Here is a 57,671-nt window from a genome sequence, read left to right as displayed (position 1 = left end):
TCGATCCGAGCTCGCTCGATCCGAAGGCCATGGCCTCCTATACGCAACATGTCGGCCAGGTCACGGGCACGATCGATTTCCTGCTCCGGATCATTCCGACCACTGTGGTGGACGCCTTCTCCAAAGGCGACATCTTACAAGTGCTCGTGATCTCGATCATGTTCGGGGCAGGTCTGGCCTTGCTGGGCGAATATGGCGAGCCTCTGGCCCACTCGATCGAGCGTATCACCCGTGTCCTCTTCAAGGTCATTGGCTTCATCGTGAAGCTCGCGCCCCTGGGTGTTCTCGGCGCGATCGCATTCACGGTGGGCAAGTACGGCATCGGATCGCTCAAGCAGCTCGGTTATCTGGTCCTGCTTTTCTACGTCACAGTGACGATCTTCGTGGTCGTCGTCCTTGGCCTGATCATGCAGCTCGTCGGTCTCAGCATCTTCAAATTTCTCCGCTATTTGCGAGAGGAGTTGATGATCGTGCTCGGCACGGCGTCATCTGACAGCGTGCTGCCGCAGGTCATGCGCAAATTGGAGGCACTCGGAATCAAGGACTCGACCGTCGGTCTCGTCATTCCGACAGGTTACTCGTTCAATCTCGACGGGTTTTCGATCTATCTCACGCTGGCAGCGGTCTTCATTGCGCAGGCGACGAATACCCCGCTTTCGATCACCGATCTTCTGTTGATCCTGGGCGTCTCCCTGCTCACGTCCAAGGGGGCCCACGGAGTGCCGGGTTCCGCCATCGTCGTACTGGCGGCGACGCTCTCGGCCATTCCGGTCATTCCGGCGATCGGGCTTGTGCTCGTACTCTCGGTCGACTGGTTCATGGGCATGGCGCGTGCGCTCTCGAACCTGATCGGCAATTGCGTTGCGACGGTCGTGATTGCGGCCTGGGAGGGCGACATTGATCGCCGGCAGGCAAAGCGTGTGCTCGACGGCGAGATCAGGGTGTCGACCGAAGAGGTGCTGGCTGCACCAGCCGAGGTCATCAAGCCTGCGACGGCCTGACGACTGACCACACTGATGGGGCGGGACCTCGTGTCGACGATCAAGGGGAGCGATTGAGCCGCGCAGCTTACGATTGGATGGCGGCAATTGTCTCGGAGGCGAACATGCACGCAATGAACAAAGTTCGGTTAGCCGGTTTGCTGGGCGCGTTCATGTCGGTTCTTTGCTGGATGCCAGGACCGGCGCTGGCTGACGATCTCGACCGCATTATCGAGACCGGTCTTGTCAGGATCGCCGTGCCGCAGGACCTGCCGCCCTTCGGCTCGATCCAGAACGGTCAGGTCGAGGGTTACGACGTGGATGTCGCAAGACTTGTCGCCACCGACCTCGGCGTGCGCTTGCAGTTGGTCCCGGTCACCAGCGTCAACCGCATTCCCGCATTGCTGACCGAAAGGGTCGATCTGGTCATCGCCAATCTGGGCATCTCTCCTGACCGGGCCAAGACAATTGCCTTCTCGACGCCATACGCGCCGTTCTTCTCCGGCGTGTTTGGCGCGCATGAGCTTGTCGTGAAAGATCCTGCCGATCTGCAAGGAAAAAAGACCGCAGTGACCCGCGATACGATCGAGGATCGCGACCTCACAAAGATCGCGCCGCAAAGCGCGGAGATCGTGCGCTTCGACGATAACGATGCGACCATCTCCGCGTTTCTGTCCGGCAAAGCCGATTTGATCGCAACTGGCAATGTCGTGGTGGCCGCCCTGCTGAAGCAGAATCCGCAGAAAAGGATCGAGGCGAAATTCCGTATCAAGCAATCGCCCGCGGGCATCGGCCTGCGGCGCGGCGCACCCGAGCTTCTCAATTGGGTGAACGTCTTCGTATTCCAGAGAAAGCTCAACGGAGACCTTGACCGCTTGTCGCGTCAGTGGTTTGGCGAGCCGCTGCCGGAGTTGCCGATCCTATGAATGCGGCCGCCAGCAGCGTTGCACTCATGCCGCCATGCGACCTATTGCGGGCGATGTTCGACGCTGCGATCAAGGTCGCACTACCGGAGCACACGATCTCGCCGCACCTGCCGCCAAAGCCGAAGGGCCGCACCATTGTGGTCGGGGCCGGCAAGGCATCGGCTGCGATGGCGAAGGCCGTGGAGGACCTCTGGTCAGGGCCGATCGAGGGACTGGCTGTGGCCCGCTATGGGCACGCTGTGCCATGCCGGCGGATCGAGATCGTCGAAGCCGCTCACCCCGTTCCTGATGCCAAGGGCGAGCACGCCGCGCGGCGCATTCTCGACCTCGTCTCGGGTCTCACCAAGGACGATGTTGTGCTTGCGCTCATCTCGGGCGGCGGCTCGGCGCTGTTGGCCCTCCCTGCTCCCGGGCTCACGCTCGAGGACAAGCAGGCTATCAACAGCGCCCTGCTGCGTTCGGGCGCCTCGATCGACGAGATGAATTGCGTGCGCAAGCACCTTTCGGCGATCAAGGGCGGCCGGCTCGCCGCCGCCGCACACCCAGCACGGGTCGTGACATTGCTTATCTCCGACGTACCAGGAGATGATCCATCCGTCATCGCCTCGGGTCCAACCGTGCCGGATCCGACGACGTTCTCCGATGCGCTTTCCGTCCTGCGCAAATACCACATTGATGAGCCACGCGCGGCGGTTACGCATCTCTCGGCCGCGGCGACGAGACGCCGAAGCCTCATGACCCGCGGCTTGCTGGCGCCAAGACGGTCATGATTGCGACGCCGCAACACTCATTGGAGGCTGCCGCGGAGATTGCCAGCTCAGCCGGGTTCACGCCCCTCATTCTCGGTAATGCGATCGAGGGGGAGGCACGCGAGGTCGGCAAAGTCATGGCTGGAATCGCGCGCCAAGTTGTCGGTTACGGGCAGCCTGCGGCCTCGCCGTGCGCCTTGCTTTCCGGGGGCGAAACCACCGTCACGATACGAGGAAGCGGGCGCGGCGGCCGCAACGTCGAATTCCTACTTTCGCTCGCGATCGCGCTCGACGGCTTACCCGGCGTGTTTGCGATTGCGGGCGACACTGACGGCGTCGACGGCGCCGAGGAGATCGCGGGCGCGCTTGTTACGCCGCATACGCTCGCCCGCGCCCGCGCCAAGGGCATCGATCCCAAGGCGAGCCTTGCCAATAACGACGGCCATGGCTTCTTCGAGGCGCTTGACGATCAGATCGTGACCGGCCCGACGCTCACCAACGTCAATGATTTTCGCGCCGTCTTGATCACCAATGCGGCGGCGAAGACATCGGCAGGGCATCGATAATCATTGTGAAAATCCGCGCAATGCGGCTCTCGAGGGATGGCATGAGCATGAAGAGGACCGGATCTGGAGCATTCAGAGGCGAACGAGATGGCCTTACGCCCGGAGGGGCGCTCATGAGGAGGCTCGATGAACTCGCCGAATTCTCAAGCGAAGCGAATGCGCTCACTCGGCTCTATCTCTCTCCGGAGTACAAGGCCGCCGCCCTGCAGGTCATGGCCTGGATGTCCGAGGCCGGCATGACGACCATGATCGATGCCGTTGGTAACGTCGTTGGTCGGTACGATGGCCAGGTCCCCGACAAGCCGGCGCTGCTATTGGGCTCACACATAGATACTGTCCGCAACGCCGGCAAATATGACGGCAATCTCGGTGTGCTCGTCGCCATCGCGGCTGTGGCGGAGCTCAATCGCGCGGGCGAGCGTCTGCCGTTCCCCATCGAGGTGATCGCCTTCGGCAATGAAGAGGGTGTGCGCTTTCCGGTGGCGCTCACCGGCTCTCGCACCGTGGCCGGTACCCTCGATCCGGCCGAACTGGACGCTGAGGATGAGCAAGGCATCAGCGTGCGAGTGGCCCTTCAGCACTTTGGCTGCAATCCGTTCGATATTCCCTCGATCCCACGCCGCAGAGACGACGTGCTCGTCTACGTGGAGATCCACATCGAGCAGGGCCCCGTGCTGGAGAGCGAGGAACTGCCGGTCGGAGTGGTCACGGCGATCAACGGTGCAGGTCGGTTTGAAATCGACGTCGGGGGGCACGCTGGTCATGCCGGTACCGTGCCGATGGGCCTGCGCAAGGATGCGCTTGCCGCCGCATCTGAGATGATTCTCGCCATCGAGCGGCGCGCGGCTGGGACTCCAAATTTGGTTGCAACCGTCGGTCGGATCGAAGTCCAACCCAGTGCCGTGAACGTCATTCCCGAGCGGGCTTGCTTCACAATGGATATCAGGGCTCCTGCCGACGCGGACCGCGTGACAGCAACCCATGATCTCGAACGCGAGCTAAGGGCAATTGCGGTTCGCCGAGGCGTGGCACTTGAAATGAAGCAGACCTATGAAGCGGCTGCGGCTACCTGCGCGCCCTGGCTGATTGAGCAACTCGCAGCCTCAATCACCCGGGCCGGGATCAAGGTTCTGCGGCTACCGAGCGGAGCCGGTCATGACGGGCTCGCAATGACTGCCCTGTGTCCGATCGGAATGGTATTCGTGCGCTGCAGGGGCGGCATCAGTCACAACCCGGCTGAATCGATCACGGTCGAAGATGCAGATGTTGCTCTGCGCGTGACCCTTGATTTCCTGCGACATCTTGAGCCGGCCAGCGCCGCCCACCAAGACGGAGACCTGCGATGACAAGGATCGGACTCGCCGCGAACGAGAGCCTTCGCAGCAACATTCGCACGTACCTCGAGAGCCAGCGTCAAGCGCAGACGAGATTCCTCGCCGAGCTCGTCAAGGTACCGTCCGACAATCCTCCCGGTGATTGCGCACGTCATGCAGAGCGCGCTGCAGAGCTTCTGGAGGAACTGGGGTTCCTGGTCGAGCGTCATAGGGTCCCTGAGACCCTGGTGCGAAGCAACGGTATGATCAGTGTCACCAACTTGATCGTGCGCAGGCGCTTTGGCGACGGACCCATTGTAGCGCTCAACGCCCACGGCGACGTCGTGCCTCCCGGCGAAGGCTGGACCAGGGACCCGTATGGCGCCACCGTGATGGAAGGCTGGATGTATGGTCGCGGAGCGGCCGTCTCAAAATCCGACTTCGCTACCTACGCTTTCGCGCTGCGAGCGCTTGAGATCTCAGGGGCGCCGCTTGCCGGGACGGTCGAACTCCACTTCACTTACGATGAGGAGGCCGGCGGCGAGATCGGCCCGAAGTGGCTCCTGGACCAGGGATTGACGAAGCCGGACTATGCATTTGCCGCCGGCTTTTCCTATGCCGTCGTGACCGCCCATAACGGCTGCCTTCATCTCGAAGCGACAGTCCACGGGCGGTCGGCCCATGCCGCGGTGCCATACACGGGGGTTGATGCTCTCGAAGCAGCCAATCACGTGCTCGCGCAGCTCTATGAGTGGCGACGCTCGCTGCGCGACCGCATCTCAGCAATCCCGGGGATCGGCTCGCCGCAGCTGACCGTGGGTCTCATCAGCGGTGGCATCAACACGAATGTCGTGCCCGACCGCATTACTTTCCGGCTCGACCGGCGCATGATTCCGGAAGAGGATCCAGGCGCCGTCGAACAGGAACTTCGGGACTTGATTGCCAAAGCGGCTCTTGCGTACCCGCAAGCGCATGTCGAGGTCAGGCGCATTGTCTTGGCCGAACCCCTAAGGCCTCTCCCGGGCACCGCCCGGTTGGCACAAATGTTGTGCGGCCATGCAAGCGACGTCATTGGCGAGCCAGTTTCGTCCAAGGGTGTTCCGCTCTATACTGACGCCCGCCACTATGCAGCGGCGGGGGTTCCGATCGTGCTGTTCGGTGCGGGCCCACGCACCATCGAGGAGGCTAACGCCCACCGCGCCGACGAGCGGTTGCCTTTGCCGGACCTGTTCAAGGCCACGGAAGTCGTTACTCTCACACTGGTTGATCTGTTGAGGGCATGAAGCCATCGAAGGCGCGAAGTCCTCAACTTCGTCACTGTTTTCGGAACGACCCTTAACCCACCAGCGCGTGATGGGGCCATGCAGGAAATCGATTAGGAGATGGCGATCCACGCATTGCGCCAGATCGAGAACAAGAATTTCGCCGAGACACGACATCGCACGCCACTAGTTCGCGCACGCTCAGATTTCACGGAGCAAGCAATGAAGGCAACGCGATATTTCTTCAATTTCACCGGCGAGGGACGAACTCTCGTTGATGAAGGCGGAGTTGAACTCGACAATTTCGAGCAAGTGAAAGCCTACGCCTCAAAGCGAGCGGCAGTGCTCAGAGAGAATGCATATATGGTCGAGGACTGGACAGAATGGCGTGTCGAAATCTTGGATTCGTCCTTACGAGTCGTTTTGACGTTGCCGCTGACGGAGTGCGTGTCCGGGTAACCACGGGTTTGCGGCTGGCGCTTTTCCGCATTCATGTCCGCCGGACTCGTTTACTGAGGGTCCTGCTTGCCGTTCTCCAGTGGCCAAGCTCCGCTTTTGGCCAACAATTCGGTCTTATTTCAAGGCTGAGGATCCTTGTTGTTTGGGCGTTTGACAACATGGAAAGGCCAATAGTGCCCTCCCCGTCTTAGCTCCGGCTGCACTCGAACTTATCACTCTTGCCGAGAATGCTCGCAAAGATCGGCTGCGTGCGGCAGATTTGCGCCAGCGGCGGCCAACACAAATACAGGCACTCGTAGCGGTTTAAAGGTTACCGTCTTAAGAAGCGGCGGCAGGAAATGGTAACCGAGCGGGAAAACTCGTAGAGCATCGTAGGAAATCGCAGAATAAGTAGCGGGGGAGCGCTACCGCCTTTCCCCACACCAACCGAACCCGCGATATCTTCTTCAGTCTTCCGCATGAAGGAGTCCATCACTAGTCTGGGCGAGGCCGGCACGATGGATTACCTGACTATGCCGCCGTGGGTTTCACCTTCCGATTGGCTTCCAGCCTTCGATCGACCAATGCCACGATCTCATCAAGAGCGGCGTGGCGCATGCCCTTCTGCTTCGCAGCAAGCTGAACGAGCTTGTCCGCGCGCTCGATATTCGGGGCACCGTTGTTCAGGGCGCGGGCTGCGGATGCTGGACGCGACAGGCTCTCTGCCGCCGCTGCGTACTTTTCGAAAGGCACCAATTCGTCACGCGAGGCACCAATCTTGACGCAAACGTCGAGCACGAAGTCGTAGATGGAGCGCGACGCTTCCAGATCGGAATGAACGGCCTCCCGGGCGGTCCGCATCCCGTCCTCGGTGATGCACCGGTAGTTCCCGGCCATCAGCATGGCCCACTTGGCCAAGGGTACGAAGATCGAGTCATAGAACCGCAACTTCACCGGCAATTGTATCCTGCCCTCGGGGGCATCGAAGCGCGCAGCATCGATCTCCTTTTCCAACCGCCGCACGATCTCGTTCCCCTTCTCGACATCGAAACGGGCGACTTTGAAGTTCGTCGGCAGGGTCACCTGCAGTACGTTGGCCTTTTCGTCCGGCGGCCTTATTGCCTGGGGATCGGGACTGCAGAGCGTCAGGGTAGCGGGGTCGAATTCCTTCCACACTTCCGGCGACGTATAAGCGGGCTTAAGCAGTTCGGAATCTATCCCGGGAACGCGCCTCATATAGGGAAGCGGTGGCATGTTCATGATCGACATGCACGGCACCCGCGATGTCGCCACAGCGTTCATAAGCTCGCGCACTCCGGGCGATCCGTATTGGGGCTCCTGCATCGCAAGTCCGATGAGGTCATATTCCCGCGGGTCGACGCCCGTCGCTCCCGCTGCCGACACTCGGCCAGGCAGCTTGCGTGAATCGAGCTCGACGGATGCGCTCCGGCCGCGGATCGGAATCCGAACACGAAGCCCTTCGGAGTTGATCAGATCTGCCTCGGCCGGAAGGCAGACAAGTTTAACCGAATGCCCGCCGAACAGAATCTTCGACGCGAGCAACGAACCGTATGAGGCGCCTAGGATGAGAATGTTGCATGTCGACATCGTCGGGGCTCCTTTGAGATCTTAGACTGGGCCCATTGCGACCTGCTTTGTGCCGTCGGCTGGCTCGATGCTACGGGTGCGGTGACGACAAGCGGCACATCCAGCTGGACCGTGGCGACTGCGGCTGCGTCAGCTGGATTCCTAGGCCCGAGGTGGTCCAGTCGGCGGTCGGATCACCCCGCCAGCCTAACGTCCCTGGAGAAACGATGCCCGCGAAGCCGATACTTATGATGACGCACAGCTGGTGAGGCCGACCCGGGCACGGACGACCGTTTTTCGACAGGCGTCAAGAGTTCGGGCACGCAATGATCTGGTGTCAAACCGAACTCATCCATTTGCATGCGAACCGCCTTGAACATCGTCAGCGGCGGAATGAGATCGCCCTTGCGACAAGCCTCCTCCATCTCCTCGGGCGTAGCACGCTCGATCCACAGAGTAGTTTAACAGCACGTTCAACGTCTTCAAAGCTCAACTATTCCCAGAATGGCCGGTCAGTTTCAAGGTGATCAGCGCGCTTGCGACGAGACTACGGCGGAGATCTCCTCAAGAAGAGCCGCGTGCTGTTCCCAGGGTATGCCGTCGACACTCATCTGCGGTCGCCCGGGATGATCGAGCCTGCTGTCGTCGACCGCCTGCCCGGCTTCCACCGCCGCCGACAGGAACCGGTGATCCATAGAACGATTGAAATAACGCAGAAGAGCGTCCCGCAACGCCGGCTTTGTGCAGGCCATTGCAGCAACGAGCCCATAAGCTCCCCAGTTAGACACGCCGGCGACGATGAGCGAATCGACCTGGGTCGTTGCTGCGATCACCTCGCCGTTCGGAATTCCGCTTTCGATGATTTCCTTGGGCAGGGATCCCATCCCGATTTCATTGCCGCCGTCTCCGATGCCGATCGTATACCAGCGGCGCTTCGCGGCGGGGTCGCTAAAGAGAAGATGGAGCGGTGCCGTTTCGCGCGACATATCCCATCCGTGCTCCCGGTGAGGCTTTCCATCCGAGCCCGGAGAAACCCGCTCAATTGCGATCAAGTGAGTGATGGGCCGGCCGCCTGTTTCCAGGTACTGCCACAGGCGGAGAACCGAATCCTCCGTCGTTGACACGACCTCAAGATTGACGGGCATCGGCAGCGCATCGACCACGGCCCAAACCGCCTTTGCACACGGCGCATCGGTGATGACCGTTACCTGGATGCCCGCATTTGCGAGGCCCGCGGCCAGATGGGCCATCCCGCCGAGCCCATCCGTTTCCGGAGAAGGCGGCTCCGCGTGCTGGATATAGAAGCCGGTAACGATGCCGACATGCGCGTCGGGCGTGTTTATGACGGCCTCTGCAGCGCGGGCAAGATTGCCTTTTGCCCACTCGGTCATCTGGCCGATATCGCGTCTGACTTTGCGCCCGATGATCGCTTCGATCCGGGCTATTGACTCGTTCGCTGTATCCACCTCGACTTGCCTTCTCGAAGGTGCCGGGCTGGTTCTGCTGGTTTTTCCGGTCGTCCTACATGATAACAGACCTGTTTGGAGGATGCGCCCTCGCCTTGTTGCTTAGGAAGATCGCTCCCGGGAAATAGGCAACTCTCTGGGATGGCGAAAGCGAATAGGCCAACCTGCTCGCCGAGCTTCCCTTCTATTCGTCGCGGGAGCCTGAGGATCTGCTCCCGCTTGCGAAGAAGGCCTCAGACTTGCACGTGCTGGTCCTCTTGGACGGTGAAAGGTTCGCTCCCGTGACCTCCGGCGGTCGTGTTTGGTATCAAGGTCATCGACGCGCCCGCGATGTGCCTACCCCGGAGCTGATAAGGATAGCTCGTCAGGCCCGTGTTGGCTGCCGGGGATGGAATAGGTCTTCGACGGACTGCTTCGGGTCCTCGATCCGAGAGCGGTCCTTGCGATCGTTCTTCTGTGCCTCGAGCTTCTGCAGGAAGCGAAAGCGCGGCGATCGGGTCGCGTGCCCCGATCGGCCGTGCTTGGTCATGCCGAAACCCTTTTGGCCGCTATGCGTCATTTGATCCCGACGAAAGCTGTGCGGCTCGTTTCCTTGCACCCGGGAGCCGCCACCTGGGGGGCCAAGCTTCATGCGGCTCGCCGAAAGTACGATCAGAGAGAAAGGATAGCCCTGATCGTCAAAGGGCGCGAGGCTGGGACGGTCGGATTGCGAGAAATGCTGCAGTGCGGCGAGCTGGGATACGCAAAACGTCACCAAGATTGCGCCACTTCAGTTCAGCGGACGGCGCCCCGACCAGGACGTCGCGCGCCGTCGTAGCGCGGCTGACAAGGTTCGCCGCCCCAGCGCCACCTGGCATGTGGTGGCGATGGAGCGGCCGGGGCTGGAGAGGTGCAATCCCTGACGCCGAACGCATTGGACGTCAAAGATACATCAATGAGCTGTGGTTTGACGCGATACAATGGCCTAAAATGCGGCAATGAGCCCCCCATTAGGAGCTTGAACGTGGCGAGATCATCTGTGTCCTCGACAAAGGAGGATAAACCATGGAGCAGAGAAACGTAGATCGCAGAAATTTTCTCAATCAACTCGGCGTTGTGGTCGGCGGCGCCGCGGCGGCAACCGCAATACCGGCCATGACCCCTGCATCGGCGCAAAATCCGGCAGCGCCGAAGGGAAAAATTCCCGACGCGCCTCTCAGGTTCGGTCACATGACCTTCTTGACGGGCCCCGCAGCAGTGCTCGGCGAGCCTTCACTCAAGGGCCACCTCCTGGCTGCTGAGGAAATCAACGCCCAGGGCGGCATTCTCGGCAAGCGCAAGATCGAGACGATCACAGCCGACGAGGCAGCCGGCACAGACGCCAACGTGAAAGAGCTTCGCCGCATGAAGCTCTCCGAAAAGATCGACCTGTTTACCGGTGTCATATCGAGCGGCAACACGCCGGCGCTCGGCCCGGTCGCCGAGGAGCTTGGCGCGCTGACGATTTTTGTCGATGGCTGCACCGATTTTCTGTGGGACAAGGCGGTGCCGAATCCGAAATTCGCGTTCCGCATTACCAACATCCAGTCAGCGGACGGCGTCACTTGCGCGCTGGCGGCGGCGCAGACCTGGCCTGAGGCAAAGCGGATCGCGCACATTCATCCGGACTACAGCTATGGCCGCAATGCCTTCGACCATTTCAACATCGCGTTCAGCAAGCTTGTGCCCGGCACCCAAGTCGTCTCGGAAGGCTGGCCGAAGCTCGGCACCACCGACTTCACCGCTCACATCACCAAGGCGATGTCGTCGAATCCCGACCTGATCGTTTCGTCGGTCTGGGGCGGCGACTACGTGGCAATGTATAAGCAGGCTTTGCGCTACGGCATGTTCAACAGCGCGAAGTTTGCGAGCACGATCGCTTTTGGCGTTGCGCCGCATGCAATCGGCAAGGATCACCCGGAAGGCGTGATCGCGGGCGTGCATGCGAACTATTACTTCACCTTCCCGCCGGGAAATCGTTGGCCCGCTAACCAGAGGTTCGTCGAGAAGTACTATAAGCGTTGGAACGAGTATCCGAACTTCCAATCGGATGGTGCGTATCACACGCTCTATATGTACAAGACGGCAGTCGAAAAGGCGAACAAGCTTACAGGTGGCTGGCCGGAAGAAGAGGCGATCATCAACCAGCTTGAAGGCATGTATTTCGAGACGGCAGCCGGTGATCTGTATATCCGTCCGGACAATCACCAGGGCTACAAGGACGCGGTGACGGGCTTCAGCAAGAATGTGGCTGAATACCCGTTCCAAATCCTGGATCCGTCTCGGATGATCACCATTCCGATCCGCAATATCACAGCGCCTCCGCGCTGGCCGAAGCCGGGTAGTGGTCACAACGATCCGACGGCCACCTACAATTGGATCAAGGAGACCTGGCCGCAGGTCGCTTGAACGCAATCGAGACGACCATGCCTTTTGTCGAAGGTATGGCCGTCTTCGGGATGTGGTCTTGATGGTGCGGCCGCAACTCCACATCCGCGTTTTTCGGCCGCAGCGATATCCTGCTGGCGGTGGAGCGGAACATGTCTCTGCACGCAGCTTCACCTCGGGCGCGACTAGGCGGCTTGGTGGTGGGGCTGACATGTGCGGTTGCTATTGCGCCGCCATCGGCGCGGGCCGACCACGCGGTATCTTATTTTCCCTCCTTTTACCCGCATGAAATCCGCATCGAGACGCTCGATCCGGAAGGAGCGGCTCGCGAGTTCATCAACAAGAACGATCCGCTGCATGTTTATGTGGGCACTGCACCACGCTTTTCCGGTCAGATTCCCGAGCACCTCAAGTCGGCCGAGTCGCTCAAATCGCTGATCACCGTCAGCGTCAATCCGCAGTCGTCGCGGCTTCAGAACCGCGAGGCGCGCTGCCACGCCATCGAACAGGCCGCTGCGGCGCTGCGCGCGCCACCTGACGTCGTTATGCATCCGTATCCGATCACGCCCTACCACGCCGACTATCTCGGCCACGCAGATCGGCTGCCTCCGGGCAAGGCCACGCGCCAGCCAACCGCTGCGCCCGTGCCGACGTTTCGCGCCGGCGCCGATACGTCTCTGCTCTCGCCGCAGGCCCCCGTCCAGGCGACCGACTGGGATGTGAGCCTCGATGAGACTTCGGTGAGCGCATTGCTCACCGACGCAGGTATCGGCTTCAATGATTGGCCAGCGCCACGCTGGACCAAAGAAGGATGGTTCCAGGCCTACCAGCTACTTCGCCCTGCCCTGAGCCAGGCGAGCGACCGGGAACAGGCCGACGAGCCCTTTGAGCGCCTCACCCATAACGAGTTCAGGGATCGCACTGAACAGCTCAACCTCGAGCGCGAGTTGCTGGCAGCATTGCTCGGCAGTTGCGAGCGCGCCGTAGTCGGCTATCGGCTGCGGCGCGAATTCTACACTGACGACTTTTCCGACGGCATCGAAAATATCTCCGTGGATTCTCAGTCCGGGTTGAATTCGGCGGTCTTTGTCAGGACGGTCAAGCTCAAGGATTTCCTCTGGAATGGCTCGCTGCGAATTGGCATCGATCCGCGGCCGACCGCAGCCTGGAATCCGATTGCTGGCTTCGCCGATGCGGCCGGTCGTCTGGTGTGGTCGACCGTCGGCGACAACGCCTTCCTGCCTGTTCCTTATAATAGCCGATGGGTCCAGAATCGCGCTGAAATCCGCACTACGGACGAATCCGGCATCCGGCGGTCGGTTCGCGTTCCCGATGATGCGCTGATGCCACAATCCATGACCGGCAAATTTGCCCCGGTTGGGCCGGGCCATGGCGCGATGGCCAAAGTGCTGTATCGCATGTCGGCCTCGAATTTCAGCGACGGTTCGGTGATGGAACCGGCCGATTTGCTGTATCCGTTTGCGTTGGCATTCCGCTGGAGCGCCGGCGGGCAGAATGCGGCGACCTACGATCCAGATATCGCCGCTGCGACACGGCTGATGCGCGAGCGGCTGCGCGGCGTGAAGCTCGTCCGGGTGGAGGAAACCGCGCGGACGATTGCAGATCAGGCCTTCACCTATCGCAGCCCGATCATCGAGGTTTATCTCGATAATCTGACTTTCGATGAGCAGGAGGATGCCCTCATCGCTCCGCCCTGGAGTTCGGTGCCCTGGCACGTGCTTGCGCTGATGGAGGTTGCGGTCGAGCGCGGCATCGCAGCCTTCTCGCGCAGCGAAGCTGAGCGGCGCCACCTCCCATGGCTCGACCTCCTCCGCGATCCAGCTCAATTGAAGGCATTGCGCGCGCTGATCAAGGAATTTGCACAAACCGGCTACCGGCCGGCAGCGCTCGAGCTACTGGTCGGCCCTGAGGCGGCGAAGGCCCGTTGGCAGCTTCTCGACCAGTTCGTTGAAGCCAAGGATCATTTGCTGGTGACCAATGGACCCTATCGGCTGAAGGCCTGGTCGCCCGACACGTTCGTTTTCGAGGTCGTACGGGAATTCAACTATCCCGTCGGACTCGGTACGTTCAACGGCTTTGCCGATCCGGCACACGCGCTCATCCGCGCTATGGAGCGCGCAGGCGATCTCGTGCTGGTCAGCGCCGACGCCGAATTCGCCGTCAAGCAGCAACGCGACCATCGCCTCGTCCGCGCGCCGCTGCAGCCCGACACGCTGCGCGGCACGCTGCAGCCTATTCGGCCGGAATCGCACTATGTCATCATTGGCCAGGACGGCCGAGTAGCTGCCGTCGGAGGCCTGGTACGGCAACCGGACAATCGCTTTGCGGTGTCGCTGCCGACCACCCTTCAGTCCGGCGTCTATACGCTGTTCGCGGCGATCTTTCTCGATGGGAACACGATCAATCCCGCAATCGGACGCATCGAGCTGCGCAATGGCGGGACAATTGGCAAGGCCGGGCGAACCGGGGACGCGAAGGACGAGGAGAGAAAACCGTGACGATCTTCGTCATCCAGATTCTCAACTCTTTCTTTTACGCGGCAGTCCTGTTCCTGATCGCGGCGGGCCTAAGTCTCATCTACGGCGTCATGCGCATTGTCAATCTGGCGCATGGGGCGCTCTATGCGCTCGGCGCCTACGTTTCCGCCTGGATTGTCGGCAGTGCTGTCGGTCACGCGCTGGAAGGAACTCTCGGCCTGGCCGGAATGCTTCTCCTCCTCCCGCTCGGTGCGATTGCCATCGCGGCCGTCGGCGCCCTGATCGAGCCTACCCTGCTGCGCCCGCTCTATCAACGATCGGAGGAATATCACCTGCTGGTCACATTCGGTCTGCTCCTGATCCTCGAAGATGTCATGAAGCTCGTGTTCGGCCGCACGCCATTATCGGCCGGCACGATCATGGATCGGATGGGCAGCATCCCGGTTGGTCGCCTCATGTATCCCACTTACAATCTGTTCGTCGTCGCAGTCGGGATTGCTGCCGCGATCGGATTGTGGGCATTTATCTATCGCACCAAGTTTGGCGTCATACTGCGCGCTACCTCACAGGACCGGCGCATGGCTGCCGCGCTCGGCATCAATGTCAGCCGCGTCTATGTCCAGGCCTTCGCCATCGGCTGCTTCATGGCCGGCCTCGGCGGGGCGGTGGTGGTGCCGGCTCAGGCGGCGGTCCTTGGCCTGGGCATCGAGGTGCTTATCCTGGCCTTCGTGGTCGTCGTGATCGGTGGGCTCGGGAGCTTGCAAGGAGCGCTCGTCGGCGCGTTGATTGTGAGCTTCGTGCGCACCGCCGGCATCCAGTTCTTCCCGGAGATTGAACTCGCGGTTCTCTACCTGATTGCGGCCGCGGTCCTGCTCGTCCGTCCCACCGGTTTGTTTGGAAGGGCATGACGATGACGATGGCGGCCACTGGCACCTCGATTTGGCGGATCACCATCGACTCTGCACTCGTTCTCGTGATCCTTGCGATCCTGCCGCAGATCGTCGATCCCTATCAAACGGTTCTGCTGACCTACGGTCTGATCATGGCGATTGCCGCACTCGGGTTCAATCTGCTGCTCGGCTACACCGGCCTTTTGTCGTTTGGGCATTCGGCCTATTTCGGCGCTGGCGCCTATCTGGTGGCATTCATCACGCGAGATCTCGGCGCGCACTCCATGGAGCTGTGCATCGTCGGGGGGATGCTCGGCACGCTGATCATTGCAGCGATTTTCGGATTCGTCTGCGTGCGGCACACACGCATTTTCTTCGGCATCCTGACGCTTGCGCTGTCGCAGGTCCTCTGGAGCCTTGCTTTCAAGTTCTTCTGGGTGACGGGCGGCACCGACGGCATCCGCGTACCCTATGCCAGTCTCACGCTGCTCGGCGGCCTGGTCGATTTCAAGGGGGCCGGCTCGTTCCAGCGTTTCATCTATGCCTATTATTACTACGTACTTGCGCTGTTTGCCGTCTCCACGACCATCATGTGGGTGATCGCGCATTCTCCGTTCGGCAAGGCGCTGCAGGCGATCCGCGACAACGAAACGCGCGCGCGGTTTGTCGGGATTTCGGTGCGGCGCTATCGCTGGATTGCTTTCATGATTTCCGGGATCTTTACGGGACTTGCCGGGATTCTGTGGGTTCCGCTCAACGGTCTCACCACGCCCGACATTCTCTATTGGCCATTCTCCGGCGAGATCGTGTTCATGAGTGTACTGGGCGGATTCCGCTCTTTCACCGGTCCAATCGTCGGCGCGATGGCGTTCAACTACCTGAAGACCTACGCAATCGCCAGCACCGAGTATTGGCAGCTTCTGCTTGGCGTGGTGCTTGTCATTCTGGTGATGGCGCTACCCGCCGGCATCGTCGGAACGGCTGCGCAGCTCGCTGCAAAGCTCGGGAGATCGACGAAATGACCCTCCTGGAGACGGTCAGCCTGAAGAAATATTTCGGCGACACGCACGCGGTCGATGATGTCAACCTGACCATTGCGGAAGGCGAGTTCATTTCCGTGGTCGGCCCCAACGGAGCCGGAAAGACTTCGCTTTGCAATGTCATCAGCGCCCATCTCGCTCCCGACTCCGGAAAAATCATCTTCAAGGGGCGCGACGTGACCCATTCATCGGTGATCGAGCGAGTGAAAGCCGGTATCGCGCGCAGCTTCCAGCTGGTTAACCTGTTCGACGATCTGACGGCCTTCGACAACGTGGCGCTGGCGATATTCGCGCGCGACGGCAAGATAAGGAACATGGCGGCGCTCGCCGACCGCGACCGCGAGGTCACTATCGAAGCTGACACGGTTCTTGATCAGTTCGGACTCGCCAGCAAGCGCAACGAGCCCGCGCGAGGTCTCGCGCAAGGCGAACGCAAACTCTTAGATGTGGCGCTTGCTTACGCGCTGCGGCCGAAGCTCTTGTTTCTCGACGAGCCGACCAGCGGGGTGAGCACGCGCGAGAAGGACAAGATCATGGACATCATCGCTTCGGTCGTGCGCGGCGAAGGCATCACCGCCGCGATCATCGAGCACGATATGGACGTCGTCTTCAAGTATTCCAACCGAATTGTGGTGATGCACCAGGGGGCGATCCTTGTCCAGGGCACGCCGGACGCCATCAGAAACAATGACGATGTTGCGATGATCCTTCTCGGCTCTTCCGGGCCGGATGCATTTTCGCGAAAGGAATGATCGTGCTGGAGGTCAAGGCGATCCACACCTACCGCGGCCCCGCTCACATCCTCAACGGCGTTTCGCTGCGCGTGGACAGGCAGGAGGTCGTGTGCCTGGTCGGCCGTAACGGCGCCGGCAAGACCACGACGATCGAGAGCATTATGGGCTTCCTGGCGCTGCAGGCGGGTCAGATCGTGTTTGCCGATGAAGATTTGACCAGGCTTGCCCCGCACGAACGCGCCAAACGCGGAATCGGCTATTCGCCGGAGGATTGCGGCGTGTTCCCGGAACTGTCCGTCGACGACAATTTGATGATCAGCCGCTGGCTCGGGGATGAGGTGTCGCGCCGGCGGGACGGGGCTGCGCGTCCAGACCCGCAGACGCAGGCTTTCGCAGTCTTTCCCGAAGTTCGGGATCTGCTGCAACGCCAAGGTATGCAGCTAAGCGGCGGTCAACGCAAGATGGTCGCGATCGCACGCGCGATGATGTTGTCGCCGTCCCTTCTCCTGCTCGACGAGGCATTCGAGGGGCTCGCGCCGGTCGTGGTCAATCGGTTCACGGAAGCCGTCATGAAGATCAAGGCGATGGGTGTGTCCATCCTGATGGCGGAATCGCATCTCGCCGCCGCGTCCCGTATCGCCGACCGGCTCTATGTGATCGATCGCGGCGAGATCATCTTCCGCGGTTCGCCAAGGGATGCTCGCGGAGATGAAAGGGTTATGAAGGCCTTGCGCGGATGATTGCGCATCGTGGTACGCGCCCGCGCGATACGAATCTTCGTTTTGTTGGGAATGCCCATGAAGAGCCGCATAACGTTTGGACTTCTGTTGTCGGCTTTAGCCGTAATCGGGCCGGCGCGAAGCGGCCACGAATCGGCAGTTTATCCGTCTTTTTATCCGCATGAGATCGAGATTAAGACCGTCGCCCCGGATGCCGCCGGAAGCCTGCTACTGCAAGCCAAGATCCACGCCTATCTCGGAAACGAGCGCCGCTTTTCAGATTCGGTGGCGGATTTGAGCCGTGTGGAATCACTTAGGTCCCAGGTGGCGATCCGCGTCAACCCAATATCGTCATATGCGAAAGCGGACGCGACAGCTTGCGCAGCCGCGCATGCCGTTGCGCGAAAGATCAGCTCGAACAATCCGGATGTGATCCTGCATCCCTATCCGATCACACCGTTGCACGGCGATTACTTGTACCATGCCGATCTCGCCGAAACGGCGAAGCGACGCCTGCTCTCCGACACGGAGGCTTTTCCAACAATCCGGGATCTGAAGCTGAAGGCAGCGGACGCTGCCGCGAAACGGCTGCTCGGCACCGAGAAGGCGGCGCCGGAATCAGACTGGGACGTTGAAATCAGGGAAATCAACTTGCCCGAACTCGTTGCCTCGGCAACGACTGTGATCAACGGCTGGCTGGTCCCGCCTGCGGCGAGGAGCGGATGGTACCAGGCCTATCTCGTTCTGCACGACGCAATCGATGTCGGCACAAAGGAGCGCGTGGAAGCTGACCTGCAACGGATTCAGTCAGGCGATTTCACCGACCCGGTCGATCGCATCAATCTGGAACGGGCGCTGGTGATAGCCCTCATCGGCGACTGTCGCCACGTCGTCGTCGGCTACACGCTCAAGCGCGAATATTTCAATATCGAGTTCTCTGCCGGGATCGAGAACATCGCTTTCGATTCCCTTACGGGCCTCAACGCCGCGATCTTCCTCCGTACGGTCAAGCTGAAGGACTTTCCCTGGAACGGCTGGCTCCGGGTCGGGGTCGATGCACGACCGACATCGGCCTGGAATCCGATCACGGGCTTTTCCGACAGATTCGGACAACTGATGTGGTCCGCCGTCGCAGACCCGGCTCTGTTGCCGTCGCCCTATGACCAGGCCTGGATGGCCAATCGGATCTCGGAGATCCAGGCCACCCCGCCGCGATGAGGAATTGCAGCGATGCCTTGCAGCACACTCTTTCGTGCATATCTCCCGGGCACGGTGCTCGCCTGGGCAACCGGAGCGACCATCACCGGGGCGTTTGCCGCGGAGCTCACATTCGACTTCCACATCGAGCGCGGGCGGGTGATGGAGAGCACGCAGGTCATCCGGATCAACCAGGGCGATGACGTCAAGCTGCGATGGCACACGGATCGATCAATCATCCTGCATCTGCACGGTTATGACATTGAAAGGAAGATCGAGCCCGGCACCGTCGGTGTGATGGAATTCGTCGCGTACGCCACCGGGCGGTTTCCGGTGGAAGTCCATGGGTCGTCTGGGACCGGCGGCCACTCTCACGGGGAAGCTCTCCTTGTTCGTATCGAGGTCTATCCGTGACCAGAACCGCCATAACGACCCGATGCTGGCTGGCTGCGGCTGCGGCCCTGCTTATTGGCGTCACACCGGCCGGCGCGCACGGTTTCGGCCAGCGTTACGATCTCCCCCTGCCCTTGTCTCTGTATCTTTTCGGCGGCGCGGCTGCGGTCATGTTCTCTTTCGTGGTGGTCGGCCTGTTTGTACGCCGCGCGCAGCCTGCACGCGCCTATTCGCGCATCGATCTGTTCGACTATCCGCTCGGAAAAATCGTCGCGGCGTTGGGCGTTCCGCTTAAGCTGATCGCTCTCGTCCTGTTCGCCGCGATGCTGGTGGCGGGTTTTTTCGGCGATCAAAATCCTTACCGCAATCTCGCACCCACGCTGGTCTGGATCATCGCCTGGGTCGGCCTCGCCTATGTTTCGGCGTTCGTCGGAAATATCTGGCCGCTCATCAATCCATGGCGAACTGTCTTCGAAGGCGTTGAGATGGTATACAGGCGCGTTTGTGGCCGCAATCTCGCACTCGGCAGACCGTATCCCCTGGCACTCGGTGTCTGGCCCGCGGTGCTCCTGCTGCTGACCTTTTCCTGGATCGAACTCGTCTATCCGACACCTGCTGTGCCGTTACACCTAGCTTCCTTCGCGCTTGGTTATTCCGCGCTGACCTGGACCGGAATGTATCTGTTCGGCAGCGAGGCCTGGCTGCGGCATGGCGAGCTCTTCACCGTTGTATTCGGAACTTTCGCGCGCTTTGCGCCAACAGACATACGCACGGCCCCGCCGAAACCGCAATTTCGGTTGCGAGGATTTGGCACGGGCTTGGCCCGTCGCGAGCTGATTTCGCCATCAATGATGGCATTCGTGCTGCTGCTCCTGTCGAGCGTTCTTTACGACGGCCTGATTGCGACTCCCGAATGGTCGGTGGCGGAATCCGCGATCATCGCGCGTTTATCTGATGTCGCCGAGCTCGGCCCGGTAGCCCTACGAAGCGTCGGCCTGCTCGGGTTTTGGCTCCTGTTCCTGTCAGCCTATTGGATGGTGAGCATCATCATAGCCGCGGTGACGGAGTGGCAATTTTCGCCGCGGCAGATCGCCCAGAGTTTCGCCCTGACGCTGATCCCAATCGCGCTCGGCTATCACCTTGCGCATTACCTCGTATACTTCCTGGTCCAGGGGCAATACATCGTTCCGCTGCTTTCCGATCCTTTCGGCTACGGCTGGAACCTGCTCGGGACCGCGAGTTATCGGCCGAACATTGCAATCGTAGGGGCGCGCTTCGCCTGGTACACGGCGGTCGCGGCCGTCCTTTTCGGACACATCGCGGCAGTCTATCTCGCGCATTTGCAGGCGATGCAGACATTTTCCGCGCGCAAGCGCGCGTTGGCCTCTCAGATTCCGCTCACCGCGCTGATGGTGGTCTACACCTTCGTCAGTCTGTCGATCCTGGCCGAGCCGATCGTCGAGCGGAGCAGGCCATCCGCGCAACCATCGACCGTGGCGGAGAATATGATTGCGATCCCCGCAGACGCCGTACTGCCTGATCTCGACAATGGCCACCTTCAGGCCATCGGCCCCGGCAAATTCGCCAGGACGAAACTGGTCTATCGCCTGCTCGGCTCCGCGTTCCACGACGGGACGAGGATGACAGCGGCCGATCTGCTCTACCCCTACATCTTTGCATATCGCTGGGGCGTTCGTGGCGATGGCCGCGAGGCGCATTACGATCAATCAATCGATACCGCTACCGCGCCGATACGTCGCCAGCTTGCCGGATTGCGGGTCGTGGGCAGCGAAACCGCGTCCCGGTCGATCAGAGTCGGCGACGTCGATTTCCTCCGCGAAGTCTTCACGATCGAGGTCTATACGACCAGCGCGCCGACGAGCCCGGAACGGGAGGCGGTCCCGGCGCCGCCATGGAGCACGCTGCCCTGGCATCTTCTTGTCCTGATGGAAGAAGCGGTCGGCCGAAACTGGGCGGCATTCTCGCAGGCCGAGGCCGTTCGCCGCAGCGTCGAATGGCTGGACCTCGTCCGCTCGCAAGCGCTGAAGGAGCGGCTCGCGGCCTTGAGCGAGAGCTTCGAGCGTGAAGGCTACCGGCCGGAAGCGTTGCGCACGCTTGTCGGCGTTGACGAGGCACGCAGGCGATGGGCGGCGCTCTCAGCCTTCTACAAGGCCAATGGCCATTTTCTGGTGACCAACGGGCCCTATCAGCTCAAGAGCTGGTCGCATGACGGCGTCGTGCTCTCCGCGTTCAGGGACTTGAGCTACCCGCTGGGCGTAGGCTCCTATGACTCTTACGCGATCCCGCGTCGCGGATTCATCACTGCGGTGGACTCGACCGGCGATGGGGTCCGATTGTCGGGCGATATCGAAATGATCGACAAGTTTCAGCGCAGTTATCGCCTTAAGCGCGTGCCACTCTCATCCATACCGCCGGACGTGCTGAAACGGACGCCCCCGGAGTGCCGGTTCGTGGTCGTCGACGATCGAAAGCGTGTGGTGCTCGCCGGCGCTGCCCCTCTTGGCGAAAGCTCCTCGTTCCAATTCGATTTCAAGAACCGGTTGCCGGTCGGCCGTTACACGATGTTCGCGGCCGTTACACTCAACGGCAATGTCATGAACGCCGATATTCGCCAGATACCGATCGTCGTTTCGACCGGTGCAGAAGGCCAAGGGTCCCAAGTGAGCACAACGGGCACACCTTGAGTGATGATATTGTCCTCCGGCGCTCGGAGCTCCGCGCTCGAAAGTGTTGCGGCACGGTGTCAGGACGACGATTCAACCTGTTTGCGGCATTGCACGCAAAGGTCCTGCGACACTACCAATGTGGCAAGTCCTTGGGGTGGCTGCTAGAATAGCTTGCAGAGAAACATCGGGAGGGTGTCACGCCGCTCCTGCAGATCAAGGATTTGCATACTGAGTTCCGGACCGGCGCGGGAGTTGTGCGCGCTGTCGACGGGATTTGTTATACCGTCGAGCAGGGCGACACGGTCGCGATCGTCGGCGAGAGCGGGTCGGGCAAGTCCGTCGGGGCGCTATCAATTCTGCGCCTGATCCCGGATCCGCCCGGGCGGATCACGCGCGGCGAGATTCTTTTCGCCGGCCGCGACCTCATGCAGCTTTCGGACGCGCAAATGCGAGAAGTGCGGGGCGGCGACATCGGCATGATCTTCCAGGAGCCGATGACATCATTGAATCCCGTTCTCACCATAGGCCGGCAGATCACCGAGACGCTTGAGCAGCACCGCCGTGCCGATTCCGCTGCGGCGCACAAGCGCGCCATCGAGCTCCTCGGCCTGGTCGGCATCGCCGATCCGGCCCGCCGCCTCAAGCAGTATCCGCACCAGCTCTCGGGTGGCATGCGCCAGCGCGTCATGATCGCGATCGCGATCGCCTGTGATCCCAAGCTCATTATCGCGGACGAGCCGACGACTGCGCTCGACGTGACCATCCAAGCGCAGATCCTGGAGCTTATGAACGGCCTGACGCGCCGACTCAACGTGGCGCTCATCATTATCACGCACAATCTCGGCGTGGTGGCGCGCTACGCCAAGCGGGTCAACGTCATGTATGCCGGGCGCATCGTCGAGAGCGGCCCGGCAGCGGCGATCTACCACCACCCGCGCCATCCCTACACGATGGCATTGCTGCGGTCGGTGCCTCGGCTCGATCGTCCGCGCCAGGCGCGCCTCGACCCGGTGAACGGCCAGCCCCCCGACCTCACGCGCCTCGACCAAGGCTGCGCATTCCGCCCGCGTTGCCGCTTCGCGGTGGACGCCTGCGCTCAGTTGCGGCCGCCGCTTGAGCAGGCAGGGCCAGCCAGCCACCTTGCGGCGTGCCTGCGCAGCGAGGAGATCGTCGCCGCGGCCGGAGCGGTGGCATGAGGACGCCCGTAACCCACGCTCCGACGCTCCTCGAGGTGAAGGGGCTGCAGAAGCTGTTCCCGGTCACCGAGGGCGTCCTCGCGCTCCGCGCGGCCGGCGAGGTGCGCGCGGTCGACGGCGTCGATTTCACGCTTCGCCGGGGGGAGACGCTGGGGCTGGTGGGCGAGAGTGGTTGCGGCAAGACGACGACCGGCCGGTGCATCCTGCTGCTCGATCGGCCGACCGCCGGCGAGATCCTCTATGACGGCGTCGACCTCACTAAGCTCGGCTACAAGCAGCTCCGGGCGCTGCGGCGCCGCATCCAGGTCATCTTCCAGGATCCATACAGCTCGCTCAATCCGCGCATGAGGGTCGGCGACATCATCGCCGAGCCGATGAAGGTCCATGCCATCGAGCCCGATGCGGCCCGCCGCGCGGCCCGGGTGCGCGAGCTGCTCGCGATCTGCGGCCTCAGTCCGAATTTTGCCGATCGCTACCCGCACGAGATGTCAGGCGGCCAGCGCCAGCGCGTCGGGATCGCGCGCGCGCTCGCGCTCAATCCCGAATTCATCGTCTGCGATGAGGCCGTATCCGCCCTCGACGTGTCGATCCAGGCGCAGATCGTCAACCTGCTCGAGGATCTGCGCGAGCGCTTCCGCCTCACCTATCTGTTCATCGCACACGATCTCTCCCTGGTGCGACATCTCTGCCAGCGCGTCGCGGTGATGTATCTCGGCCGCATTGTCGAGCTCGCGGATTGCGACGAGCTGTTCGACAACGCGCTGCATCCCTACACCCGGGCGCTTCTCGACGCCGTGCCGGTGCCGGATCCGAGCGTCGAGGCCGGTCGCAGGTTGCGACCCGTGAAGGGAGAGGTGCCGAGCCCGATCAGTCCGCCGTCGGGCTGCGCGTTCCATCCGCGCTGCCCGATAGCGGTCCGAAGCTGCAGCCGGATCCGCCCGGAGCTGCGGGAGGTGCGACCCGGCCACTGGGTGGCCTGCAGCGAGGTGCGTTAGATTCGGTCGAGCTGTGGCGCTTTCCACGAAGGACCGCCGCACGCTTCGCCGGACACCCGATTGAGAGGTGACTCTAAGCATTGATCCCAATAACCAATCCATCCCAATAACAAGGGAGGAAGGAAAAGGAGGAGGCAAATGATCAGGACATTATTGGCGGCAGCCAGTCTTGGCGCTGCTCTTTGCATCGCGCCTCTCACGAACGTGGCCGCTCCGGCAGCTGCCGACACCCCGAAGCGCGGAGGGATACTCACCTTCATGATCCCGGCGGACGCTCCGCCGAGTTTCGACGGTCACCGCGAGACCACCTTTGCGACCGTGCACGCGGTTGCGCCATTCTACAGCGTGCTTATCAGGATTAACCCGGACAATCCGTCGTCGACCACCGATTTCGTCTGTGATCTTTGCACCGAAATGCCGACGCCGACCGACGGAGGGAAGACCTACATCTTCAAGATCCGGGAGGGCGTGAAATTCCACGATGGCTCGCCGCTCACCGCCGCGGACGTTGCGGCGAGCTGGCAGGAGATCATACATCCCCGCGAGGGCATGTCGAGCGCACGCGAGAGCTACTTCATCATGGTCGACAAGGTCGAGGCGTCGGATGCGACGACCGTGGTGTTCCGGCTGAAGTTCGCGACCAACGCTTTTCTGCCCTCGCTCGCCGATCCCTTTGCTTGGATCTACAAGAAGGAGATCCTCGACAAGGATCCGCGCTGGTTCGAGAAGAACATCATGGGCTCCGGCCCGTTCAAGTTCGCCGGCTACGAGATCGGCCAGTCGATCAAGGGGGTGCGCAATCCCGACTATTATCACGAAGGACGGCCTTATCTCGACGGATTCATCGGCATCTTCGCGGCCAAGCAGGCCGTGCGGGTCGATGCGATCCGCGCCGACCGCGCCGCGGTCGAGTTCCGCGGCCTGCCGCCCTCAGCCCGCGACGAGCTCGTGCGCGAGCTCGGCGACCAGATCACCGTTCAGACCAGCGACTGGAACTGCGGCAACCTGGTGACCCCCAACCACAAGCGGAAGCCGTTCGACGACGTGCGGGTCCGCCGGGCGCTTGCGCTGGCGATCGACAGCTGGCACGGCGCGCCGGCGCTCGCCAAGATCGCCACCGTGCATACGGTAGCCGGCATCGTGTTTCCGGGATCGCCGCTGGCGGCGACCAAGGAGGAGCTGCAGACGTTAGCCGGCTTCTGGCCGGATATCGGGAAATCGCGCGAGGAGGCCAAGCGCCTGCTCAAGGAGGCAGGGGCCGAGGGACTCAAATTCGAGCTGATGAACCGAAACGTCGACCAGCCCTACAAGTATGTCGCCACCTGGCTAATCGACGAGTGGAGCAAGGTTGGATTGCAGGTCACGCAGCGCGTGCTGCCGACCGGTCCGTTCTTCGACTCGCTGCGTCATGGCACCTTCGATGTGACCGTGGACTTCAACTGTCAGAGCGTGGTGAACCCACTCATGGACATCGGCAAGTTCTTGCCGCACTCGGTCTATGCCGAGAACTACGGCAACTATGACGACGAGAAGGAGATTGCCCTCTATCAGGCGCTGCTTCACGAGACCGATACCGTCAAGCAGCGAGCAATGATCCGCGAGTTCGAAAAATACGTTCTCGACACCCAGGTTCACATGCTGATGACGCCGTGGTGGAATCGCATCATCCCCGCCCGGTCGTATGTGAAGGGCTGGAAGATCAGTCCGAGCCATTACCTCAATCAGGATTTGGCCAACGTGTGGCTCGACAAATAGGCTGCGCCATGCCGCGATGCCGGTCCGCAACCGCTGACTTGCATCGCGGCGCGGTCAGGATCGGACGCTTAGGATGTACCGGTATATCGTGAACCGGGTGCTTCTCGTGATCCCGACGCTGGTCGGAGCGGCGGCGCTCGTGTTCGTGCTGATGCGCCTCATTCCAGGAGACATCTGCGAGGTCCGACTCAGCTCCGGTGGCGGAAGCGTCGACCCGCGCGCCGTGGCGCTTTGCCACGCCGAGCTCGGACTCGATCGGCCGCTAATTCTACAGTTCCTGGACTTTGTGTGGGGCTTCTTTCGCCTCGACTTCGGCATCTCGATGTGGTCAGGCAAGCCCGTCACTGAAGAGATCGCAGCGCGTTTGCCGATTTCGCTCGAAATCGCCGTGATGGCGACCGTGGTTGCCATCATTATCGCAGTCCCGCTCGGGACCATCTCGGCATTGAAGCAGAACAGCTGGATCGACCATGTGGTCCGCACGACCGCCATCGCAGGCATCGCGACGCCGTCGTTCTGGCTGGGGATCGTCGCCATCCTGGCCGTTCTCGACATCTCGCATGCAGTATTCGGCACGCCCTGGATGCCCCCGATCGACTACGTCCCGTTCTGGCAGGATCCACTTCGAAACCTGTCGATGGTGATTCTGCCGGCGGTTACCGTCGGCTACCGCTACGCCGCTGTCACCATGCGGATGACGCGTTCGGCGATGCTGGAGGTGCTGCGCGAGGATTATATCCGGACCGCCCGCGCGAAGGGTCTGCTCGAACGGCTCATTATCAACCGGCACGCGCTCAAGAACGCGCTGCTGCCGGTCGTGACCCTGATCGGCATCGAGTTCGCCTTCCTGATCGGCGGGCTCGTGGTGACCGAGCAGGTGTTCAACCTCAATGGCGTCGGCCGCCTGTTCGTGCTGGCCGTCCAGAATCAGGACTATACGCTGACGCAGGCTCTCGTCATGCTCACGGTCGCAGTCTTCGTGTTCGCAAATCTCGTGGTCGATCTGCTCTATGCGTGGCTCGATCCGCGCATCCGCTACGGCTAAAGAGTGGGAGCTCGCACGATGGTCGATCTCACGCCGCCCTACGCTTCCGCCGTCGACACCGCGGCGGAGAGCCCGCGCCCGTCGCGCGAAGGCATCATCGGCTTTTGCCGCCGCCAGCCGCTCGGCACGGTCGGCCTGGTGCTGGTGCTGGTCATGGCGATCGCAGGTCTCTCGGCCGAGTGGATCGCCCCCTACAATCCAACGTCGAACGATTTCGCCGCCATGACGGAACCGCCGAGCTGGGCGCACCTCATGGGCACCGATCAGTTTGGCCGCGACCTGTTCTCCCGCATCGTGTTCGGTGCGCGCACCGCCTTGATCGTGGGATTCTCGTGCGCGATCATTGGGGGCGGCGCCGGTCTCGTGCTTGGCGTGGCAAGCGCCTATTTCGGCGGCCGCCTCGACCTCGTCCTGCAGCGCGTCATGGATGTGGTAATGGCCTTCCCACTGATCATCATGGCGCTCGCCGTCATCGCCATCTTCGGCAGCGACGTCTACAACGTGATCGTGGCGATCACAATTCCGCTCATCCCCCGTTGCGCGCGGGTCGTGCGCTCGAGCGCGCTTGCGATCCGTGAGGTGCCCTATATCGATGCGGCGCGCGCCTGCGGCTTCGGCCATACACGCATTATACTTCGCCACATGGTGCCGAACGTGCTGGCGCCATTCCTGATCATGCTGACCGCATTCGTCGGCCAGGCGATCCTGGCGGAGGCATCGCTATCCTATCTTGGGCTTGGCGTGCAGGAGCCGACGGCAGCATGGGGCCTGATGTTGCAGGGAGGCGCCGAGGAATACGCCTCGACGGCGCCATGGATCGCTATCTTTCCAGGTCTTGCGATCGCGCTCACCGTTTTCGGCTTCAGTCTGTTCGGCGACGCGCTGCGCGATGCCCTGGATCCCAAGCTGCGCGATCGCTGATGCGATGCCAGGAAGCTGAAACAGAGCGTGGAAAATCGGAGAACAGCGTGCGAAATTGCAGAATTAGTAGCGGGGGAACGCTACCAACCCACACTACTAGGGCCGTTCGTTCTCAATTGGATCAGCGGAGCTGCGCGAACGTGCGGTGAAGGAGTGATGCTTTCCGCTTCCGAGAACTGAGGTTGCTCGTCAGCACTCGCCTGTTCCTCTATTCTCCGAATTTTGGTCGTGGACGTGCGCCAACCAGAGGTGGCCCTGCCCCACTTCAGAACGCGTGCTCACATTGGCTGGAACGCGATTTTTCTTGATCTCTCGGTGCACACGTCTGCACACGCTGCCTTCTAACCGATTGAAAAACCTGATCTCTCGCTCCAATCGATCATGGCCGCCGTGGAAAATTTCTAGCGTAAGTGTTTCATATTGCTAGGTTATTTTAGCTGCAATCAGTCCTATGTGTTATTGGACCGACTGAGAAATTCGGTTCGAAGACGCTTCCGTAGCGTGGCCCTTCTAGGCTCATTTTGGGCCTAGATTGGAAGTGGAAATCGCGAATTCGGATTCTCAGTGCACACGTCGCGCACACGAAAAGTCCCGTGCACACGGCTCGCAAGGCTGGCGTCGAAAATATAGTGCTATCTAAAGCTGTTACTGGCGTTATACTCAGTTTGCGGATTGAGTATAAATTGCACGACCGCGGCGACGTTGCCGCGCCCATGGCGGAAGCGCTTCATCACCTCTTGCGCTTGCGACCGCGAGCAGGATGCCGGCCAGGGCTCTCGGCCGTGATATGAACGGCGAGTGTCCGCTGTCGATATCGTAGACTTTGGTCGGGTTTTTGAGCGCGAATGCGTCCGCCCCGCAAATGAACCTGTTTTGCAACGCCGTGGGCAAGGCATTGTCTTTTGACGTCCGGATGTAGCTGCGCGGCACGCTTCCCCAATTGGCAAGCGTTCGATGCGTCAGCGCCGCGAAAGGCTGGACCGGATCATCGGGCGTGAGCAGATTGGCCGCGGACTGGAAATCGGGCAGATCAACATCGTTGTAGAGAGCGAGTTTGAGAGCAGCGACGTAAGTGGGATCGGCGCTGCGCATGTCGATCCTCACGCATCGGCGTGTCGCCGCGAACCGCCGTTCCGGAGTCGTTCAGAACGCTGCTGAATTAAGTTTTGACGGAAGGACACTTTCCCAGTGCTGGCGGCCGGAAAGCCTTCTCACCTTCGACAGTCCAGAGATATCTGTAGTAGTCCCAGGGTCTATTCGACTGTTCCGGCGCTTTGACCTCGGTGCATGTCGTGGATCTTGCGTCCATCCTCGCGGAGCCGCCCCCTGCCGAATGCTTTATTGCCAGTCGGCATCTCCTTCATTTTAGTCACGATGGCCCCGCCACTCCTTCGGGCGTTGTCGACGTCAAGGGCTACAATGCCTTCAGGTAGCGCATCGTCCCCGAGTAGCAGCCGGCCTGAATCGTGCACGGTTTAGCGCCGCCGACCTGCCGCGTATAACACTCGGACAGCGCGCGCGTGCCGTCGTTGAGATCGCAGTAGAACGCTTCCGAAACCAGAAGTCCTTTCGAGGTCGAGAGTCCGAGCGGGTGAATTTGGGGAATGATGCACAATAGAGCGGCAAGCCTGGTTTTGCCGTCCGCTGTTAGGCCTGCTTGATCAAATTCGAGGAGTCCGCACTGGCGCTCGCGAAGCCAATGACTTCCGCACCGCTCGACTGGGCCTGAAGGAGGAACGATGCGTAGTCGCTCTTCACCGTCCCCAGAATCTTCCCCCCGGCTGCCGAGATGACCGAACGAGCATCCTCGAGCACCGAGGCGCCGAACGCGTAGTTTGCCTGAACGAAGAACTTGGATTTTCCGCCCGCCTCGAGGACCGCACGTCCTGTCGTCGCCGCGAACGCCTGAACACCATCTTCGCTGACGCCATAGAACCAGATCAGGCCGTCCTCAATCTCCATTTCGATAGCAATGTCGCGCAGCCAGTCTTTGTCTTCACCGAGTCTTTTGCGACCTGAGTGATGGTGGCGACGTGATGAACCTGGTTGACGTGGGTGGTCATGCCGCTCGAGCAGGACCAGGAAGATCGCCGCGTGCGTGAGGACCCCAAAGATCGTGTCGTAGACTGCGCCGCCTTCAGCCGCAGGCGGGATGCCCCGAAGGTTGGACACAGCGCCCGATGTAACGACGATGACCGCAGCCCCGACCTTTGCTCCAGGCGATAATGCTGCCGATCGGGAAAGTCGACCGAGCGCGGCGCCCTTCCGCGCGAATTCTGGCGCAACTCCTACCGCTTTGCGCTCATGCGCCGGCGGACTTGACGGCGCGGAAACGTCGGGGTCCCGCTCACTCGTCTGCCGACACCTTGACGTCGCTTGGTGCGCGTCAGGCTTGACTTCCGGCTCGATCTTCAGATGGCGGCGATGTCCAGCTTGGAGCCATCGACCAGGCGCGACAGCCGGAACGGTGCGGGATCGACGCAAGGCGTGTCGTTGACGACAAGCTCCGCGGCCAGATAGCCGAGCCCCGGGCCCAAACCGAAGCCGTGACCCGAGCAGCCCGCCGCGAGGACGAGGCCTTCCACCCCGTCCACCTGCGACACCACAGGCACTGCGTCCGGCGTGCAATCGACGAAGCCGCCCCAGGCGCTATCGATATCTATTTCGCCGAGTTGGGGGAAGGTTTTCCGGACACTCTCCACCACTTGGCTCACCAGCCATTTCAAGGGCGGAGGATCCAGCACGCGATTCTGTTCGAAGATCCGATCGTCGTTGGTCAGCAGCGCCGGCATTGAATCCGGCCCCGAAACGAACGATTGGCCGACGCCGAGCCTGACGTTCTTCAGGCGACGCAAGAATTGCGGCATGAATTCCCGGCTATACCGGATAGCCTGGGGCGTGATTTCGAGGTTCGCCTTGCCGCTGATCGCGAGCGTGTAGCTGCCGTCCAGTCGGCGCGTGATCGTGCAGTAGGGTGTGGAGACCGCCTCGCCTATGTTGATTGTCGGGGTAGAACGCAGCGCGGTCTGCCGGATGCTTGCTTGGGGGAAACTGATCCCGAGCGGCCGAAGGAAGCGCGAGGACCAGGCGCCGGCGGCGCAAAGCACCGCACTGGTTCTGATATAGCCCTTCTCCGTGTGCACGCCCGCGATCTTGCCATTGGCCAAGTCGAGCGCCCGAGCGGCACATCCCTGGTGGATTGTGGCGCCCAGCACTCTGGCCCCATCGGCGATAGCCGGCGCGGCCAGCGCAGGTTCGGCCTTGCCGTCCCGCTCCGAATAGGTCCCGCCGACCCATTTGTCGCGCGCTTCGGGGACGCGCTCGGCCACCTCCGCCCGGCTCAGCACGCAGGTGTCGACGTCGTACTCCCTGGCGACCTCGCGCCACTTTTCCCAGCCGGCGAGCACAGCCTCGTCATGGGTCGCATAGACGAGACCGCAGCGACGAAAACCAAGGTCCCGATTGATATCGCGCGTGAGTTCGTCCCACAGCCGCATGGAGAGCACCGATAGCGGCAGTTCGCGCCGGTCGCGGTTCTGCTGGCGGCACCAACCCCAGTTTCGGCTCGATTGTTCACAGGCGACGTGGCCCTTCTCGAGAAGCGCCACGGAGAGGCCGCGCTTCGCCAGGTAATAGGCGGCCGTAGAGCCGAGGATGCCGCCGCCGACGACGACGACGTCCGCCTCGGCCGGAAGACGCTCATCGCTGTGAATGCGCTCGACGTGGCACATGTTCCAACGAACCTCGGCTGCCAAGAATGCGGAAGCAAAGTTCCGATCAGCCTTTCATCGCACCGTGCGCTCGGTAGAATGTGCTGAAATCATCCAGGACTTCGCAAGATGTTCGGGTTTTTGGCCGCTTGATTGAACGAAGCTGCTCAAGCCCGGCCGAGCATGGTTGCAAGAACAAGCAAGCGTTTCATTTAAGGCGCGATGCCGCAGCTTTTCGGAGCCGATATTGAGCTATCGGTAGAATCCGAGAACTGCCTTCGTTTCGAGATACTCCTCCACCCCCTCGATGCCGTATTCGCGACCGTTGCCGGAGCGCTTGTAACCGCCGAAGGGTGCGTTGGGGTCCCAATCGGGGTAGTTGAGATGGACTTGACCTGATTGGATCTTCCCGGCGACGGCCCGCACTGTCTCCATATCGGTGCCCTGCACATGGGCGCCGAGCCCATAGACAGTGTCGTTGGCGATCTCGATCGCTTCGTCCACGGTGTCGTACGGGATGATCGACAGCACCGGGCCGAAGATTTCCTCCTGCGCGATCCTCATGTCGCGACGGACGTTCGAGAAAATGGTCGGCCGCGCATAGAAGCCAATCTGAAGGTCGCCGGGCCGCCCGGGCCCGCCGATGACGAGCTTGGCGCCTTCATCCAGGCCGACACCGATCATGGTCTGCACGCGCTCGAACTGCGGCCGGTTGGCGATCGGGCCATGGGTCGTGCTTTCCGCAAGGGGATCGCCGACCACCAGTTCTGAAGGGGCCGCTGCCGCCAAAGTCTCGACCTCTTCCATGTGTGAGCGAGACACGAGCATGCGCGTCGGTGCGCTGCAGGATTGGCCGAGATTGCGGAAGGCGGCGCCGACGCCGAGCGGAACTGCCCGGCGCAGATCAGCATCCGGCAAAATGATGTTCGGCGACTTGCCGCCGAGCTCCTGGGCAACGCGTTTGACGGTGGGCGCCGCGGCTTGCGCGACGAGCACCCCTGCCCGCGTCGAGCCGGTGATCGAGATCATGTCGACTTGCGGGTGCGCCGCCAGAGCCGCACCGGCGAGCGGACCTGTCCCGTTGATGAGGTTGAAGACGCCGGGCGGACAACGGGCATCGTCCATCACCTCGGCGAACAGCAACGCGCTCAGTGGCGACAATTCGCTCGGCTTCAACACCACCGTGCAGCCGGCTGCGAGTGCCGGACCGACCTTGGCGGTGATCTGATAGAGCGGCCAATTCCAGGGCGTGATGAGGCCGCAGACGCCGATCGCCTCGCGCATGATCGCGGTGCTGCCGCGCCGAGTGACGAACGGATAGGTCGCGAGATTGTCGCGGGCGACACGAATATGTTCGGCGGCCAGCGGCACCTGAGCGCGGCGCGCGTAAGTGATGGCGGCTCCCATTTCGCAGGTGAGGGCCTGCGCAAACAACTCCAGTCGATCGAGGAGCAAACCATGCACGCGGTCGAGCAGCAGCGCCCGCTCGGCAGGTGACGTAGCGGACCAGCTGGCGAAGGCTCGTCTGGCGGCGGAGACCGCGCAGTCCACATCCTTCTCATCGCCGAGCGCGATTTCGGCGATCGGCTGCTCGGTCGCCGGATCGACGACGCTCGCGATGGCCGATCCAGCGGGCTTCCGCCATTCTCCATCGATGTAGAACTTGCCGAGGAAGCCGGCTTCCGTCAGGTATCGAACGGGCGAGGTCATTGGAAACGGTCCTTGATGCGATAGTAGGCGCCGACCAGCGGAAGGAACCAGGGCGGACCGAGATGACCTGGAATGGCCGGCCCGGGGAAGTCTTGCCAGGGATTGAGCTCGTTGCGCTCGTCCACGACGTCAGCCATGATCGTCCCCATCAGTGTACACATCCCGCCGTTGCGGCCGGACGCAGCGTGCCCGATCGTCTCGGCTTCGGGCAGCAGCACGCGCGCCCTCCTTTGCGAGCGCCAGTGCGACGGAAGAGCTGGTCAGGCCACCGCCGATGATTGCGACGTCGCAGATGCCCTGCACCGATTTTGCGGCCGCGCTTGTGAATGGCCCCGATGTATCCAGCCAATTTGATGTGAGCTTCATAGCCCGGCTCCGAAATCTCGCAGATTGCGAGCGACCCATCTCTGTTGGCGTGCCTACCAGCCGCGGATCCGCGGCCATCGCGCTTCGATCGCATCGCTTCCGGCGGAGACGACGTTGTACAGCTCGTGCTGCGACGCCGTCGCGCAGGCGTGGTTGGGCAGAATCCGGACCTTCGCGCCGACTGAAAGGCCGGGCAAAGCGCGCTCCGACCCGGGCCTGATGGCGAGGATGCCGTGCTCCTGGCTCGCCTGGGCAACGATCAGATCTGGGTAGACCTTGCCGGAAAGATCGCAGACCAGACCGTAGCCCTGATCGACCTGCTGCACCGCGGTGCCGCGGTCGCGCGACAGCGCCATCCACCCCGAATCGACCAAAATCCAGCCCTTCTCGGGCTTGGTGCCGATCACGGTTGTGAGCACCGAGATCGCGATGTCGTCCGTCGTGCAGACACCAACACCGTGCATGACCAGATCGAAGAACATGTAGACGCCGGCCCGCATTTCCGTGACGCCGGTCAGGTCTTCGGCGAAATGCGCTGTCGGAGTCGAGCCGACGCTCACGATGGGGCATTGGTGCCCGGCCGCCCGCAAGGCCTCCGCCGCGGCAACCGCCACTGCCCTCTCATTCTCCGCGGCCGCAACGAGAGCCTCGGGCGTGAAGAGGCTGTAGGATTCGCCGGCATGGGTGAGGATCCCGGCAAGCTTGACGCCGGCCTCGCCCAGCGCGACCGCGACTGCAATGAGCTTTGGATCGTTGGCGGTCAGCCCGCCGCGGTGACCATCGCAGTCGATCTCGATGAACGCGGTCGGTGTGACACTAGCGGCACGACCGGCGGCGCCGAGCATTCTCGCCTGCTCCGGCGAATCGAGCAGTACCTTGAGGTCGACGCCTGCTTTGCGCAGACGCATCGCTCTTTCAGCTGTGTGGGGCGCCAGACCCACCGCATAAGTCATGTCGCGAAAACCGTGCCGCGCGAAGTACTCGGCTTCCGCCAGGGTGGAGACAGTGATCGGCCCCGATCCGGACGGATAGGCCCGTCGGGCCACGTCGATGGATTTCGCGGTTTTCATGTGGGGACGCAGCACGATGCCCCGCTTCGCCATGCGCGAGGACAGACGGGCGAGATTGCGATCGAGCCGATGCTTGTCGAGCAGGAGAGCCGGCGTTGCCAGCCTGCCGAGCGTTGCAGCCATCTCAGAGTTCTGGTGATCCGTTCTGCTCATCTCCTCGCGTAGCACGTCAGTGCCTCCTAGCCGAACGACTGATTGGGAATCGCAAACACGCGCGCCGGCCCGCTCGATGGTGCCGGCGTGCCCAAGATCATGGTGGTGGCATCGCCGACCTGCTCCAGGCCGATGCCTTCGAGCCACTCCCCGAGTTGCGATGTGGCAGAGGTGTCGATGCGGACAAAAACACTGCCTAGCCGCGCGAGCGCAGTCTCGATCAGCGCCTGTGCATCCGTCGGGGTTTCGGCGACGACAGGACCGATTACATGCCCGCGGCCGAAAAGCCGGGAGATAGCGTAGCCGCGGGCCATGCCGTCACGCTGCAGGACATAGCCATCACCGCTGTGGAGCAGCTTTTCGAGCATCTGTCGCCTCTCCAAGCCCGTAGCCTCGCGATCGAGCCGCATGATCGCCTCGAAATCGATTGCGGCTATTGACCTCACGAGGTCCGACCGGGACGCCTCGCGGGGTTCTCTGGGAATTCCCTGATGCTGGTGGATGACCCCGATAGGGACGAAACCGCGCCGCCGGTAAAGCGCCTGGCCTTCGGCGGTCGAATTCAGCGCAATGCTTCGTGGACGCGCGGACGCCAGCAACGCATCCATAAGTCGGGCGCCATAGCCACGGCCCTGAGCGGCGTTCGCGACGATGATCATACCTGCGGAAGCATGGGTCTCGCCATACGGCCACCATGCCGCGGTCCCGATCACCGTCCCGCCACGCTCCAGAACAAAGCCTTTTCCCAACTGTAGCGCGACATCCCAATCCACGAGCCGATAGGGCCAGGACATCTCCTGCGAGAGCTTCAGGGCGCCTTGCAGATGCGATGTATTGAAAGGGACGACGACCACGCCGTCATTCGTCTGAGGAGCTGCGGTTGTCATAATATGTCGGCGTCTCTTGCTCGGGTTGCCAGCCTGATCGCCAGCACTTGCCAGGCGAGTACCATCTGACTCACCGCATGATCTACAGCGTAGCTAGGGCCCGACAGCATTACGCATCAGGCTGGAATAAAGTTCGGCATAGTATTTCGTTGATGATGCCGCAGGAGGTCCAATCTGCTGTCAGCGCGCGCGCCACATACGCCTTGGAAGGATTCTCGCAGGCGCGTACTTACGCTTTCCAGTCAAGAACGATCTTGCCGCAATTGCCACTCCGCATGATCTCGAAGCCGGTCTTGAACTCGGCGACAGGCAGACGATGGGTGATGATCTTTCGGATGTCGAGGCCGCTTTCGAGCATTGCGAGCATCTTGTGCCAGGTCTCGAACATCTCCCGACCGTAGATTCCCTTGACGGTAAGCATCTTGAAGACAAGCTTGGTCCAGTCGACTGTCGCGGGCCGAGCGGGGATGCCGAGCATGGCAATCTTGCCGCCCATCACCAGATTTTCCACCAATTGATCGAACGCAGCGGGAGCACCACTCATCTCGAGCCCGATATCGAAACCTTCCTTCATGCCCAGGCGCTGCGTCACGGACCGAAGATCTTCCCTTGTCACGTCGACGGGAACAACGTCAGCGACATCCGATGCCAATGCCAGGCGGTGCGGATTGACGTCGGTGACCACGACGTGCCGCGCACCGGCATGTCGGGCGACTGCGGCGCTCATGATGCCGATGGGACCTGCTCCGGTGATGAGCACATCCTCGCCGACGAGGTCGAACGACAACGCGGTGTGGACGGCATTGCCGAGCGGATCGAGGATGGCCCCGATCTCGTCGTCGATGGAATCAGGGAGTGGCACGACATTGAAAGCGGGTAAACGCAGATATTCCGCAAAGGCTCCGGGAATGTTGACACCGATCCCCTTGGTTTCAGGATCGAGGTGAAACCGCCCTCCACGCGCAGCTCGGCTGCTCGTGCCGACGACATGGCCCTCACCCGAAACGCGCTGCCCAATCACGAACTTCGTGACGTTCGCGCCCACCTCGGCGATCTCGCCTGCATATTCGTGGCCGACGACCATCGGGACAGGTACGGTCCGTTGCGCCCATTCGTCCCAGGCGTAGATATGGATATCCGTGCCGCAGATCCCGGTCTTGTTGACCTTGATGAGAACGTCATCCGGCCCGATCTGCGGGATCACGCGTTCGCCGAGCCAGAGCCCCGGTTCGGCTGCTGCTTTAACAAGAGCTTTCATGAGAGTACCTTTGTAATCATCAAATCACGCCAAGGGCCTTACCCGCGTCCGTGAAGGCGTCGACCGCCAAATCAACGTCCTTTTCGGCCAGCGCCGCAGACATCTGTGTCCTGATCCGTGCCGTTCCTTGGGGGACGACAGGATAGGAGAATGCGGCGACATAGATGCCGCGCTTGTCGAGCGCGGCTGCCATGTCCTGCGCCAGCCGTGCCTCGTGCAGCATGACCGGAATGATCGGCGTCTCTCCCGCGAGCAGCTCGAATCCGGCTCTTTCCAGCCCCGACCGGAAGCGCCGCGCATGCGCACCAAGGAGCTGCCGTCGGTCGTCGGCTCCCTCCGCGATCTGGATCGCCATGATCGATCCCGCTGCCACCGCCGGCGCGAGGCTGTTCGAGAAGAGATAGGGACGCGCTCGCTGTCGAAGCAGATCAATAATGGGTTGCGATGCCGTAACGAAGCCGCCCATGGCGCCTCCCAAGCTCTTGCCGAGCGTTCCCGTGACGATCTCGACCTGCCGGCTCGTGCCCGTCAGCGCTGGTGTGCCGCGACCGGCTTCCCCGATATGGCCGGTGGCGTGGCAGTCATCGACCATGACGACAGCGCCGTAGCTCTCGGCTAGGTCGCAGATCGCGGGGAGCTTGGCCACGTATCCGTCCATCGAGAACACGCCGTCCGTGGCGATCAATTTGAGCCGGGCCCCGTCCCTGTCCGCCTCCTTGAGCCGATCCTCGAGCTCGTTCATGTCGCCATTGGCAAAACGGTAACGCCTCGCCTTGCAAAGCCGCACACCGTCGATAATGGAGGCGTGATTGAGGGAATCGGAGATGATGGCGTCATCGGCGTCCAGGAGCGGCTCGAACACTCCGCCATTGGCGTCGAAGCAGGCCGCGAACAGGATCGCGTCGTCCTTGCACAAGTAACGGGCGATCGTTCTTTCGAGTTCACGGTGGAGGGTTTGCGTACCGCAGATAAATCGTACGGACGCCATGCCGAACCCGAACTCATCCAGGCCTCGCTTTGCGGCCGCGATCACCTCGGGATGATCGGCCAAGCCAAGGTAGTTGTTGGCGCAAAGATTGACGAGTTCGCGCTCGAATGTCTGGGAAGCGACACGGATCCGTCCCGCCTGTGCGCCATTGATCAGTCGCTCGCGCTTGTACAAGCCCTGCCCCTCGATCTGCGAAAGGAGCTCGCGAGACCGGATTACCAGATTTGACGTCATGATACCGATATCCTCACGGCCGCGATTTGGATCAACATGGCGATACGATCTCTTCCCTAAGCCCTTGCAACATGCGCTCGAAGTCGCTGGGATCATGAGGCTTGAGGAGGGCAGCTTGGCGCGGCACGTGCAAATCCCACAGTCGCGATAGCCAGAACCGAAACGCCGCAGCGCGCTCCATTGCCGGCAGCAGCATGTGTTCGGAGGAGGTTAGTCGGCGGACGCGCTCATAAGCGCCGAGGAACGCCGCCACGCGCTCGGGATCGTGGCGGCCGGTGCGACGATCGACGCACCAGTCGTTAAGACACACGGCAATATCGAACACAAAGGCGTCACAGCCGGCAAAATAGAAATCGAAGACGCCGGACAGGCGCTCCCCGTCAAACAACGCGTTGTCGCGGAAGAGATCGGCGTGGATCGGCCCCCGGGGGAGTTGCCGATAGCTTGAGGACGAAGCGACCTGGTTCTGAAAGGCCAATTCACTCGCGAGCAGCGAACGCTGTCCGGCAGTTGCATAGCGGCCGAGCACGGGCACGACCTCGTTCCACCAGTGGAGGCCGCGCGGATTGGCCTGTTGTCGCGGGTAGTCGCGCCCGGCCAGGTGCAAGCACGCCAGAATCTCCCCGACGGAACTGCAATGGGCGGCCGAGGGCTCCGTCACACTTGCACCAGGAAGCCGGTTGACCACCACGGCAGGTCTCTCCTTCAGTACGTGAAGGATTGCGCCATGTGCGTCAGCAACCGGATCCGGCACAGGCATGCCACCCGCCGCAAGATGCTTCATAAAGTGCAGATAAAACGGCAATTCCTCGGATTTGAGGCGCTCAAACAAAGTGAGCACATAACCTTCTCCATCCGTCCCGACGAGATAGTTCGTATTCTCAATTCCGCTGGCGATGCCGCGAATGGAACGAGGCGCGCCGAGACCCAGCGCTCGAAAGAACGTTGCGACCTCATCGAACGTCAACTCGGTAAAGACGGCCATCGTGCAGCTGCTCCCGGTCCGGACTTGTCTGTTCAGCTGCCGTGCACGATGTCGGCGATGTAGTTCTTGACCGCCTCTGCATCTGCCGGAAGGACTCTGACCCGTTTCGGCAAATCTTCGATGCCACCGAAACGTTGCGGGCGATCCGGCTCGCGGCCTAACGCTTCCCTGATCGTCGCTGCGAATTTGATGGGAAGTGCCGTTTCGAGAACGATCATCGGCGTCTCGGGACTTACATGCATACGTCCGACCTTCACGCCGTCGGCAGTGTGTGGATCGATCATGGTGCCGTGACGGTCCCAGGTGTCCCGGATCGTCGCGAGCCGTTCGGCATGAGTGCTCTTGCCGCTGCGGAAGCCGAAGCGAGTAGCCGCCCTTGCGAAGCTGGAATCTCCGCTCAGATCGAACGACGCTCGCTCGCGGAGTTGATCGTCAAACAGCGATTTGGTTCGCTCTGCGTCCCGATCTAACAGGTCGAACACAAAGCGTTCGAGATTTGAGGCCTTGGAGATGTCCATGGACGGGCTTGACGTTTCGAGCGTGTCAGCGCGGCTTCGGACGCGATACACGCCGGTACGGAAAAACTCGTCGAGCACGTCGTTCTCGTTGGTCGCAAGGACCAGCCGGGATATTGGAAGTCCCATCATGCGCGCAACATGCCCTGCACAGATGTTTCCGAAATTCCCTGAAGGCACTGCAAAGCTTACACTTGTCGACCCCCATTCGGACGCCTGCAGATAACCGGAGAAGTAATAAACGACCTGCGCAAGGAGCCTCGCCCAGTTGATCGAATTCACCGCACCGATCTTGTATTGCTGCTTGAACTCCAGGTCGCTCGCCACCCGCTTGACGATGTCCTGGCAATCGTCGAAGACGCCATCTATCGCGATATTGTGGATGTTGTGGTCCTGAAGGCTGAACATCTGAGCTTGTTGAAAGGCGCTCATCCGCCCCCGAGGCGAGAGCATGAAGACCCGCACCCCTTTCTTGCCGCGCATCGCGTATTCTGCCGCGCTTCCGGTGTCGCCACTGGTCGCACCAAGAATGTTCAAGTTCTCCTGCCGGCGCGCCAGCTCGTACTCGAGCAGATTGCCGAGCAACTGCATGGCCATGTCCTTGAACGCCAGCGTGGGACCATTCGACAGCTCCTGGAGGTAAATTCCCGTCTCCAGCTTTCGCAGCGGCGCGATGTCAGGCTTTCCGAATATCTCCGGCGTGTAGGTCTTTGCACAGATGGCTTTCAGGTCGGCACCGGGAATATCGCCGACATAGAGCGACAGGATCTCGAAAGCCAGGTCGGCGTAGGACAGCGTACGCCACGCATCCAGCGTGGCGTGATCCACGCGAGGATAGGTCTCCGGGACGTACAGCCCGCCATCCGGGGCGAGGCCTTCAAGCAACGCCTCGCAGAATTGCTTGCGGCCTGAATGGCCGCGCGTGGACACGTACTGCATCGTCAATCTTCTTTTCGAGAGGCGGAAGTGCCTCCGGAATTCACGCCCTGGGTTGTAAGCTGCGCTGCCGGCCATCAACGGCTGGCGCGCCACAGCGCGATCCGGTCACGCATCCGGTAGCCATGAATGAAGGCAGGCATGAACCACGGATTGCCTCGATAGAACGGGATGAAGGCCGGAGGCCTGAAGTCGAACGCGGTGCGCGCTCGCTCCTCGTGTCCCATGAGCTTGTGGGCCGCATGCATACCGACCCATGGCGCCCAGACCACGCCCGACCCGCAGAAGCCGCTGGCATAGACGATACCTTCCTTCTCGAAGATGCGCGGAATCATGTCGCGGTTCATGGCCACATTGCCGAACCAGCTGTGTGAAAGGCGAACGGCATCCAGCTCCGGAAACAGATTGACCAGACCGTCGCGGAGAAGCAGCTTCGGCGCCACGGGATCACCGACGCGGGAGCTGTCGCGTCCACCGAGCAAGATGCGTTTGCCATCGGGCGAAGGACGATAATAGAAGCCAACCTCCCGGTTCTCGGTGATCATCATGCGTTTCGGCATCAGCCGCGCCATGACGTCGGGCGCGAGCTCCTCCGTCGCAATGATCCGACTGCGGACCGGGACCAACCTGCGGCGCAGGAACGGCACGGCACCATCGGTGTAACCGTTGGTACAAACCAGCACCTGGCGCGCCTGCACCGGGCCGGCCGCGGTGACGACGCGGAATCCGGAGCCTTCTCCTTCGATTGAGATGACCGGCGTTCGTCCGTGGACGGCCAAGCCCGAAGCGAGCGCGACGCGCAGCAGCTCAGCGTGGAACTTCGCCGGGTGCAACCCGCCGATATCCATCCGAATTGTGCCGCCGCGATAGACATCGGTGCCGATATACTTTCGCTGCTCGGCGTAGGGAACGGCGTAAGCCTCGATGGCCAGCTTCTTCGCGAGCCTCTCCGCGGTGCGCGCCATGGTTTCGTATTGTTCATAGCCGAAGGCGCCCTTGAACTGCCCCACCGGCTGGAAGTCGCAGGCGAGGCCTTCCGTCCTGATGAAATCGTACAGGAACTCGCGCGCGGCCTTGCCTTCCGCCTCGATCGCCAGCGCCTTCTCTTCTCCGAACCGGCGCGCGAGCGTCGCGTAATCGGGCCGAATGGATCCGCTGGTGATACCGCCGTTGCGCGTCGAAGCTCCTTCGCCAGGGTCCATGGCATCATAGGCCGCAACCGAGCGGCCCTCGCGCGCCAGCACCAGACCGGCCGAGAGTCCTGCATAGCCCGCCCCCACGATCAGCACGTCGAGCTTCTTGGGCAATGGCTGCTGAGGCAGCGGCTTGAGCGGGGCGGCTTCCCACCAATAGGGCGTCGCCTTCTCGTCAATTCTGGACGCGTGCATGCGTTTGCTTCTCTTATATTTTGTTATGGTCAGGCGTGGCCCGGCTCACATTGATCAAATGTGGTCGTTTCGAACGTCGAGCGCATCTCGCAACCCGTCGCCGATGAAGTTGAAGCTCGTCACCGCGATCGTAATCGCAGCACCGGGAATGATGGCGAGCCATGGAGCGCTGGCCAGATATTGCTGGGCGCCGTTGAGCATGTTGCCCCAGCTCGGCAGCGGCGGCTGGATCCCGTAGCCGAGGAAGCTGATATAGGCTTCCAGAAGGATCGCGCGGGCTACCGCCAGACTTGCGGCGACGATGATCGGGCCCATCGCATTGGGCAGGACCTCGCCGAACATAATGTGACTGCGGCTCAACCCCACCATGCGCGCAGCCTGGACAAACTCGCGCTCACGCAGCGAGCGGACCTCGGCCTCCACAATACGCGCAGTTTCCATCCAGCTGGTGACGGCAATGATCACGGTGATCATCACCGGGCTCGGCCGCAGCGTCGCGGCCAAGGCCAGCACTAGGAAGATCGAGGGATAGGACAGGAAGCCGTCCACCATGCGCATCAGTGCTGCCCCGACCCAACCGCCGCGATAGCCGGCCGTCACGCCGACCAGCGTGCCGATCAGCGTCGAGAGCAGCATCGCGGAGAATCCCACCAGCAGCGAAACCCGCCCGGCCATCAACAGTCGCACGGCGAGGTCACGCCCCAAAGGATCCGTGCCGAAATAATGGTTGCCTGTCAGGGGTGGAGCAAAGCGGGCGCGCAGATCTATCTGGAGCGAGTCGTAAGGCAAAGCATAGGGACCGATGGCGCACGCCAGCACAAGCAGGGTGATCGTCGCGATCCCCACCAGGGCCAGATGATGGCGCATGAAGCGGCCAACCGCACGGCTGTGCCACCAGCGGGTCGGAGCTGCGTGCGCGACGATGGCGGTCATGTTTTGCCTCCTGCTAACAGGCGTAAGTGCGCGGGCTCAGCCCAGGCGAATGCGCGGGTCGACGGTCGCGATGACGATGTCGGCGATCAGGTTGCCCAGCACGACCAAAATGGCCGAGAAGATCAGCAGCCCCATCACCATCGGATAGTCGCTGTAGCCGAGGCTGTCGAGAAACAGCCGCCCCATTCCCGGCCAGGTGAAGACCGTCTCGGTCACCAACGCGCCGGTCAGAATGCTGGGCAGCTGCATGCCAGCCAGCGTGATCATCGGCAACAGCGCATTGCCGACGACATGTTTCAGCAAGATGCGGCGTTCGCTTACCCCCTTGGCGCGGGCCGCCTTGACGAAATCCTGGCTGAGCGCATCGAGGGTCGCCGTGCGCATGTAACGGCTCCAGATCGCGACGTGAACCAGCGACAGCACCAGGCTCGGCAGAATCAGATGATGCAGATAGTCCGGCACCGAGCCGTCGCCGATCGTGTACATGTTGCCTGCAGGAACCCAGCCGAGCTTCAGGGTGAAGATGTAGATGCCGATGAGACCGAACCAGAAGGTCGGCACCGACAGTGCGACCATGGCGCCGACCGTCGCACAGTAGTCGAACAGGGAGTAGCGGTGGGTGGCACCGCGGATCCCGATCCAGGTGCCGGCCGCGATCGCTAATGCGGTGGATGTGCCCATCAGCAGCAGTGTCGCCAAAAGATGTCGGCCGATCACCGCCAGCACCGCAGAGCCATCGCGGAAGGAGTGTCCCCAGTCCCCCCGGATTAGCCGCCAGGCCCAATCGAGATACTGAATCCACAGCGGTCGGTTCAGCCCCAGCTGCGCTGCGAGCCGCTCGACATCCTTCTGGGTCATGCCGGGATCGAGCCCGAATTGCGCGAGAGGACCGCCCGGCATGAGGTTGAGAACCGTGAAGCCGATGATCGAGACGATCACCAGCAGCACGATGCTCTGCGAGAGACGATTGAGCAAGAACCCGGACATTCGAGCCCTCCGTTAGTGTGACAGTGCCGCCCGCCGCCGTCCTTGCAGGTCCGGCGGCAGGACATCAGCTCGCCCAGTACCAGGCCAGCGCGTTCCAGGATTCCGTGCGCGTATTGCCGTTCGGCACGAAGCCGTTGATCCCTTTCTTCAGACCTTCGACCGCATTGCTCTGGTACAGCGGCAAGAAAGGCAGGTCGCGACGGACAAGCTCCTGGACGCGAGAGTAGATGGCGCGCCGGGTTTCAGCATCGAAGGTGCGCGCGCCCTTGTCGAGCAGAGCGTCGACCTCCGAATTTGCGTACTGCGCATTGTTCGAGCCGCGGCCGCCCTTCGCTCCGATCGAACGCGAGTGCAGGCGATTGGTGACATCTGGGTCAGCGCCGATCAGATACGAGCTGCCGACGATCACCGAATCGAACTGCGATTGCATCCAGAATTCGCCCCACATCACGGCGGCGGGCAGGTTCGATATCTTCATCTCGACGCCCAGCTGCGCAAACGTCTGCTGCAGGAACTGCTGCACCTGCTCGCGGAGGGGATCGCCCGACGTGGTCGAATTGGTAAAGGACAGACGAACGCCGTTCTTGGTACGAATGCCGTCCCCTCCCGGGGCCCAGCCGGCTTGATCGAGGATCTTGCGTGCGCGACTCAGGTCGAATTGGTGCAGTGGCAGATTGGCGTTGAAGTAGAAGGACTGCCGCGGCATGAAGGTCTCCGTCGGCGTCGGCACCCCGTAATAGAGCCCCTGGATGATCGCCTCCTTGTCGATCGCCGCGTAAAGCGCCTCGCGAACCGCAAGCTCCTTGAACTGCGGGCGCTCGAGGTTCAGGTAAAAGGACTCGAACGAGGTCCTTGGGACGAGCGTCACCACGCGGTTCGGCAGCGTCTTGGCTTCCCCATAGTGATCGGGCGTGATGTAGGGCTGACCCACGAGATCAATGTCGCCGCTCTTGAATTGTGTATAGAGGACGGTGAGATCGGGAATGTATTTGAAGACCAGCCTCTCGATGTGAGGGCCTTCACCAAAATACTCGGTGTTGGCGACGAGCTCGAGATGATCGCCGGCGACCCGCTGGCCCCACTTGAACGGACCGGTGCCGACCGGCGCCTGGTTAAAGGCAGCGTTGTTCGGATTGGCCTCTTTCTCGAGGATGTGCTTGGGCACAACGAAAGTTTCAGTCAGGAACGACAGATACGGCGCAAAGGCCTCTTCCATTCGCCACGAGATCTCCGTGGGCGAGATCACCGTGATGTCGCGCACGAGAGCATGGCCGGCCGTACGCCAACTCCGGAAGTTGGGATTTGTGATCAGTTCGAGAGTGAACTTCACGTCCTCGGCGCTGAAAGGCGTGCCGTCGTGCCAGCGGACATCGTCGCGCAAACGAAGCCGCCACTTGAGACCATCCTCCGAAATGCCGCCGTTCTTCTGGTTCGGCACTTCCACGGCAAGGTTGGGTTGAATGACGCCTTGGGGATCGATGCGGAAGAGCGCGTCGAAAACCGAGAAATGCACGCCGTCATCGACTTCAACGTGGGCCATCAGCGGATTGAAGACGGTCGGCTCTTGCCCAAGTCCGACGATCACGCGGCCGGTTGGCTTTGCCGGAGAGGTGCGCGCGAAGGCAGGCTTGCCCAACAGATTGGGCGCGATGAGGCCGATAGCTCCGCCGATCGCCACCATTCGCAGAGCATCACGCCGCGAGTAGTTCGATGTCGTCGCAGAACGCTTGGTCATAACGTCTCTCCCTTGTGATATCCGCCATAGTCTGCATGCTCGGGCATGCTCCCGGGCTGCTCGCCGGGGATCGCTGCCACCAATTCTCGCGTGTAGCTGGATTTCGGGTCGAGGAAGATCTGGGATGGCGGTCCGCGCTCCACGATTTGTCCTCGATGCATGACGGCGATTTCGTCGCAGATCTGGCTTGCGACGCGCAGATCGTGCGTGATGAAAATCATCGAAACGCCGGTCTCCCGCTGAATCTGGTCCAGCAGCTTCAGGATCTGGGCCTGAATCGACACGTCAAGCGCCGACACCGCTTCGTCGGCGATCAGCAATTTTGGTTTGAACATCAGCGCCCGCGCGATGCCGATGCGCTGGCGCTGCCCCCCGGAGAACTCGTGCGGATAGCGATCAAAGGCTCCTGAATCCAGGCCGACATGGGACAGAAGCTCGCGCGCCCTCTCGGCAGCCTCACTGTAGGGCATCCCATGCGCGACCGGACCGATCGTGAGAATTTGCCCGACCGTGGATCGCGGATTGAGCGAGGCGAAAGGATCCTGGAAGATCATCTGGATCTTTGGCCGCAGCGACCGAAACTCGGCTTCGGAAAGCCCGGCAATGTCGCGACCTTCGAACAAGATCGAGCCGCTGTCGCACTCCATGAGCTTGATCAATAGCCGGCCGAGCGACGACTTGCCAGAACCGCTTTCCCCGACAACGCCCAGCGTGCGCCCCGAGGTGAGGTCGAACGTAACCCCATTGACCGCCGGCACGATGCGCTGCGTCCGGAAAAGCGCGCTGCCGCTGCGATATGTCTTTCCAAGGCATTCAACCCTCAGAATGGATGCGCGGTCCGCGGCTTCCAAGGGAATGCGGTCCTTGCCGGTCAGGTGTGGCACGGCCGCGATCAGGCGGCGCGTATAGAGGTGGCTGGGCGACTTCAGGACCTGCTCCGCACTGCCCTGCTCCACGCAGTGGCCCTTCTCCATTACCACAACGTAATCGGCAATCTCCGCCACAACTCCGAAGTCGTGGGTGATGAACATGACGCTCATGCCCTTGCGGCGCTGAATGTCGCGGATCAATTCGAGTATCTGGGCCTGGGTCGTCACGTCGAGTGCGGTGGTCGGCTCGTCCGCAATCAGGATCGCGGGCTCAAGAGCCAGAGCCATGGCGATCATCACCCGCTGTCGTTGCCCGCCCGAAAGCCGGAATGGATATTGAAGATACATAAGCTGCGGATCGGGCAGACCCACTTCAACCAACAAGTCTATGGCCCGGCTGCGACGGGATTTCGATGTCCCAACGCCGTGCGCCGCCATCACCTCCTCAATTTGCGCGCCTACGGTCATCAGCGGATTGAGAGCAGAGAGAGGGTCTTGAAAGATCATTGACATCACGCGGCCGCGGAGGCTGCGGAGCTTATCGGACGAGAGGCCGACGATGTTCATCCCATCCAGATGTATCGCACCCGAAGAGACGCGGATCACCTTCGGCAGAAGACCCATGATTGCATTGGCGGTGACGGACTTGCCCGATCCAGATTCCCCGATAATGCACAGGATCTGACCGCGCTTCAGATCGAAGGAGACGTTCTCGACGGCGTGCGCCCGCTCCATGCCTGCGGGCAAGCTCACGGTCAGGTCGCGGACCGCGAGTGCCACATGTTCCGAGGCTACAGTTTGCGGGGCAGAGGTCATTGGAACATTTTCCCCTTTCAAGCCCGTCGCATTATCCTGTTTCGGATTGGCTTTTCGGCCCTTTTTGCTGCCGCTGCGCTCGGACAGATCAACAACTCGCCGCTCATTCTGCCATTCTCCACGCGGTGAATACGACATGATTCAGAGGTGCCGGCTCTGCAGGCAAAAGCGTCGCTGAGCGCGGGCGATCAGGCGAGTGGACCGCTCGAACAATGAGTCGAAGTCCGAGAGGCTGCCATTGGCGCCGAGTTCGATCGCTTCGGCAAAGGTCTCCTCCCAGACGAGACTCATCAAGCGTCACCTTTTGAATTTCTGCCCGTTGATCGCCATTGATCCGGTTTCACAAGTCTGATGGCTTCAATCACCCCGGAGTCGCCGAAACGCGCCAGATAGGCAGCATGAAGTTCTAAAAACGAGGCCCGATTTGGCATTTCGGTCTGCGGCTGCCGGCGCGCACGCTCGGTTGGGGCTCGCCTGTAGGCAACCAAAAGGCGGATCGGAGTGCAGGGACCGCCCGTCAGTCTCGCGCCGACGAGATGGCGTACAATCGAAATATCTTCGCAATAACTGCCTGCACAACAAGCCACAAACCGCAGGATATTCCGTCCAAATACGAAAGTCCGCAGCGTGCCTGCCGCTACTGCTCGGATACGATACGGCAACGATCGGAGTCCCTGCCCCATGAACGCGCCACTCATGCATATCGAATCCAGCCCGTCACTGCCTGGAGAGGCAGACGTCGTCGTCATCGGCGGCGGGGTGGTGGGCGTGTTCACGAGCTATTACCTGGCGCGTCGAGGCCTCAAGGTCGCCTTGCTTGAGAAGGGCCGCGTCGCCGCCGAGCAATCCAGCCGCAACTGGGGATGGTGCCGCCAGCAGAACCGCGACGCCCGCGAGTTGCCGATTGCAACCAAGAGTCTCGATCTCTGGGAGCAAGTCGCCCGAGAGACGGGCGAAGATACGGGTTTCCGACGCTGCGGCCTTTTGTATTTGTCGAACGATGAGAATGAGCTGGCGGGCTGGGCAAAGTGGCGAGACTTCACCAGGACTGCCGGTGTTACGACGCACATGCTGGGCGCGGAAGAGGCGAGCGAGAGAGGCAAGGCGACCGGCCGCAAGTGGAAAGGCGGCGTTTTCTCACCGACGGACGGCACGGCAGATACCTCAAAGGCCGTGCCCATCGCCGCGCGCGGGATCATGGCGGCGGGTGGCACGGTGCACCAGCTTTGCGCGGCGCGCGGCATCGAGCTCAGCGGCGGCCGGGTCAGCGGAGTGGTGACCGAGGCGGGCACGATCCGAACCAAGACGGCGGTCATGGCAGGAGGCGCGTGGGCTTCGTCGTTCTGCAACCAGCTTGGAATTCGTTTTCCGCAGGCATCCGTGCGCCAATCGATTCTCGCTCTGTCTCCTGGCGCCGCCGGCCTGCCTGACGCCCTGTACGCAGGGCTCGTGTCGGCCACGCGACGCGGCAATGGCGGCTACACGCTGGCAATCAGCGGGCGCGCGCGAGTCGATCCGACACCGCAGCAATTCAGGTTCGGCCGCGAATTCCTGCCCATGTTCGCCCGCCGATGGCGAAGTCTCAGCCCCGGGGCCTTCGAGGGCATGAGGCATGGTCATGAATCTCTGGCGAAATGGGCGCTCGACGAAGTGACCCCGATGGAGCTGAACCGGACTCTCGATCCTCGTCCTGACATGAGGCAGATCCGGCAGACACATCGACGAGCTTGCGAGTTGCTGCCAGAACTCCGGGACCTCACCATCTCAAACGTCTGGGCCGGCTATATCGACAGCACGCCGGACGGCATTCCCGCAGTCGGTGAAGTTGAGTCTATTCCAGGGTTCATCCTTGCGGCGGGATTCAGTGGCCACGGCTTCGGGATTGGGCCCGGCACGGGGCACATGATCGCCGACATCATCACCGGTCGTGCGCCAATCGTCGACCCGCGTCCCTACAGGCCGGAGCGGCTGAAAGGGAGCGCCTGGGGCAAGGTCAGCGAGTTCTAAGGGGGCCGCCCCGGTGGGAAAAGATGCTGGTTGATGCTATGACACCACGTATGACGCTGACCTCTCAAGGCCGTGACGCCCTTTTTGCCCCCATCTCCTGGCATTGCTATGAAGCTCGATAAGATCGACATCAGGATTTTATGCGAACTGCAGAAGAATGGGCGGATTTCCAACGTCGAGCTCGCAGAGCTGATAAACCTTTCCCCGAGTCCGTGCCTGATGCGCGTCAAGAGGCTCCAATCTGAGGGCTTCATCACCGGCTATTCCGCCCAGATCGACGTTGCCAAGCTCGGACAAACTCTGACGGTCTTCGCTGAAATCACCCTCAAAAATCACCGGCAGATCGATTTCGCGCGCTTTCTCACGACAATCGAAAAGATCGATTCCGTGGTCGAATGCCATTTGGTTTCGGGCGGATACGACTATCTCGTCAAGTTCATCACGGCAGGGATCAGCGAATACCAGGCGGTGATGGAACGCCTCGTCGAGATGGACATCGGTATCGACAAGTACTTCAGTTTCGTCGTGTTGAAGTCCCCGATCGTGAAATGTCATCTGCCTCTCGAGAGCATATTCAACGGCTAAAGAACAGGCGCCGTGATTATCCTTTCATCGCCGCTCGGACGTCGCTGTCTTCGAGCGTCTGGTCGAGCGTAGTCCTTGTCCGCTCAACAATGGCATCGATGTCCCCATCCGTGCAGCAGAGCGGCGGCGCATAACCCAGCACGCCTTGGGCAAAGGCGCGGATGATAAGGCCGTTGTCCCATGCGCGGTCGAAGATGCGGCGCGCCGCGTCGGCTTCCGCCGGCAGCGGCGTCTTACGCTCCTTGTCCGTGACAAGCTCAATTGCGGCCAGCATGCCGCGACCACGGACATCGCCGACAAGCGGATGATCGGCCAGCGCGCGAAGCCCTTCCATGAGACGGTGCCCGGCTTTGCGGCCGTTCTCAAGCAGGCCGTTTTCATAAAGGTCGAGGCACGCGAGTCCGACGGCTGCACTGACCGGATGGGCGGAATAGGTGTAACCGTGACCCACGGTCGCCTTGCCGGCGCCATCGGCAATCGTGTTGTAGACGCGGTCGGACATCAGAACGGCCCCCATCGGCACATAGCCCGAGGTCAGTCCTTTTGCCGTGGTCATGAGATCCGGCACGACGTCGTCTTCCTCACAGGCAAAGAGCGGGCCGACGCGGCCAAAGCCGGTGATGACCTCATCGGCAACGAACAGAATGTCGTGCTCCTTGCAAACGGCGTGCATCGCCTTCAGCCAAGACGGCGGTGGAACGAGGACTCCTCCCGAGCCCTGTATCGGCTCTACATAGAAGGCGGCAACGCGCTCCGCGCCCAGTTCGGCGATTTTGGCCTGCAGGGCAGCGACCGACGCAGCAATGATCGCCTGGGGATGGGGACCGGCGGGATTGCGATAGACATAGTGCGACGGAATTTTGTGCTGCCAACTATAGGGCACCCCAAACCCGGCATGAAAGGCGGGCAGCGCAGTCAACCCGGCGCCTGCCGTCGACGATCCATGGTAGCCGTGCTCGAGGGAAATGAACTGATCCTTCTGCGGCCTGCCTTTGGAATGATAGTAGTACCGGATGAACCGGATCGTACTGTCGACGGCATCGGAGCCACCCAGCGTGAAGTAGACATGGTTCAGATCGCCAGGCGCCAGTTCAGCCAACCTGGCCGCCAGCCGGATCGCCGGGTCCGAGCCCAAACCGAAATAGCCCGTCGCATAAGGCAGCTCCTGCAACTGCCGCATCGCCGCTTCAACGATGCTGTCTTGTCCGTAGCCGGCATTGACACACCACAAACCCGCGAAGCCGTCCAGCAATTGACGTCCCGAGACATCAGTCAGCGTCGCGCCCTTCCCTGACTTCAGTACCCGCACGCCCGACGCCTCGTGGCTGCGATAGGATGAGACCGGGTGAATCAGATGCGCGCGATCGAGTTCAATCAGCGAGTTGCTCAACATATCGTCTCCAGTCGACCGCAATGCTTTGTGCGGTCAGCCCGATGTTTCGGGCTCAACATAAGTTGCCGAAGACGGCAGTTGCTCCCAGGCGGGGCGGCGATGGAGGGCGTTTCGACTTTGATTGACGATCGACGCGGCATCTTATGCCGACATTGAGCGGCGCACGGCATCGGGGGTTTCGACGCGGAGAGCCCTCTTCCCGGAACTCTCTGCCACGACTCCGATCCGATACAACACAATCTGCTCCCGGCCGCCGCGACATCGGCGCTTTGTCTTGTCGGCTGCTCGCTATGATGTTTGACGTACCGGCAAGCGGTGCGTGAGATCGCAAGGATTGGAGCTATGGCGACGTTCAGACCCAAATACATCACCTTCGACTGCTACGGTACGCTGACGAATTTCGACATGGCTGGCGCGGCGACGCGAGTCTATGGCTCGGAGCTTTCGACCGCGGCGATGGCAAAGCTCATCAAGGACTTTTCAGCCTACCGCCTGGACGAGGTTCTCGGCGCGTGGAAGCCCTATCTCGACGTCGTGCACAATGCGCTGGAGCGCGCCTGCAAACGCAACGGCGTCGTATTCCGGCCGGAGCATGCCGAGCGCATCTATCAGGAAGTGCCCACATGGGGCCCGCATCCCGACGTTCCGGCCGGCTTGGCCCGAGTCGCAAAGGAAATACCGCTCGTGATTCTATCGAATTCGATGAAGAACCTCATCGTGTCGAACGTGGAGAAGCTCGGCGCGCCCTTCCACATGGTCATCACGGCCGAGGAGACCGGCGCCTACAAGCCGCAGATGAAGGGCTTCGAATATATGCTGGACAGACTGGGCTGCGGCCCGGAAGACATCACGCACGTCTCCTCCTCCTTCCGTTACGACCTGATGACGGCTTACGATTTGGGCATCAAGAGCAAGGTGTGGGTGAACCGCGGCCATGAGCCCGCGAACCCCTTCTACGAATACACCGAGGTCGCCGGCATCGGAGGTCTTGCCGCGGCGGTCGGCCTGGAGCCCGTCCGCAAGAGCGCGTGAACGCGGCATCGGTTTCGGTCGTTCGCTGTGCTTCAGCACCGAAGACCTCGATTAAGATCGACGCATCGTAAAGAGAAAGGGGGCGGTTTAGCCGCCCCCTTTTCGTGCTTCAGCTAATCGACCGATCGACCGCTTACGCTAGCCCACCGACGTGAAGCGCTTTGGTCTCGAGATATTCTTCTACTCCGAGCTGGGATCCTTCACGTCCCAGGCCCGATTGCTTGACGCCGCCGAAAGGCGCGACCTCCGTCGAGATCAGGCCGGTGTTCAAGCCGACCATGCCGAATTCCAGCGCTTCGGCGACACGCCATGAGCGCCTGAGGTTTTCAGTGTAGAAATAGGCGGCAAGGCCGTACGGGGTGCCGTTGGCGATCGCAATCGCCTCGTCCTCGGTCTCGAAGCGAAAGAGTGGTGCGACCGGCCCGAACGTCTCTTCCGAGGCCAGCAGCATCTCGGTCGTCGCGCCGCCGAGCACGACGGGCTGGGCATATTGCCGGCCTTCCGGCATCGCTTCACTCTGCGAGATGATCTTTGCGCCCTTGTCCAGGGCATCCGTGACATGCCGCTTGATCTTTTCGATCGCCGCGCCGTTGATCATCGGCCCGATCACCACCCCTTCTTCCGTACCGGGGCCGACCTTCATTTTCGCGACGCGGCCGGCGAGCTTCGCGGCAAAGGCATCGTAAACGCCAGATTGGACGAGAATGCGATTACAGCAGACGCAGGTCTGACCGCCATTGCGGAATTTTGACGCAATCGCCCCCTCGACGGCGCGATCGAGATCGGCATCGTCGAAGACGATGAACGGCGCGTTGCCGCCGAGTTCGAGGCTAAGCCGCTTGATGTTGTCGGCGGCGCTCTTCATCAGCAGCGCGCCGACCCGGGTCGATCCCGTGAACGAGATCTTGCGGACGGTTTCATTGGCCAGCAGCTCCCTGCCGATCTCCGCCGGCATGCCCGTCACGATATTGATCACGCCAGGTGGAATTCCTGCCCGCTCCGCCAGTACGCCGATGGCGACTGCCGAAAAAGGCGTGAATTCAGAGGGCTTGATCACCACCGTGCAGCCCGCGGCAAGCGCAGGCGCCACCTTGCGGGTAATCATCGCATTCGGGAAATTCCAGGGCGTGATGATCCCGCAGACGCCCACCGGCTCTTTCAGCACCAGAATGCGGCGATCCACAGTGGGCGAAGGGATCGTTGATCCGTTGATCCGCCGCGCCTCCTCGGCGAACCATTTGACGAAGGATGCCCCGTAACGGATCTCTCCGAGCGATTCAGCAAGCGGCTTGCCCTGTTCCAGCGTCAGCAGGAGAGCCAAATCCTCCTCATGGCGCCGCATGAGCTCATACCAGCGCTCCAGCAGCGCGGCGCGCTCTGCATGGGCCTTCGTCTTCCAATCCTTAAACGCACCCGCCGCGGCGTCGACCGCCGCCCGGGTCTCGTCTCGGCCCATGTCGGGGATGGTGCCAAGCACTTTCTGGCTCGCAGGATCGATGACTTCAACCGTCGCCTTCGCATTCGCGTCGCGCCAATGGCCAGCGATCAGTGCCTGCTGTCGAAACAGATCCTTGTCTTTCAATGCGACCATGTATGTGTTCCCTTGCCCTTGGGGGTTAAACCGCCATCACTGCTGGGTATGCGATTGGCGAGACAAAGCCGTCTCATCTGAGCAATACAGGACCGCGCGCCGCATTTTTCATCGAGAATGAAGCGTCTGACCGCGTTGAATCCGGTCAGACGCGGCTCCGAAAGTCGATTGTTCTGGCGGCCGAATGGTGGGGCCGCCCTCCAGCATCGCGCTCAGTCATAGTGGCAGACGTAGATCTTCCGCACGGTCTCGATCGTGCGCCAGACCCCGACAAAGCCTGGCTTCATCACAAAGCTGTCGCCGGCGCGGAACGTCTTCGTCTCACCATCCTTTTCCTCGATTTCGATGAGGCCCGAGATGATGTGGCAGAACTCGAAGGTGGTGCCCTTGATGGAATGGGTCTCGCCCGGCGTTGCTTCCCAGACGCCGGTCATCACCTTCTCGCCTTTCGAGGCGTCCTGCGCCCAGGTCTTGAAGGATGGATTGCCAGAGATGAGCCGTTCCGGAGCAGGCAACGCGTTCGTCGGTGCGAAGTCCGGATGGGTGTCGATGGTGACCAGAAGCGACATGGCATTTTTCCTGTTAGTAGCCGAGTGTTCGATCGACAAGGCCGATCGGATTTCGTCCAGCGCGGTAGCGCCGGATGTTCTCTATGACGGACTGTGCCGCCGTATGCGGTTGCGTCACGGACGCGATATGCGGCGTGATGATCACCTTGGGATGCGACCAAAGCCGATGGCTTTCCGGCAGCGGCTCGGGCTCGGTGACGTCAAGTATGGCCGCTGCCAGCTGCCCGCTGTCGAGCGCCTCGATAAGTGCGCCCTGGTCAAGCTGCGGGCCGCGGCCGACATGCAGCAGCCTCGCGCCCAGCGGCAACGACGAGAACAGCCTCGCATTTAGGATGCCGCTTGTTTCCTTTGTCAGGGGCAGAAGACAGACGAGAATGTCCGTTCCTTTCAGAAAGCTGCCAAGCTGATCGTCGCCGTGAAAGCAGGTGACACCCTCGACCGTCTTTTTGCTGCGGCTCCAGGCGGCAAGGGGAAATCGAAACGGCTTCAGGCGATCGATCGCAGCTTGCGCCAGCATCCCAAGCCCGAGGAAGCCTACGCGCCGATCGGTCGACTGAACACTTGCAAGGGCTTGCCATAGGCCCCTTCTCTGCTGCTCCCAATAAGCCAGCATCTCGCGATGGAGCGTCAGCACGCCGAGCACGACATATTCCTGCATCATGCGTATGATGCCGTCTTCAACCATGCGCACGAGTTTCACGCGGTCGGGTATGGTCTCCGGCTTGAATTGATCGACCCCCGCACCGATGGAAAAGAGCACTTCCAGATTTCGAAACCGCGCGACATCATTGGGTACGTTCCAGGTCAGCAGGTAGCGCACCTTTTCCGGATCAACGCATTCACCGGAATGATAGAATTCGAGATCAGGGAGCTCGCGCGCAAAGGCCTGTCGGAAAATTGCCCCCCGAGCAGCATCGGAATTGAAAAGGAACGCCATCGACGTGGTCCTCTCAGGTCCTCGCCTGGGATGCTGGGCGTTGCGACCGGCCTGGCCGACCACTGAGGGCTGGAAAGGCGGCGAGCCCTCCGGCGACGCCTTCAACATTCACTGGGGCTCACCCTGCCTGCTGTTGCCGGATATCGATAGGCCGCAACCAGGAGCTTTCCCTGCTGAATTGAGTTGCGCTAGCGGCCGAAGATTCCGAATACCGCCTTCCAAACAGGCGAAACCTGCTGGCTTTCCGCGCTATGCTGCTGCAAAAACAGAGCTTGTGCGGCACGCAGCAGAGGCCAACGGAGCGATGGTCTGCAGGTTTTGGCGTCCCGCAAAGGAACGGATGGACTGAATGGGACGAACGGTACGCGTGAAGTCCTTTAAATTGGCAGCAAAGGACATCAACGAAGTCGATGTGAAGCTGCTTCACGCGCTCTCGATTGGCGTTGGCTGGCCACATCGCCCCAAGGACTGGGATTTCCTGCGCCGCGCCGGCCACGGCATCGTCGCCGTTGATGGCATAGGCCGCGTTTTCGGCAGCGCGATGTGGTTCCCTTATAGCCAGGAATTCGCGACGATTGGCCTGGTGATCACATCGCCCCGAACCCAGGCACAAGGTACTGGCCGCTGGCTTATGGAGCAGGTTTTCGAGCGGTGTGGCGACCGGAATTTGACCCTCAACTCAACCCATGCCGCCTATCACCTGTATCTGTCACTGGGGTTCACGAAGGAAGCCACCGTGTATCTGTGGCAAGGAGAAATCGTCTCACCACCTCCGCCGGTGCCGGCTCTGGCCGGTGAACTGAGCTCGCTGTCCACGGCGAACATCGGAGAGATCGCGGCACTGGATGAACGCGCGTTCGGAACTAACCGGCAGAAGCTGCTCGCATTGCTTTCTGAAGGTGCCTCAATCTCCGTCTTGCGGCGCGGCGGAGAGGCCGTCGGTTTTTCCATGAAGCGCGAATTCGGGCGCGGTCATGTGATCGGCCCGATCGTCGCCTGCAATGATTGTGACGCGATCCATCTCACCGCCGTGCATCTTAAGGATCTCGCGGGACAATTCGTCCGCGTCGATACGCGGGAGCAGACGGGTCTGTTTGCCGACTTCCTTCAACAAAGCCGCCTCGGGATGACCGACACCGTCACAACGATGTCTAAGGGCCGGCGATTTCTGAACCGAAGGGAAAACGAGCCGTGGGTTTACGGGCTAGCCGGTCACGCGTTGAGCTGAGGCTATGAAGCGAACCTCCATGGGGAAACTGGTGTCAACGGTGCCGATCGCGACCCTACAGAGATGGGCCGTGGCTAGGGCGGCCAGCAGAGGTACGAGTCGCTCGCGAAGCCCCAGAGAGACGAACCCAAGCAGCGCGGCGCCGACGGGACCGACAGTTACGTGCTCGGCGAGATCAACGTCGGTTCAGCGTCCCGATCCTCGACGAAGCGTCTGCCGAGATCGACCGCCGTGTTGCCGATCGGCTGAAGTCGAAGCTCTGATTAGCCAACCTCTTCGCTATCCGCTCAGCTCTAGGCCACGATATCCTCTCGCCTTAGCGAGAGAGGATGCCTATGTTGCGAACTACCTGCAGCGGCTCCAAAGCGACAACGGGAGGCATGCATGGACGCGCCCAGCAAGGAATTTGCACTGGCGGGCAGCCTTGAGGAATTGAAGATCAAGGGACGGCTCGTTTTGCGCGGCGGCCATCGTCCGATCCTCGTCATCTACGACCGCGGGCGCCTCTTCGCCCTCGACAATCGGTGCCCGCACATGGGCTTCCCGCTCGAGCGCGGCACCGTCGAGGATGGCATCTTGACTTGTCACTGGCACCACGCGCGCTTCGATCTTGAAAGCGGCTGCACCTTCGATCTGTGGGCGGACGACGTGCCGATCTGCCCCGTCGAGGTGCGCAACGGTGACGTCTGGGTGAAGACCACGTTCACCCAGGCCGATCCCGCCGCACACTGGCATCAGCGTCTTGCGGATGGCCTTGCCCACGACCTCGGCCTCGTCATTGCCAAGGCCATTCATGGTCAGCTCGCGGCGGGCGTACCGCGAACCGAAATCGTCCGGCAGGTGGCGCTGTTCGGGGTGCAAAACCGCGACGGCTGGGGCGTCGGTCTTACGATCCTCACGGCACTCGCCAATCTCCTGCCTATGCTGCCGGAGGAGCAAGCCTATCTCGCGCTATTCCACGGCGCCCGCCGCGTGGCTGCAGACTGCGACGGCGAGGCGCCGCGGCGGGAACGCGCGCCGCTTGGC

The 57,671-nt window shown here is 61.6% G+C and carries 46 protein-coding genes and 2 pseudogenes (1 of these 48 running past the window's edge); 25 read left to right on the top strand and 23 right to left on the bottom strand.

All coding sequences use genetic code 11. The annotated features are described in order from the left end of the window. The 6 genes and pseudogenes from CWO91_RS13265 to CWO91_RS13240 form a co-directional block, all read left to right on the top strand. Positions 1-1,001 carry the 3' portion of a C4-dicarboxylate transporter DctA gene (locus CWO91_RS13265; protein ID WP_130213856.1) on the top strand. Its footprint begins 313 nt before the window's first position, so 1,001 of the gene's 1,314 nt are visible here — the last part of the coding sequence; its start codon lies off the left edge, out of view; its stop codon occupies positions 999-1,001. Positions 1,002-1,078: 77 nt separating this feature from the next. After that, complete coding sequence (locus CWO91_RS13260; protein WP_245471236.1) at positions 1,079-1,906, top strand: transporter substrate-binding domain-containing protein; 828 nt, start codon at positions 1,079-1,081, stop codon at positions 1,904-1,906. Between the two features lie 26 nt (positions 1,907-1,932). Further along, positions 1,933-3,221: pseudogene (locus CWO91_RS13255) on the top strand (glycerate kinase type-2 family protein). Between the two features lie 113 nt (positions 3,222-3,334). Next, positions 3,335-4,567, top strand: coding sequence for an allantoate amidohydrolase (locus CWO91_RS13250; RefSeq protein WP_130213855.1), 1,233 nt, complete (start codon positions 3,335-3,337; stop codon positions 4,565-4,567). After that, on the top strand, positions 4,564-5,817 hold the full coding sequence (locus CWO91_RS13245) for a M20/M25/M40 family metallo-hydrolase (RefSeq protein ID WP_130213854.1): 1,254 nt from the start codon (positions 4,564-4,566) through the stop codon (positions 5,815-5,817). The genes CWO91_RS13250 and CWO91_RS13245 overlap by 4 nt, the downstream gene beginning before the upstream one ends. Positions 5,818-5,916: 99 nt before the next feature. Then, positions 5,917-6,255, top strand: a complete 339-nt coding sequence (locus CWO91_RS13240; protein ID WP_130213853.1) for a DUF6894 family protein — start codon at positions 5,917-5,919, stop codon at positions 6,253-6,255. A gap of 510 nt (positions 6,256-6,765) precedes the next feature. Here CWO91_RS13240 and CWO91_RS13235 read toward each other — a convergent pair. Both CWO91_RS13235 and CWO91_RS13230 read right to left on the bottom strand, forming a co-directional pair. Further along, on the bottom strand, positions 6,766-7,842 hold the full coding sequence (locus CWO91_RS13235; RefSeq protein WP_130213852.1) for a hypothetical protein: 1,077 nt from the start codon (positions 7,840-7,842) through the stop codon (positions 6,766-6,768). 506 nt (positions 7,843-8,348) lie between these two features. After that, positions 8,349-9,287 carry a glutamate cyclase domain-containing protein gene (locus CWO91_RS13230; RefSeq protein WP_130213851.1) on the bottom strand — a complete coding sequence of 313 codons (939 nt, stop codon included), beginning with the start codon at positions 9,285-9,287 and terminating at the stop codon, positions 8,349-8,351. A 1,095-nt stretch (positions 9,288-10,382) separates the two neighbouring features. On the opposite strand from CWO91_RS13230, the gene CWO91_RS13225 reads away from it, so the two are divergent. The 14 genes from CWO91_RS13225 (at position 10,383) to CWO91_RS13165 (ending at position 27,763) form a co-directional block, all read left to right on the top strand. Beyond that, positions 10,383-11,714: an ABC transporter substrate-binding protein gene (locus tag CWO91_RS13225; RefSeq protein ID WP_165405421.1), complete on the top strand. Its 1,332-nt coding sequence runs from the start codon at positions 10,383-10,385 to the stop codon at positions 11,712-11,714. Positions 11,715-11,887: 173 nt separating this feature from the next. Further along, a complete protein-coding gene (locus tag CWO91_RS42915; protein WP_165405420.1) occupies positions 11,888-14,212 on the top strand; it encodes a hypothetical protein in 2,325 nt (774 codons plus the stop codon). After that, complete coding sequence (locus CWO91_RS42910) at positions 14,209-15,099, top strand: branched-chain amino acid ABC transporter permease (RefSeq protein WP_165405419.1); 891 nt, start codon at positions 14,209-14,211, stop codon at positions 15,097-15,099. The genes CWO91_RS42915 and CWO91_RS42910 overlap by 4 nt, the downstream gene beginning before the upstream one ends. Next, entirely contained in the window at positions 15,096-16,103 is a 1,008-nt protein-coding gene (locus CWO91_RS13210; RefSeq protein ID WP_130213847.1) for a branched-chain amino acid ABC transporter permease, read from the top strand. Before CWO91_RS42910 ends, CWO91_RS13210 begins: the two co-directional genes overlap by 4 nt. Beyond that, positions 15,992-16,873: an ABC transporter ATP-binding protein gene (locus CWO91_RS13205; protein WP_130213846.1), complete on the top strand. Its 882-nt coding sequence runs from the start codon at positions 15,992-15,994 to the stop codon at positions 16,871-16,873. The genes CWO91_RS13210 and CWO91_RS13205 overlap by 112 nt, the downstream gene beginning before the upstream one ends. Beyond that, a complete protein-coding gene (locus CWO91_RS13200) occupies positions 16,870-17,595 on the top strand; it encodes an ABC transporter ATP-binding protein (RefSeq protein ID WP_130213845.1) in 726 nt (241 codons plus the stop codon). The genes CWO91_RS13205 and CWO91_RS13200 overlap by 4 nt, the downstream gene beginning before the upstream one ends. A gap of 9 nt (positions 17,596-17,604) precedes the next feature. Next, on the top strand, positions 17,605-18,792 hold the full coding sequence (locus CWO91_RS13195) for a hypothetical protein (RefSeq protein ID WP_165405418.1): 1,188 nt from the start codon (positions 17,605-17,607) through the stop codon (positions 18,790-18,792). 12 nt (positions 18,793-18,804) lie between these two features. Next, on the top strand, positions 18,805-19,185 hold the full coding sequence (locus CWO91_RS13190) for a hypothetical protein (RefSeq protein ID WP_130213843.1): 381 nt from the start codon (positions 18,805-18,807) through the stop codon (positions 19,183-19,185). Then, a complete protein-coding gene (locus CWO91_RS13185; protein ID WP_130213842.1) occupies positions 19,182-21,869 on the top strand; it encodes a hypothetical protein in 2,688 nt (895 codons plus the stop codon). The genes CWO91_RS13190 and CWO91_RS13185 overlap by 4 nt, the downstream gene beginning before the upstream one ends. Before the next feature lie 236 nt (positions 21,870-22,105). Next, positions 22,106-23,047, top strand: a complete 942-nt coding sequence (locus CWO91_RS42905; RefSeq protein WP_349643577.1) for an ABC transporter ATP-binding protein — start codon at positions 22,106-22,108, stop codon at positions 23,045-23,047. After that, positions 23,044-24,042 carry an ABC transporter ATP-binding protein gene (locus CWO91_RS42900; protein WP_165405417.1) on the top strand — a complete coding sequence of 333 codons (999 nt, stop codon included), beginning with the start codon at positions 23,044-23,046 and terminating at the stop codon, positions 24,040-24,042. The genes CWO91_RS42905 and CWO91_RS42900 overlap by 4 nt, the downstream gene beginning before the upstream one ends. A gap of 258 nt (positions 24,043-24,300) precedes the next feature. Then, positions 24,301-25,797 (top strand): ABC transporter substrate-binding protein, encoded by a 1,497-nt coding sequence (locus CWO91_RS13175; protein WP_165405416.1) that lies wholly within the window; start codon positions 24,301-24,303, stop codon positions 25,795-25,797. A gap of 73 nt (positions 25,798-25,870) precedes the next feature. Further along, positions 25,871-26,842 carry an ABC transporter permease gene (locus CWO91_RS13170; RefSeq protein WP_130213840.1) on the top strand — a complete coding sequence of 324 codons (972 nt, stop codon included), beginning with the start codon at positions 25,871-25,873 and terminating at the stop codon, positions 26,840-26,842. Positions 26,843-26,860: 18 nt separating this feature from the next. Continuing rightward, positions 26,861-27,763 carry an ABC transporter permease gene (locus CWO91_RS13165; RefSeq protein ID WP_130213839.1) on the top strand — a complete coding sequence of 301 codons (903 nt, stop codon included), beginning with the start codon at positions 26,861-26,863 and terminating at the stop codon, positions 27,761-27,763. Between the two features lie 660 nt (positions 27,764-28,423). On the opposite strand, the gene CWO91_RS13160 is transcribed toward CWO91_RS13165, so the two are convergent. The 17 genes and pseudogenes from CWO91_RS13160 to CWO91_RS42895 form a co-directional block, all read right to left on the bottom strand. Further along, positions 28,424-28,855: a hypothetical protein gene (locus CWO91_RS13160; RefSeq protein ID WP_130213838.1), complete on the bottom strand. Its 432-nt coding sequence runs from the start codon at positions 28,853-28,855 to the stop codon at positions 28,424-28,426. 322 nt (positions 28,856-29,177) lie between these two features. Further along, a pseudogene (locus tag CWO91_RS45425) lies at positions 29,178-29,725 on the bottom strand (ABC transporter substrate-binding protein). Between the two features lie 449 nt (positions 29,726-30,174). Continuing rightward, positions 30,175-31,494, bottom strand: a complete 1,320-nt coding sequence (locus CWO91_RS13150) for an NAD(P)/FAD-dependent oxidoreductase (protein ID WP_130213837.1) — start codon at positions 31,492-31,494, stop codon at positions 30,175-30,177. Between the two features lie 231 nt (positions 31,495-31,725). Next, positions 31,726-33,183, bottom strand: a complete 1,458-nt coding sequence (locus CWO91_RS13145) for an aldehyde dehydrogenase family protein (RefSeq protein ID WP_130213836.1) — start codon at positions 33,181-33,183, stop codon at positions 31,726-31,728. Continuing rightward, positions 33,180-33,401, bottom strand: coding sequence for a hypothetical protein (locus tag CWO91_RS43715; protein WP_208753019.1), 222 nt, complete (start codon positions 33,399-33,401; stop codon positions 33,180-33,182). Before CWO91_RS43715 ends, CWO91_RS13145 begins: the two co-directional genes overlap by 4 nt. Positions 33,402-33,602: 201 nt before the next feature. Then, on the bottom strand, positions 33,603-34,742 hold the full coding sequence (locus CWO91_RS13135; protein ID WP_245471235.1) for an alanine racemase: 1,140 nt from the start codon (positions 34,740-34,742) through the stop codon (positions 33,603-33,605). 56 nt (positions 34,743-34,798) lie between these two features. Next, positions 34,799-35,566, bottom strand: coding sequence for a GNAT family N-acetyltransferase (locus CWO91_RS13130; protein WP_245471234.1), 768 nt, complete (start codon positions 35,564-35,566; stop codon positions 34,799-34,801). 322 nt (positions 35,567-35,888) lie between these two features. Next, positions 35,889-36,917, bottom strand: a complete 1,029-nt coding sequence (tdh, locus tag CWO91_RS13125; protein WP_130213833.1) for an L-threonine 3-dehydrogenase — start codon at positions 36,915-36,917, stop codon at positions 35,889-35,891. A 19-nt stretch (positions 36,918-36,936) separates the two neighbouring features. Next, positions 36,937-38,139 (bottom strand): glycine C-acetyltransferase, encoded by a 1,203-nt coding sequence (locus CWO91_RS13120; RefSeq protein WP_130213832.1) that lies wholly within the window; start codon positions 38,137-38,139, stop codon positions 36,937-36,939. 31 nt (positions 38,140-38,170) lie between these two features. Continuing rightward, positions 38,171-39,124, bottom strand: coding sequence for a homoserine kinase (locus CWO91_RS13115; RefSeq protein WP_130213831.1), 954 nt, complete (start codon positions 39,122-39,124; stop codon positions 38,171-38,173). Positions 39,125-39,156: 32 nt separating this feature from the next. Continuing rightward, the gene (gene thrC, locus CWO91_RS13110; RefSeq protein ID WP_130213830.1) at positions 39,157-40,578 is read right to left on the bottom strand and encodes a threonine synthase; all 1,422 of its coding nucleotides are present in this window, start codon (positions 40,576-40,578) and stop codon (positions 39,157-39,159) included. Between the two features lie 74 nt (positions 40,579-40,652). Further along, positions 40,653-41,963: an NAD(P)/FAD-dependent oxidoreductase gene (locus CWO91_RS13105; RefSeq protein WP_130213829.1), complete on the bottom strand. Its 1,311-nt coding sequence runs from the start codon at positions 41,961-41,963 to the stop codon at positions 40,653-40,655. 54 nt (positions 41,964-42,017) lie between these two features. After that, positions 42,018-42,896 (bottom strand): ABC transporter permease, encoded by an 879-nt coding sequence (locus CWO91_RS13100; protein ID WP_130213828.1) that lies wholly within the window; start codon positions 42,894-42,896, stop codon positions 42,018-42,020. 36 nt (positions 42,897-42,932) lie between these two features. After that, positions 42,933-43,883 carry an ABC transporter permease gene (locus CWO91_RS13095; protein ID WP_130213827.1) on the bottom strand — a complete coding sequence of 317 codons (951 nt, stop codon included), beginning with the start codon at positions 43,881-43,883 and terminating at the stop codon, positions 42,933-42,935. A gap of 64 nt (positions 43,884-43,947) precedes the next feature. Next, complete coding sequence (locus tag CWO91_RS13090; protein ID WP_130213826.1) at positions 43,948-45,618, bottom strand: peptide ABC transporter substrate-binding protein; 1,671 nt, start codon at positions 45,616-45,618, stop codon at positions 43,948-43,950. Next, a complete protein-coding gene (locus CWO91_RS13085) occupies positions 45,615-47,303 on the bottom strand; it encodes an ABC transporter ATP-binding protein (protein WP_130213869.1) in 1,689 nt (562 codons plus the stop codon). Before CWO91_RS13085 ends, CWO91_RS13090 begins: the two co-directional genes overlap by 4 nt. 141 nt (positions 47,304-47,444) lie before the next feature. Beyond that, entirely contained in the window at positions 47,445-47,594 is a 150-nt protein-coding gene (locus CWO91_RS42895; protein ID WP_165405415.1) for a hypothetical protein, read from the bottom strand. Positions 47,595-47,984: 390 nt separating this feature from the next. Here CWO91_RS42895 and CWO91_RS13080 point away from each other — a divergent pair, with 390 nt between their 5' ends. Beyond that, complete coding sequence (locus CWO91_RS13080) at positions 47,985-49,310, top strand: NAD(P)/FAD-dependent oxidoreductase (protein WP_130213825.1); 1,326 nt, start codon at positions 47,985-47,987, stop codon at positions 49,308-49,310. 108 nt (positions 49,311-49,418) lie between these two features. Beyond that, the gene (locus tag CWO91_RS13075; RefSeq protein WP_130213868.1) at positions 49,419-49,895 is read left to right on the top strand and encodes an Lrp/AsnC family transcriptional regulator; all 477 of its coding nucleotides are present in this window, start codon (positions 49,419-49,421) and stop codon (positions 49,893-49,895) included. A gap of 16 nt (positions 49,896-49,911) precedes the next feature. On the opposite strand, the gene CWO91_RS13070 is transcribed toward CWO91_RS13075, so the two are convergent. Next, entirely contained in the window at positions 49,912-51,288 is a 1,377-nt protein-coding gene (locus CWO91_RS13070; protein ID WP_130213824.1) for an aspartate aminotransferase family protein, read from the bottom strand. A 342-nt stretch (positions 51,289-51,630) separates the two neighbouring features. On the opposite strand from CWO91_RS13070, the gene CWO91_RS13065 reads away from it, so the two are divergent. Further along, the gene (locus CWO91_RS13065) at positions 51,631-52,320 is read left to right on the top strand and encodes a haloacid dehalogenase type II (RefSeq protein WP_130213823.1); all 690 of its coding nucleotides are present in this window, start codon (positions 51,631-51,633) and stop codon (positions 52,318-52,320) included. A 133-nt stretch (positions 52,321-52,453) separates the two neighbouring features. Here the strand turns inward: CWO91_RS13065 and CWO91_RS13060 are convergent, their stop codons facing one another. From CWO91_RS13060 to CWO91_RS13050, 3 genes are all read right to left on the bottom strand, one after another. Beyond that, complete coding sequence (locus CWO91_RS13060; RefSeq protein WP_130213822.1) at positions 52,454-53,911, bottom strand: NAD-dependent succinate-semialdehyde dehydrogenase; 1,458 nt, start codon at positions 53,909-53,911, stop codon at positions 52,454-52,456. A gap of 212 nt (positions 53,912-54,123) precedes the next feature. Then, positions 54,124-54,480 carry a cupin domain-containing protein gene (locus CWO91_RS13055; protein ID WP_130213821.1) on the bottom strand — a complete coding sequence of 119 codons (357 nt, stop codon included), beginning with the start codon at positions 54,478-54,480 and terminating at the stop codon, positions 54,124-54,126. A gap of 13 nt (positions 54,481-54,493) precedes the next feature. Further along, positions 54,494-55,417, bottom strand: a complete 924-nt coding sequence (locus CWO91_RS13050) for a 2-hydroxyacid dehydrogenase (RefSeq protein ID WP_130213820.1) — start codon at positions 55,415-55,417, stop codon at positions 54,494-54,496. 349 nt (positions 55,418-55,766) lie between these two features. Between CWO91_RS13050 and CWO91_RS13045 the strand changes: the two genes are divergently transcribed. After that, complete coding sequence (locus CWO91_RS13045) at positions 55,767-56,645, top strand: GNAT family N-acetyltransferase (protein ID WP_130213819.1); 879 nt, start codon at positions 55,767-55,769, stop codon at positions 56,643-56,645. Positions 56,646-57,029: 384 nt separating this feature from the next. Then, the coding region (locus CWO91_RS13040) for a Rieske (2Fe-2S) protein (RefSeq protein ID WP_130213818.1) at positions 57,030-57,671 on the top strand (642 nt) is incomplete at its 3' end.

Source organism: Bradyrhizobium genosp. SA-3, assembly GCF_004212635.1.
GTDB lineage: Bacteria > Pseudomonadota > Alphaproteobacteria > Rhizobiales > Xanthobacteraceae > Bradyrhizobium.
The sequence above is the reverse complement of the archived record's forward strand: the minus strand, read 5'-3'. Positions and strand labels throughout refer to the sequence as shown.

Coding starts and splice junctions, on each gene's coding strand:
- CWO91_RS13170 (WP_130213840.1), top strand. CDS start 25,871: ATGTACCGGTATATCGTGAACCGGGTGCTTCTCGTGATCCCGACGCTG.
- CWO91_RS13200 (WP_130213845.1), top strand. CDS start 16,870: ATGATCGTGCTGGAGGTCAAGGCGATCCACACCTACCGCGGCCCCGCT.
- CWO91_RS13210 (WP_130213847.1), top strand. CDS start 15,096: ATGACGATGACGATGGCGGCCACTGGCACCTCGATTTGGCGGATCACC.
- CWO91_RS13095 (WP_130213827.1), bottom strand. CDS start 43,883: ATGTCCGGGTTCTTGCTCAATCGTCTCTCGCAGAGCATCGTGCTGCTG.
- CWO91_RS13130 (WP_245471234.1), bottom strand. CDS start 35,566: ATGTCCTGGCCCTATCGGCTCGTGGATTGGGATGTCGCGCTACAGTTG.
- CWO91_RS13135 (WP_245471235.1), bottom strand. CDS start 34,742: ATGGCTGCAACGCTCGGCAGGCTGGCAACGCCGGCTCTCCTGCTCGAC.
- CWO91_RS13190 (WP_130213843.1), top strand. CDS start 18,805: ATGCCTTGCAGCACACTCTTTCGTGCATATCTCCCGGGCACGGTGCTC.
- CWO91_RS13120 (WP_130213832.1), bottom strand. CDS start 38,139: ATGACGTCAAATCTGGTAATCCGGTCTCGCGAGCTCCTTTCGCAGATC.
- CWO91_RS13235 (WP_130213852.1), bottom strand. CDS start 7,842: ATGTCGACATGCAACATTCTCATCCTAGGCGCCTCATACGGTTCGTTG.
- CWO91_RS13260 (WP_245471236.1), top strand. CDS start 1,079: ATGGCGGCAATTGTCTCGGAGGCGAACATGCACGCAATGAACAAAGTT.
- CWO91_RS13070 (WP_130213824.1), bottom strand. CDS start 51,288: ATGTTGAGCAACTCGCTGATTGAACTCGATCGCGCGCATCTGATTCAC.
- CWO91_RS13090 (WP_130213826.1), bottom strand. CDS start 45,618: ATGACCAAGCGTTCTGCGACGACATCGAACTACTCGCGGCGTGATGCT.
- CWO91_RS13240 (WP_130213853.1), top strand. CDS start 5,917: ATGGCGATCCACGCATTGCGCCAGATCGAGAACAAGAATTTCGCCGAG.
- CWO91_RS13065 (WP_130213823.1), top strand. CDS start 51,631: ATGGCGACGTTCAGACCCAAATACATCACCTTCGACTGCTACGGTACG.
- CWO91_RS13080 (WP_130213825.1), top strand. CDS start 47,985: ATGAACGCGCCACTCATGCATATCGAATCCAGCCCGTCACTGCCTGGA.
- CWO91_RS13055 (WP_130213821.1), bottom strand. CDS start 54,480: ATGTCGCTTCTGGTCACCATCGACACCCATCCGGACTTCGCACCGACG.
- CWO91_RS13060 (WP_130213822.1), bottom strand. CDS start 53,911: ATGGTCGCATTGAAAGACAAGGATCTGTTTCGACAGCAGGCACTGATC.
- CWO91_RS13160 (WP_130213838.1), bottom strand. CDS start 28,855: ATGCGCAGCGCCGATCCCACTTACGTCGCTGCTCTCAAACTCGCTCTC.
- CWO91_RS13045 (WP_130213819.1), top strand. CDS start 55,767: ATGGGACGAACGGTACGCGTGAAGTCCTTTAAATTGGCAGCAAAGGAC.
- CWO91_RS13165 (WP_130213839.1), top strand. CDS start 26,861: ATGGTCGATCTCACGCCGCCCTACGCTTCCGCCGTCGACACCGCGGCG.
- CWO91_RS13145 (WP_130213836.1), bottom strand. CDS start 33,183: ATGACCTCGCCCGTTCGATACCTGACGGAAGCCGGCTTCCTCGGCAAG.
- CWO91_RS13150 (WP_130213837.1), bottom strand. CDS start 31,494: ATGTGCCACGTCGAGCGCATTCACAGCGATGAGCGTCTTCCGGCCGAG.
- CWO91_RS13100 (WP_130213828.1), bottom strand. CDS start 42,896: ATGACCGCCATCGTCGCGCACGCAGCTCCGACCCGCTGGTGGCACAGC.
- CWO91_RS13085 (WP_130213869.1), bottom strand. CDS start 47,303: ATGACCTCTGCCCCGCAAACTGTAGCCTCGGAACATGTGGCACTCGCG.
- CWO91_RS13115 (WP_130213831.1), bottom strand. CDS start 39,124: ATGGCCGTCTTTACCGAGTTGACGTTCGATGAGGTCGCAACGTTCTTT.
- CWO91_RS13075 (WP_130213868.1), top strand. CDS start 49,419: ATGAAGCTCGATAAGATCGACATCAGGATTTTATGCGAACTGCAGAAG.
- CWO91_RS42900 (WP_165405417.1), top strand. CDS start 23,044: ATGAGGACGCCCGTAACCCACGCTCCGACGCTCCTCGAGGTGAAGGGG.
- thrC (WP_130213830.1), bottom strand. CDS start 40,578: ATGCAGTACGTGTCCACGCGCGGCCATTCAGGCCGCAAGCAATTCTGC.
- CWO91_RS13050 (WP_130213820.1), bottom strand. CDS start 55,417: ATGGCGTTCCTTTTCAATTCCGATGCTGCTCGGGGGGCAATTTTCCGA.
- tdh (WP_130213833.1), bottom strand. CDS start 36,917: ATGAAAGCTCTTGTTAAAGCAGCAGCCGAACCGGGGCTCTGGCTCGGC.
- CWO91_RS13250 (WP_130213855.1), top strand. CDS start 3,335: ATGAGGAGGCTCGATGAACTCGCCGAATTCTCAAGCGAAGCGAATGCG.
- CWO91_RS13105 (WP_130213829.1), bottom strand. CDS start 41,963: ATGCACGCGTCCAGAATTGACGAGAAGGCGACGCCCTATTGGTGGGAA.
- CWO91_RS13245 (WP_130213854.1), top strand. CDS start 4,564: ATGACAAGGATCGGACTCGCCGCGAACGAGAGCCTTCGCAGCAACATT.
- CWO91_RS13175 (WP_165405416.1), top strand. CDS start 24,301: ATGATCCCGGCGGACGCTCCGCCGAGTTTCGACGGTCACCGCGAGACC.
- CWO91_RS42895 (WP_165405415.1), bottom strand. CDS start 47,594: ATGAGTCTCGTCTGGGAGGAGACCTTTGCCGAAGCGATCGAACTCGGC.